The sequence below is a fragment of the Pseudomonas sp. SDO5271_S396 genome (assembly GCF_054071795.1).
Genome location: NZ_JBSVWB010000029.1, coordinates 1 through 56034, shown reverse-complemented (window position 1 = coordinate 56034; position 56034 = coordinate 1). Strand labels below are relative to the sequence as shown.

Annotated in this window: 55 protein-coding genes (1 of these 55 only partly in view); 22 read left to right on the top strand and 33 right to left on the bottom strand. The window is 60.5% G+C overall.

Going from position 1 to position 56034, the window contains the following annotated elements:
- Positions 1 to 671, top strand: partial view of a cytochrome c oxidase subunit 3 gene (locus ACW9IN_RS19290; protein ID WP_457367391.1) — the 3' portion only. 217 nt of this gene lie to the left of the window's left edge; the window shows 671 of its 888 coding nt (coding positions 218–888); its start codon lies beyond the left edge, outside the window; it ends in the stop codon at positions 669 to 671.
- 6 nt (positions 672 to 677) lie between these two features.
- On the opposite strand, the gene ACW9IN_RS19285 is transcribed toward ACW9IN_RS19290, so the two are convergent.
- Positions 678 to 881, bottom strand: a complete 204-nt coding sequence (locus tag ACW9IN_RS19285; RefSeq protein ID WP_457367390.1) for a twin transmembrane helix small protein — start codon at positions 879 to 881, stop codon at positions 678 to 680.
- A 44-nt stretch (positions 882 to 925) separates the two neighbouring features.
- Here ACW9IN_RS19285 and ACW9IN_RS19280 point away from each other — a divergent pair, with 44 nt between their 5' ends.
- From ACW9IN_RS19280 to ACW9IN_RS19260, 5 genes are read left to right on the top strand one after another with little or no spacing between them, the layout of a single operon-like run.
- The gene (locus ACW9IN_RS19280; protein ID WP_457367389.1) at positions 926 to 1693 is read left to right on the top strand and encodes an SURF1 family protein; all 768 of its coding nucleotides are present in this window, start codon (positions 926 to 928) and stop codon (positions 1691 to 1693) included.
- The gene (locus tag ACW9IN_RS19275; RefSeq protein WP_457367388.1) at positions 1659 to 2252 is read left to right on the top strand and encodes a hypothetical protein; all 594 of its coding nucleotides are present in this window, start codon (positions 1659 to 1661) and stop codon (positions 2250 to 2252) included. The genes ACW9IN_RS19280 and ACW9IN_RS19275 overlap by 35 nt, the downstream gene beginning before the upstream one ends.
- 10 nt (positions 2253 to 2262) lie before the next feature.
- Positions 2263 to 3342, top strand: a complete 1080-nt coding sequence (locus tag ACW9IN_RS19270; RefSeq protein WP_457367387.1) for a COX15/CtaA family protein — start codon at positions 2263 to 2265, stop codon at positions 3340 to 3342.
- The gene (cyoE, locus tag ACW9IN_RS19265) at positions 3330 to 4229 is read left to right on the top strand and encodes a heme o synthase (RefSeq protein ID WP_457367386.1); all 900 of its coding nucleotides are present in this window, start codon (positions 3330 to 3332) and stop codon (positions 4227 to 4229) included. Before ACW9IN_RS19270 ends, cyoE begins: the two co-directional genes overlap by 13 nt.
- Positions 4226 to 4861, top strand: a complete 636-nt coding sequence (locus ACW9IN_RS19260) for an SCO family protein (protein WP_457367385.1) — start codon at positions 4226 to 4228, stop codon at positions 4859 to 4861. The genes cyoE and ACW9IN_RS19260 overlap by 4 nt, the downstream gene beginning before the upstream one ends.
- 143 nt (positions 4862 to 5004) lie before the next feature.
- Here ACW9IN_RS19260 and ACW9IN_RS19255 read toward each other — a convergent pair whose 3' ends face one another.
- The 3 genes from ACW9IN_RS19255 to ACW9IN_RS19245 are packed head-to-tail and all read right to left on the bottom strand — an operon-like array spanning position 5005 to position 7511.
- Positions 5005 to 5778: a MetQ/NlpA family ABC transporter substrate-binding protein gene (locus ACW9IN_RS19255; protein ID WP_457367384.1), complete on the bottom strand. Its 774-nt coding sequence runs from the start codon at positions 5776 to 5778 to the stop codon at positions 5005 to 5007.
- A gap of 51 nt (positions 5779 to 5829) precedes the next feature.
- Positions 5830 to 6504 carry a methionine ABC transporter permease gene (locus ACW9IN_RS19250; protein WP_236411345.1) on the bottom strand — a complete coding sequence of 225 codons (675 nt, stop codon included), beginning with the start codon at positions 6502 to 6504 and terminating at the stop codon, positions 5830 to 5832.
- Positions 6504 to 7511 (bottom strand): methionine ABC transporter ATP-binding protein, encoded by a 1008-nt coding sequence (locus ACW9IN_RS19245; RefSeq protein ID WP_457367383.1) that lies wholly within the window; start codon positions 7509 to 7511, stop codon positions 6504 to 6506. The genes ACW9IN_RS19250 and ACW9IN_RS19245 overlap by 1 nt, the downstream gene beginning before the upstream one ends.
- Before the next feature lie 193 nt (positions 7512 to 7704).
- Between ACW9IN_RS19245 and katE the strand changes: the two genes are divergently transcribed.
- Positions 7705 to 9918 (top strand): catalase HPII, encoded by a 2214-nt coding sequence (katE, locus tag ACW9IN_RS19240; protein ID WP_457367382.1) that lies wholly within the window; start codon positions 7705 to 7707, stop codon positions 9916 to 9918.
- Between the two features lie 99 nt (positions 9919 to 10017).
- Here the strand turns inward: katE and ACW9IN_RS19235 are convergent, their stop codons facing one another.
- From ACW9IN_RS19235 to ACW9IN_RS19220, 4 genes are read right to left on the bottom strand one after another with little or no spacing between them, the layout of a single operon-like run.
- The gene (locus tag ACW9IN_RS19235) at positions 10018 to 10737 is read right to left on the bottom strand and encodes a PA5502 family lipoprotein (RefSeq protein ID WP_457367381.1); all 720 of its coding nucleotides are present in this window, start codon (positions 10735 to 10737) and stop codon (positions 10018 to 10020) included.
- Between the two features lie 37 nt (positions 10738 to 10774).
- Positions 10775 to 11563, bottom strand: coding sequence for a zinc ABC transporter permease subunit ZnuB (gene znuB, locus ACW9IN_RS19230; RefSeq protein WP_457367380.1), 789 nt, complete (start codon positions 11561 to 11563; stop codon positions 10775 to 10777).
- On the bottom strand, positions 11556 to 12335 hold the full coding sequence (gene znuC, locus ACW9IN_RS19225) for a zinc ABC transporter ATP-binding protein ZnuC (protein ID WP_457367379.1): 780 nt from the start codon (positions 12333 to 12335) through the stop codon (positions 11556 to 11558). The genes znuB and znuC overlap by 8 nt, the downstream gene beginning before the upstream one ends.
- Positions 12335 to 12817 (bottom strand): Fur family transcriptional regulator, encoded by a 483-nt coding sequence (locus tag ACW9IN_RS19220; RefSeq protein ID WP_457367378.1) that lies wholly within the window; start codon positions 12815 to 12817, stop codon positions 12335 to 12337. Before ACW9IN_RS19220 ends, znuC begins: the two co-directional genes overlap by 1 nt.
- Positions 12818 to 12875: 58 nt before the next feature.
- On the opposite strand from ACW9IN_RS19220, the gene ACW9IN_RS19215 reads away from it, so the two are divergent.
- Positions 12876 to 13805, top strand: coding sequence for a zinc ABC transporter substrate-binding protein (locus tag ACW9IN_RS19215; protein ID WP_457367377.1), 930 nt, complete (start codon positions 12876 to 12878; stop codon positions 13803 to 13805).
- Between the two features lie 123 nt (positions 13806 to 13928).
- On the opposite strand, the gene ACW9IN_RS19210 is transcribed toward ACW9IN_RS19215, so the two are convergent.
- Positions 13929 to 14882 carry a homoserine kinase gene (locus ACW9IN_RS19210; protein ID WP_457367376.1) on the bottom strand — a complete coding sequence of 318 codons (954 nt, stop codon included), beginning with the start codon at positions 14880 to 14882 and terminating at the stop codon, positions 13929 to 13931.
- A 56-nt stretch (positions 14883 to 14938) separates the two neighbouring features.
- Positions 14939 to 15229 (bottom strand): DUF2782 domain-containing protein, encoded by a 291-nt coding sequence (locus ACW9IN_RS19205; RefSeq protein WP_457367375.1) that lies wholly within the window; start codon positions 15227 to 15229, stop codon positions 14939 to 14941.
- Between the two features lie 74 nt (positions 15230 to 15303).
- On the opposite strand from ACW9IN_RS19205, the gene polA reads away from it, so the two are divergent.
- On the top strand, positions 15304 to 18087 hold the full coding sequence (gene polA, locus ACW9IN_RS19200) for a DNA polymerase I (protein ID WP_457367374.1): 2784 nt from the start codon (positions 15304 to 15306) through the stop codon (positions 18085 to 18087).
- A gap of 270 nt (positions 18088 to 18357) precedes the next feature.
- Here polA and yihA read toward each other — a convergent pair whose 3' ends face one another.
- Positions 18358 to 18999 (bottom strand): ribosome biogenesis GTP-binding protein YihA/YsxC, encoded by a 642-nt coding sequence (gene yihA / locus ACW9IN_RS19195; RefSeq protein WP_457367373.1) that lies wholly within the window; start codon positions 18997 to 18999, stop codon positions 18358 to 18360.
- 192 nt (positions 19000 to 19191) lie between these two features.
- Between yihA and ACW9IN_RS19190 the strand changes: the two genes are divergently transcribed.
- The 6 genes from ACW9IN_RS19190 to ACW9IN_RS19165 all read left to right on the top strand — a co-directional run bounded on the left by ACW9IN_RS19190 (position 19192) and on the right by ACW9IN_RS19165 (position 24751).
- Positions 19192 to 19494, top strand: coding sequence for a c-type cytochrome (locus ACW9IN_RS19190; RefSeq protein ID WP_457367372.1), 303 nt, complete (start codon positions 19192 to 19194; stop codon positions 19492 to 19494).
- Between the two features lie 33 nt (positions 19495 to 19527).
- A complete protein-coding gene (locus ACW9IN_RS19185; protein ID WP_457367371.1) occupies positions 19528 to 20133 on the top strand; it encodes a c-type cytochrome in 606 nt (201 codons plus the stop codon).
- 169 nt (positions 20134 to 20302) lie between these two features.
- The gene (dsbA, locus tag ACW9IN_RS19180) at positions 20303 to 20938 is read left to right on the top strand and encodes a thiol:disulfide interchange protein DsbA (protein ID WP_457367370.1); all 636 of its coding nucleotides are present in this window, start codon (positions 20303 to 20305) and stop codon (positions 20936 to 20938) included.
- Between the two features lie 9 nt (positions 20939 to 20947).
- The gene (locus ACW9IN_RS19175) at positions 20948 to 21826 is read left to right on the top strand and encodes an endonuclease/exonuclease/phosphatase family protein (RefSeq protein ID WP_457367369.1); all 879 of its coding nucleotides are present in this window, start codon (positions 20948 to 20950) and stop codon (positions 21824 to 21826) included.
- On the top strand, positions 21823 to 23874 hold the full coding sequence (locus ACW9IN_RS19170; RefSeq protein WP_457367368.1) for a diguanylate cyclase: 2052 nt from the start codon (positions 21823 to 21825) through the stop codon (positions 23872 to 23874). Before ACW9IN_RS19175 ends, ACW9IN_RS19170 begins: the two co-directional genes overlap by 4 nt.
- 100 nt (positions 23875 to 23974) lie before the next feature.
- Entirely contained in the window at positions 23975 to 24751 is a 777-nt protein-coding gene (locus tag ACW9IN_RS19165) for an N-acetylmuramoyl-L-alanine amidase (RefSeq protein ID WP_457367367.1), read from the top strand.
- Here ACW9IN_RS19165 and ACW9IN_RS19160 read toward each other — a convergent pair.
- Complete coding sequence (locus ACW9IN_RS19160) at positions 24748 to 26535, bottom strand: KinB sensor domain-containing domain (RefSeq protein ID WP_457367366.1); 1788 nt, start codon at positions 26533 to 26535, stop codon at positions 24748 to 24750. The two genes, ACW9IN_RS19165 and ACW9IN_RS19160, sit on opposite strands and share 4 nt — an antisense overlap.
- 10 nt (positions 26536 to 26545) lie before the next feature.
- Positions 26546 to 27892 (bottom strand): sigma-54-dependent response regulator transcription factor AlgB, encoded by a 1347-nt coding sequence (algB, locus tag ACW9IN_RS19155; RefSeq protein ID WP_457367365.1) that lies wholly within the window; start codon positions 27890 to 27892, stop codon positions 26546 to 26548.
- A 378-nt stretch (positions 27893 to 28270) separates the two neighbouring features.
- Between algB and ACW9IN_RS19150 the strand changes: the two genes are divergently transcribed.
- The 5 genes from ACW9IN_RS19150 (at position 28271) to ACW9IN_RS19130 (ending at position 32669) form a co-directional block, all read left to right on the top strand.
- Complete coding sequence (locus ACW9IN_RS19150; RefSeq protein ID WP_457367364.1) at positions 28271 to 28570, top strand: hypothetical protein; 300 nt, start codon at positions 28271 to 28273, stop codon at positions 28568 to 28570.
- Positions 28571 to 28650: 80 nt separating this feature from the next.
- Positions 28651 to 28815 (top strand): DUF1328 domain-containing protein, encoded by a 165-nt coding sequence (locus ACW9IN_RS19145; protein WP_003170804.1) that lies wholly within the window; start codon positions 28651 to 28653, stop codon positions 28813 to 28815.
- 2 nt (positions 28816 to 28817) lie between these two features.
- A complete protein-coding gene (locus tag ACW9IN_RS19140; protein ID WP_457367363.1) occupies positions 28818 to 29285 on the top strand; it encodes an inhibitor of vertebrate lysozyme family protein in 468 nt (155 codons plus the stop codon).
- A gap of 726 nt (positions 29286 to 30011) precedes the next feature.
- Positions 30012 to 31343: a glutamate/aspartate:proton symporter GltP gene (gene gltP / locus ACW9IN_RS19135; protein WP_457367362.1), complete on the top strand. Its 1332-nt coding sequence runs from the start codon at positions 30012 to 30014 to the stop codon at positions 31341 to 31343.
- 96 nt (positions 31344 to 31439) lie between these two features.
- The gene (locus tag ACW9IN_RS19130; RefSeq protein ID WP_457367361.1) at positions 31440 to 32669 is read left to right on the top strand and encodes a nucleoside recognition domain-containing protein; all 1230 of its coding nucleotides are present in this window, start codon (positions 31440 to 31442) and stop codon (positions 32667 to 32669) included.
- A gap of 93 nt (positions 32670 to 32762) precedes the next feature.
- Here ACW9IN_RS19130 and ACW9IN_RS19125 read toward each other — a convergent pair whose 3' ends face one another.
- The 20 genes from ACW9IN_RS19125 to ACW9IN_RS19030 form a co-directional block, all read right to left on the bottom strand.
- Positions 32763 to 33374 carry an ABC-type transport auxiliary lipoprotein family protein gene (locus ACW9IN_RS19125; protein ID WP_457367360.1) on the bottom strand — a complete coding sequence of 204 codons (612 nt, stop codon included), beginning with the start codon at positions 33372 to 33374 and terminating at the stop codon, positions 32763 to 32765.
- Positions 33371 to 34309 carry an MlaD family protein gene (locus tag ACW9IN_RS19120; RefSeq protein WP_457367359.1) on the bottom strand — a complete coding sequence of 313 codons (939 nt, stop codon included), beginning with the start codon at positions 34307 to 34309 and terminating at the stop codon, positions 33371 to 33373. The genes ACW9IN_RS19125 and ACW9IN_RS19120 overlap by 4 nt, the downstream gene beginning before the upstream one ends.
- 1 nt (position 34310) lies before the next feature.
- Positions 34311 to 35114 (bottom strand): ABC transporter ATP-binding protein, encoded by an 804-nt coding sequence (locus ACW9IN_RS19115; RefSeq protein ID WP_071490959.1) that lies wholly within the window; start codon positions 35112 to 35114, stop codon positions 34311 to 34313.
- Entirely contained in the window at positions 35111 to 36259 is a 1149-nt protein-coding gene (locus ACW9IN_RS19110) for an MlaE family ABC transporter permease (RefSeq protein ID WP_457367358.1), read from the bottom strand. The genes ACW9IN_RS19115 and ACW9IN_RS19110 overlap by 4 nt, the downstream gene beginning before the upstream one ends.
- A 53-nt stretch (positions 36260 to 36312) precedes the next feature.
- Complete coding sequence (locus tag ACW9IN_RS19105; RefSeq protein ID WP_457367357.1) at positions 36313 to 37344, bottom strand: DUF5924 family protein; 1032 nt, start codon at positions 37342 to 37344, stop codon at positions 36313 to 36315.
- A 68-nt stretch (positions 37345 to 37412) separates the two neighbouring features.
- The gene (locus ACW9IN_RS19100; protein WP_457367356.1) at positions 37413 to 38798 is read right to left on the bottom strand and encodes a M16 family metallopeptidase; all 1386 of its coding nucleotides are present in this window, start codon (positions 38796 to 38798) and stop codon (positions 37413 to 37415) included.
- A gap of 57 nt (positions 38799 to 38855) precedes the next feature.
- Entirely contained in the window at positions 38856 to 40514 is a 1659-nt protein-coding gene (locus ACW9IN_RS19095) for a Na/Pi cotransporter family protein (RefSeq protein WP_457367355.1), read from the bottom strand.
- Between the two features lie 221 nt (positions 40515 to 40735).
- On the bottom strand, positions 40736 to 41503 hold the full coding sequence (locus tag ACW9IN_RS19090; RefSeq protein ID WP_457367354.1) for a TerC family protein: 768 nt from the start codon (positions 41501 to 41503) through the stop codon (positions 40736 to 40738).
- Positions 41504 to 41567: 64 nt separating this feature from the next.
- Positions 41568 to 42875, bottom strand: coding sequence for a CitMHS family transporter (locus ACW9IN_RS19085; RefSeq protein ID WP_457367353.1), 1308 nt, complete (start codon positions 42873 to 42875; stop codon positions 41568 to 41570).
- Between the two features lie 337 nt (positions 42876 to 43212).
- The gene (locus tag ACW9IN_RS19080) at positions 43213 to 45174 is read right to left on the bottom strand and encodes a DUF7844 domain-containing protein (protein WP_457367352.1); all 1962 of its coding nucleotides are present in this window, start codon (positions 45172 to 45174) and stop codon (positions 43213 to 43215) included.
- The gene (locus ACW9IN_RS19075; RefSeq protein WP_457367351.1) at positions 45171 to 45491 is read right to left on the bottom strand and encodes a DUF2388 domain-containing protein; all 321 of its coding nucleotides are present in this window, start codon (positions 45489 to 45491) and stop codon (positions 45171 to 45173) included. The genes ACW9IN_RS19080 and ACW9IN_RS19075 overlap by 4 nt, the downstream gene beginning before the upstream one ends.
- Before the next feature lie 26 nt (positions 45492 to 45517).
- Positions 45518 to 45826, bottom strand: coding sequence for a DUF2388 domain-containing protein (locus ACW9IN_RS19070; protein ID WP_457367350.1), 309 nt, complete (start codon positions 45824 to 45826; stop codon positions 45518 to 45520).
- Positions 45827 to 45931: 105 nt separating this feature from the next.
- The gene (locus ACW9IN_RS19065; RefSeq protein WP_457367349.1) at positions 45932 to 46252 is read right to left on the bottom strand and encodes a DUF2388 domain-containing protein; all 321 of its coding nucleotides are present in this window, start codon (positions 46250 to 46252) and stop codon (positions 45932 to 45934) included.
- 134 nt (positions 46253 to 46386) lie between these two features.
- Positions 46387 to 46572, bottom strand: coding sequence for a DUF1127 domain-containing protein (locus tag ACW9IN_RS19060; RefSeq protein WP_457367348.1), 186 nt, complete (start codon positions 46570 to 46572; stop codon positions 46387 to 46389).
- A gap of 255 nt (positions 46573 to 46827) precedes the next feature.
- Complete coding sequence (locus ACW9IN_RS19055; protein ID WP_003214752.1) at positions 46828 to 47043, bottom strand: DUF1127 domain-containing protein; 216 nt, start codon at positions 47041 to 47043, stop codon at positions 46828 to 46830.
- Between the two features lie 318 nt (positions 47044 to 47361).
- Entirely contained in the window at positions 47362 to 48855 is a 1494-nt protein-coding gene (locus tag ACW9IN_RS19050) for an acetyl-CoA hydrolase/transferase family protein (protein WP_457367347.1), read from the bottom strand.
- 235 nt (positions 48856 to 49090) lie between these two features.
- A complete protein-coding gene (locus ACW9IN_RS19045; protein ID WP_457367346.1) occupies positions 49091 to 50527 on the bottom strand; it encodes an NAD(P)(+) transhydrogenase (Re/Si-specific) subunit beta in 1437 nt (478 codons plus the stop codon).
- On the bottom strand, positions 50527 to 50847 hold the full coding sequence (locus ACW9IN_RS19040) for an NAD(P) transhydrogenase subunit alpha (protein WP_457367345.1): 321 nt from the start codon (positions 50845 to 50847) through the stop codon (positions 50527 to 50529). The genes ACW9IN_RS19045 and ACW9IN_RS19040 overlap by 1 nt, the downstream gene beginning before the upstream one ends.
- A gap of 15 nt (positions 50848 to 50862) precedes the next feature.
- The gene (locus ACW9IN_RS19035; protein WP_457367344.1) at positions 50863 to 51984 is read right to left on the bottom strand and encodes a Re/Si-specific NAD(P)(+) transhydrogenase subunit alpha; all 1122 of its coding nucleotides are present in this window, start codon (positions 51982 to 51984) and stop codon (positions 50863 to 50865) included.
- Positions 51985 to 52441: 457 nt separating this feature from the next.
- Positions 52442 to 53335 carry a LysR family transcriptional regulator gene (locus tag ACW9IN_RS19030; protein ID WP_457367343.1) on the bottom strand — a complete coding sequence of 298 codons (894 nt, stop codon included), beginning with the start codon at positions 53333 to 53335 and terminating at the stop codon, positions 52442 to 52444.
- A 157-nt stretch (positions 53336 to 53492) separates the two neighbouring features.
- Between ACW9IN_RS19030 and ACW9IN_RS19025 the strand changes: the two genes are divergently transcribed.
- Together ACW9IN_RS19025 and ACW9IN_RS19020 are read left to right on the top strand one after the other, a co-directional pair.
- Entirely contained in the window at positions 53493 to 54674 is a 1182-nt protein-coding gene (locus ACW9IN_RS19025; protein ID WP_457367342.1) for an acyl-CoA dehydrogenase, read from the top strand.
- Positions 54675 to 54686: 12 nt separating this feature from the next.
- Entirely contained in the window at positions 54687 to 55907 is a 1221-nt protein-coding gene (locus ACW9IN_RS19020) for a CaiB/BaiF CoA transferase family protein (RefSeq protein WP_457367341.1), read from the top strand.
- Positions 55908 to 56034: the final 127 nt, after the last annotated feature.

The window sequence follows — 56034 nt, the reverse complement described above, 5'->3', positions numbered from 1 at the left end:
GCGCCGGGCTGTACAGCCCGCAGATGGACCGCTCGTTCCGCTGGGGCATGTCGTGGTTCATCTTTTCCGAAGTGATGTTTTTCATCGCGTTCTTCGGTGCGCTGTTTTATGTGCGGCATATGTCCGGCCCGTGGCTGGGAGGCGAAGGCCATAAAGGCATCGCGCACATGCTGTGGCCGAATTTCGAGTTCGCCTGGCCGCTGCTGAACAACCCTGATCCGAAAATGTACCCGGCGCCGGAGGGCACCATCAGCCCGTGGGGGCTGCCGCTGGTCAATACCATCCTGCTGGTGAGTTCCAGTGTGACCATCACCATTGCCCACCACGCCCTGCGCAAAGGGCATCGCGGCGCGCTGAAACTCTGGCTGGCGATCACGGTGCTGCTGGGCCTGGCGTTTCTCGGCTTCCAGGCCGAGGAATATATCCACGCCTACAAAGAGCTGGGGCTGACCCTGGGTTCAGGTGTGTACGGCGCGACGTTCTTCATGCTCACGGGGTTCCACGGCGCCCACGTGACCATCGGCACGCTCATTCTGTTCGTAATGCTGATGCGCATCCTCAAGGGGCACTTCAATGCCGAGCATCAATTCGGTTTCGAGGCGGCCAGTTGGTATTGGCACTTTGTGGATGTGGTGTGGATCGGCCTGTTCTTCTTCGTTTATGTGCTGTGAAGCGCCTCACCAGGGGGCGTGAGAAACCAGCTGGCCGCTGAAAAAGCCCCAGGTGATCAGCGCCAGGGTGATTACGGCCAGCACCACGCGAACGGTCAGGGCATTGACGAGGCGGTTGGATTGGCCCCCGTCCTTGACCAGGAAGAACAAGCCGCTGAACAGGCTCGCGACGGTCGCGATCAGCATCAGGGCAATGGCGGCTTTGAGCATGGTCGGGTTCCTGGCGTTGGGCATTGAGGGAGAGGGGGCGGGCAATGAAAACAAGTATAGCCAGCGCCATGAAAGGTTTTCGTCCAGGCATCGCGCCGACCCTGGTGGTGATGGTTCTGCTGCCGTTGATGGTGGGCCTGGGTTTCTGGCAATTGTCGCGCGGGCATGAAAAGCAGCTGCTGGTGGACAGTTACGTCGAGCGCCGCGCGGCCGAGCCGATCAGCAGCGCGCAGCTCGGTGAAATGACGGACCCGGCCTTTCGCCGCGTGCATCTGCGCGGTCAACTGGATGCCGAACACAGCGTGTTTCTGGATAACCGCATGCGCGACGGCAAGGCTGGCGTCGAGCTGTTGCAGCCGTTCCATGACCAGGCCAGCGGCCTGTGGTTGTTGCTCAATCGCGGCTGGCTGCCCTGGCCCGACCGGCGTACGCCGCCGGTGTTCAGCACGCCTGAACAAGCCTTGAACCTGGACGCCTGGGTGTACGTCGCGCCGGGTGAAACTTTCCAATTGCATGCCGACCCCGCTGGCGGGCAATGGCCGCGTCTGCTGACCGCGCTGCACCCCGCCACGCTTTGGGCCGACCTGGGCCGCAGCGGTTTTGCCTACGAGCTGCGTGCCGAGGCTGGCCCGGGCACGTATGAAACCACCTGGCCAATCGTTGCCATGGGGCCGGAAAAACACCTGGCCTACGCGGTGCAATGGTTCGCCATGGCGTTGGCCTTGCTGGCGCTGTACCTCTACCTCGGATGGCACCCTACAAAAAAGGAGAAGCACCATGGGAGCAGCCATGAATCCACCCAGCATGTCTGACGCACCGGCGACGCCCGACCGGCGCAAGGGGCGCTGGCAGCTGATCCTTATCCTGCTGATGGTGATCGGGCCGATGGCGTTGGCCACCTTCATGTACAAGCTGCAATTCTGGGTGCCGGACAGTCGCAGCTACCACGGCGAGATGATCGGCAACGGCCAGTCCCGCGCCGACATTGGCGTGCAGGCCGATGAGCAGCGCTGGCAACTGCTGGTCACCGCGCCTGTTGCGTGCGCTGCCGATTGCCAACAGTTGGTGTACCTCGCACGCCAACTGCAGATCAGCCTGGGCCGTGATGCCTCCCGCGCCAGCCACGCACTGGCCAGCGCCCAGCCGGTAAGCGCGGAGTACGAGGCCAAGCTGAAAGTCGAATACCCGCAACTGCAACGCTACCCGCTGGACCTGTCGACCTTTACCAGGGACGCCGCCGCACCGGGCGACGCGCAACTGTGGATCGTCGACCCCCACGGCAACCTGGTGCTGCGCTACGACGCCAAGGTCAAGGGCAAGGACCTGCTCAACGATCTGCGCCATCTGCTGAAACTGTCGAATATCGGATAAGGGCTTCGTCATGGCCAAACCTGGATTTCGCCTCGCGTTGTTCGCCACCTTGCTGGCACTGATTGTGGTGCTGCTCGGTGCCTATACCCGCCTGACTCACGCGGGCCTTGGCTGCCCGGATTGGCCGGGTTGCTATGGCTTTATCAGTGTGCCCAAGACCGAAGCTCAATTGGCCCATGCCGAGCTGCATTTCCCGGATACGCCGGTGGAGGCCGACAAGGGCTGGGCCGAAATGACCCATCGCTATTTTGCCGGCACCTTGGGAGTGCTGATCGTGTTGCTGGCGGCGCGTTCCTGGAGCCATCGACGTGACCCGGGCCAACCGGTGAAGCTGCCCTTGTTCGTGCTGGCGGTAGTGTTTGCCCAGGCTGCGTTCGGCATGTGGACGGTGACGCTGAAGCTGTGGCCGCAGGTGGTGACCGGGCATTTATTGGGCGGTTTTGCCACCTTGAGCCTGCTGTTTCTGTTGACCCTGCGCTTGTCCGGCGTGCTGCCCGCGTTGATCGTGCCCAAGCGCCTGCAGTATTGGGCAACGGCCGGCCTGGTGCTGGTGATTGGCCAGATTGCGTTGGGTGGCTGGGTCAGCTCCAACTATGCGGCGGTGGCCTGTATCGACCTGCCAACATGCCATGGCGAATGGTGGCCGGCGGCGGACTTTGCCAATGGCTTTCACCTCACCCAGCATATCGGCCCCAACTACCTGGGCGGACAGTTGGACAGTGAGGCGCGCACCGCCATCCACCTGACCCACCGCGTCGGCGCGGTCGTCGTCAGCCTGGTGTTGCTCGGCCTGGCCTGGCAACTGCGCCTCACGGGAATGACGCGCCTGGCAGGCCTGTTGTTGATAGCCCTGGCGGCGCAAATCAGCCTGGGCTTGAGCAACGTGTATTTCCACCTGCCGCTGCCGGTGGCGGTCGGGCATAACGCCGGTGGCGCGGCGCTGCTGTTGACCCTGGTGCTGGTCAACTATCACGCACGGACCAGCCTGGTCCGGGTGCGTCATCAACAGCCGTTCGGTTGGCGCTTCATTCCGCGCAAACACGTTTCGAGCCTCATCACCCTCAAAGGAGAGATGCCATGGCGACCTTGATCGGCGCGCGCCGCGACCAGGCGATCTGGCGTGACTACCTGGAGCTGACCAAGCCGAAAGTGGTGGTGCTGATGCTCATCACCTCTTTGGTGGGCATGTTTCTCGCCACGCGCGCCGGGGTGCCGTGGACGGTGCTGGTGTTCGGCAATCTCGGTATTGCCCTGTGTGCGGGCGGTGCAGCGGCGGTGAACCATGTGGTGGACCGGCGGATCGATGCGGTGATGGCGCGCACCCACAAGCGGCCGCTGGCCCAGGGGCGGGTGTCGCCGTTGGCGGCGCTGGCGTTCGCCTTGTTGCTGGCGGTGGCCGGGCTGGCGCTGCTGCTGGCGTTCACCAACGCCCTAGCGGCATGGCTGACATTAGCGTCGCTGCTCGGGTACGCGGTGATCTACACCGGCTTTCTCAAGCGCGCGACCCCGCAGAACATCGTGATCGGCGGCCTGGCCGGTGCCGCACCGCCCTTGTTGGGATGGGTGGCGGTCACCGGACATGTCAGTGCCGAGCCCCTGTTGCTGGTGCTGATCATCTTCGCCTGGACGCCGCCGCACTTCTGGGCGCTGGCCATTCATCGCAAGGAGGAATACGCCAAGGTCGACATCCCCATGCTGCCGGTTACCCACGGCGAGCATTACACCAAGGTGCATATCCTGCTTTATACCTTTGCCCTGTTGGCGGTGAGCCTGATGCCTTATGTGATCCACATGAGCGGCCTGCTCTACCTGGCCTGTGCGCTGGCATTGGGCGGACGCTTTCTGCAATGGGCCTGGGTGTTGTACCGTGGCGGTCGGCCGCACGCGGCGATCAACACCTTCAAGTACTCTATCTGGTACCTGCTGCTGCTGTTCATTGCCCTGCTCGTAGACCACTACTTACTGTTGAACCTATGACTCGAACTCAAAAAACCGTCTTCATCCTGGTGGCCATCGTCGCGCTGATCATGGGCCTGACCGTCAACAAAGTACTCTCGGGCAAGGGGCAAGGCGACCCCACCGCGCTGATCGACGCCGGCATCATCCTGCTGCCGCAAAGCCGCCAATTGCCGCCGGTGACGATGACCAATCAGGACGGCCAGCCGGTGCAGGTCAACGAGTTGAAGGGTAAGTGGAGCCTGCTGTTCTTCGGCTACACCTTCTGTCCGGATATCTGCCCCACTACCCTCGCCCAACTGCGCCAGATCAAGAGCGAGCTGCCCAAGGACGCTGTAGACAAGTTGCAGGTGATCCTGGTCAGCGTCGACCCGCACCGCGATACGCCGACCCAGCTCAAGCAATACCTGGGCTATTTCGACCCGCAATTCCAGGGCCTTGCCGGCGCGAATGTGGAGGAGGTGCAGAAGGTGTCGAATGCAGTGAGCATTCCGTTCATTCCGGCGGACACCAGCAAGCCGAACTACACCGTCGACCACAGCGGCAACCTGGCGTTGATCGGGCCGGACGGGACGCAGCGCGGCTTTATTCGTGCGCCGTTGAATAACCAGAAGTTGGTGGCGCAGTTGCCGGTGTTGTTGAAGCGTCAATAACAGGCAACGCAAAACAAGTGTGGGAGCGGGCTTGCTCGCGAATGCGGTGTATCAGTCACGAATGTATCGACTGACACTCTGCATTCGCGAGCAAGCCCGCTCCCACATTTTTTGATCTTCGGTGTTACAAAGATCGGTCGAGATCAGAACGCTGGCTTGATCGCGCCTTTGTACTTCTCTTCGATGAATTTCTTCACTTCAGGCGTGTGCAGGGCGGCTACCAGCTTCTTCACGGCGTCCGAATCCTTGTTGTCTTCGCGGGTCACCAGAATGTTCACGTAAGGCGAGTCGCTGCCTTCGATGACCAGTGCGTCCTTGGAAGGATCCAGCTTGGCTTCCAGGGCATAGTTGGTGTTGATCAGCGCCAGGTCGACCTGGGTCAGCACGCGCGGCAGGGTGGCGGCTTCCAGTTCGCGGAACTTCAGGCCTTTAGGGTTGGCGGTGATGTCCTTGATGGTCGACAGGATGTTGCTCGGGTCCTTCAGGGTGATCACACCGTTCTTGGCCAGCAGCAACAGCGCACGGCCACCGTTGGTGGCATCGTTCGGGATCACCACGTTGGCACCGCTTGGCAGTTCGTCCAGCTTTTTGTACTTGCTGGAGTAAGCGCCCAGGGGCTCCAGGTGCACGGCGCCAACGCTGACCAGCTGGGTGCCCTTGGCCTTGTTGAACTCATCCAGGTACGGCTGGTGCTGGAAGAAGTTGGCGTCCAGGCGCTTCTCGGCCACTTGTACGTTTGGCTGTACGTAGTCGGTGAAGACTTTGACCTGCAGGTCCACGCCTTCTTTGGCGAGGGCAGGTTTCACGAATTCGAGGATTTCCGCGTGCGGTACCGGCGAGGCCGCGACGGTCAGGGTCTCGGCGGCATGGGCGGAAAACGCGGCAACGGCAGCGAAAGCAACCAGTAGTTTTTTCATCCAACAAGCTCCTTGTTCGGGCATGTGCCGGCGGGTGGCCGGCAATGGCCGTTATTTTCGAGAGAAATGCACCACCAGCTTGTCGCCGACGGTTTGCAGAATTTGCACCAGCACCAGCAGCATCACCACGGTGACCACCATCACGTCAGTCTGGAAGCGCTGGTAGCCGAAACGGATCGCCAGATCGCCCAGGCCGCCGGCCCCTACGACACCCGCCATGGCGGTGTAGGAAACCAGTGTAATTGCCGTCACCGTAATCGCCGCGAAAATGCCGGGACGGGCCTCGGGCAGCAAGGCATTGGTGATGATCTGGCGGGTACTGGCGCCCATGGACTGGGTGGCTTCGATGATGCCGCGGTCCACTTCGCGCAGAGCGGTTTCCACCAGCCGCGCAAAGAACGGCGTGGCGCCGACGACCAGCGGCGGGATCGCGCCGGCTACGCCGAGGGACGTGCCGGTGATGAGCACGGTGAACGGGATCATCACGATCAGCAGGATAATGAACGGCAACGAGCGCAGGATGTTCACGATCAGCGACAGCAGGGCGTACAGGCCTTTCTGTTCGAACAACTGGCGTGGGCTGGTCAGGAACAGCAACACGCCCAGGGGCAGGCCCAGCACCACGGTGAAAAACAGCGAACCGAACAGCATGGTCATGGTGTCGCCCGTGGCCAGCCAGATTTCGGACCAGTCGATATTGGCGAAGAAACTCAACAGGGTTTCCATCAGCGCAGCACCTCCATGTGGACATCGGCGGCGGTGAAGCGCGCGAAGGCGGCGTCCATGTCGCCGCCGGTGACGGCGAGGGTCAGTTGCCCGTAGGGGATGTCTTTTATGCGGTCGATACGACCGGCGAGGATGCTGTAGTCCACGCCCGTTTCTCGGGCGACGGTGCCCAGCAGCGGCGCGTAGGTCGCTTCGCCCTGGAACGTCAGGCGCACGATACGGCCCGGTACGTGGGCGAAGTCATCACGCTGCTCGCTCTCGTCGACCTGCTCGGCTTCTTGCACGAAGCGTTTGGTGGTCGGGTGCTTGGGGTGCAGGAAAACTTCGGCAACAGAGCCTTGCTCGACGATCACGCCGGCGTCCATCACTGCCACCTGGTCGCAGACGCGGCGGATCACGTCCATTTCGTGGGTGATCAACACGATGGTCAGCTTCAGTTCGCGATTGATCTCGGCCAGCAGTTGCAAGACCGAGGCGGTAGTCTGCGGGTCGAGGGCGCTGGTGGCTTCGTCGCACAGCAGAATCTTTGGCTTGGTCGCCAGGGCGCGGGCGATGCCGACGCGTTGTTTCTGGCCGCCCGACAGTTGCGCCGGGTACTTTTTTGCGTGGTCCGACAAGCCAACGCGCGCCAGCAGTTCAGCCACGCGCAGGTCGATTTCCTTGCGCGACAGCTCGCCGGCCAGGGTCAGCGGCAGTGCCACGTTGTCGGCGACGGTCTTGGACGCCAGCAGGTTGAAGTGTTGGAAGATCATCCCGACCTGCTGACGGAAACGGCGCAGGCCGTTGGCTTCCAGGGCGGTGACTTCTTCGCCGTCGACCAGGATCTGGCCGCCGCTGGGTTGCTCCAGGCGGTTGATCAGGCGCAACAGGGTACTTTTGCCCGCACCCGAATGGCCGATCAGGCCGAACACCTGGCCGTTCTCGACACGCAGGCTGGTGGCGTGCAGTGCGGGGATATCCTTACCGGCGACGCGGTAGGTTTTATGGACGTTATGAAACTCGATCACGTAGCGAACCTTGTGGGGCGCATGGAAAAGGGATCAGCGGTTAGCCGGGCGCGCATTTTAGCCTGTCCGTATAGCGTTTCTTAGCATTTATTTCGTATTCATCCAGCGATTTGGCAATAACGCGATCAAAGGTCATAAAAAAGGAACGGCCCAAAACCCCATCAGTCACTAGTTAGGCAACTCGTTTTCCCAGGTGCCGTGCCTGGGTTTTCGCTCAAACGAGCCGGGGACCGCTCTGGCCACTTTGGATAAGGAGTCATGCCTGATGAGTACCAAGAAGCCCGTTACCCCGCCGAACAGTGAGCTTGCTGGCACTGACACGCTGGACCGTGGCAATACCAACGCCAAGCTGCAAAGCCTTGAAACCTTTCGTTCCGATGCCACCGGCCAGGCCCTGCGCACCAACCAGGGCGTGAAGATTGCCGACAACCAGAACAGCTTGAAGGTGGGTGCGCGCGGGCCCTCGCTGCTGGAAGACTTCATCATGCGCGAAAAAATCACGCATTTTGACCATGAGCGCATTCCGGAGCGCATCGTCCACGCCCGAGGTACCGGCGCCCATGGCTACTTCCAGTCTTATGAAAACCATTCGGCCTTGACCAAGGCCGGGTTCCTGCGCGATCCCGGCCACAAAACGCCGGTGTTCGTACGCTTTTCCACGGTGCAGGGCCCGCGGGGCTCCGGCGATACGGTGCGTGACGTGCGCGGTTTTGCCGTGAAGTTCTTCACCGACGAAGGCAATTTCGACCTCGTGGGCAACAACATGCCGGTATTTTTCATACAGGACGCCATCAAGTTTCCCGACTTCGTGCATGCGGTCAAACCTGAGCCGCATAACGAGATTCCCACAGGCGGCTCGGCGCACGATACCTTCTGGGATTTTGTGTCATTGCAGCCGGAATCGGCGCATATGGTGATCTGGGCCATGTCCGACCGGGCCATTCCCAAGAGCCTTCGCAGCATGCAGGGGTTTGGCGTGCACACCTTCCGTTTCATCAACGCCAAGGGGCAGTCCAATTTCGTCAAGTTCCATTGGCGCCCAACGGTCGGCACCTGTTCTCTGGTGTGGGACGAAGCGCAGAAGCTCGCAGGCAAAGATACTGACTACCACAGACGTGACCTGTGGGAAGCCATTGAGGGTGGCGATTACCCGGAATGGGAGTTGGGCGTCCAGGTGATCCCCGAAGACAAGGAGCACGCTTTCGATTTCGACATCCTGGACCCGACCAAACTGATCCCCGAAGAGCTGGTTCCGATCACGCCGTTGGGCAAGATGGTGCTCAACCGCAACCCGGATAACTACTTTGCCGAGGTCGAACAGGTTGCGTTCTGCCCTGGCCATATCGTACCGGGCATCGATTTTTCCAATGATCCGCTGCTGCAAGGTCGGTTGTTTTCCTACACCGATACGCAGATCAGCCGACTGGGTGGCCCGAATTTCCATGAGTTGCCGATCAACCGGCCGGTGGCGCCGTTTCATAACGGCCAGCGCGATGCCATGCATCGCATCACCGTCGATAAAGGGCGCGCCTCTTACGAGCCGAATTCGATCGATGGCGGTTGGCCCAAGGAAACGCCGCCCGCCGCACAGGACGGCGGTTTCGAGTCGTATCACGAGCGTATCGACGCCCATAAAGTGCGTGAGCGCAGCGAATCCTTTGGCGATCATTTCTCCCAGGCCCGCCTGTTCTTTCGCAGCATGACCAAGCATGAGCAAGAGCACATCATCGCGGCGTACAGCTTTGAGCTGGGCAAGGTCGAACGTGAGTTCATTCGTGCGCGCCAGGTCAATGAGATCCTCGCCAATATCGACCTCGAGCTGGCCAAGCGTGTGGCGCAGAACCTCGGCTTGCCGGTGCCGAAGAAGGGCTCCGTGGCGCCGCGCGAGACTTCTCTTTCACGCTCGCCGGCGCTGAGTCAGGCCAATTTGCTGTCGGGCGACATCAAAACGCGCAAAGTCGCGATTCTGGCGGCCAACGGCGTGGATGGGGCGGCGATTGCAGCCTTGAAGAAAGTGCTCGAGGCCGAGGGTGCCCATGCCAAGTTGCTCGGGCCGACCTCGGCGCCGGTCATGACGGCGGATGGCAAGAGTCTGAAGGTGGATGCGTCCATGGAGGGCTTGCCGTCGGTAGCGTTCGACGCGGTGTTCGTGCCGGGAGGCGCTGCATCGGTGAAGGCGTTGGGCGAAGATGGCGTCGCGCTGCATTATCTGCTGGAAGCCTACAAGCATCTGAAGGCGATTGCCCTGGCCGGTGAGGCAAAGCAGTTGTTGACGGTGTTGCGGTTGGAGGCGGATGCGGGGTTGATCGTGGGTGGCGATGCCAAGGCGTTGAAGGCATTCGTTGCAGCCATCGCCCAGCATCGGGTTTGGGACCGGGAGGCGAAGGCCAAGGCGATTCCGGCTTAAGGATCTGATGATTTATCAGACTGTTATCGCAGGCAAGCCCACCTCTGAATGTATTCACAGTTCAAAGGTGCGAGCTGGCTTGCCTGCGATGCTTTTGCTTCATTCCGATTTGTGCGGAATCAGCACAACTTGCGCCGGTACATGCTTCAAGATCTGCCGGTGAATCTTCAAGTCATACCCAGCGTCAATGCGCTTGACTCGCTTGGTCAGCAACGTGGCCAACCAGGGGTAATCCTGGGTGCGCGGCGCCTGGATGCTCACTTCGCACTGGTAATTCACCACATCGGTGGCAATCGCATCCAGTTGGTGGCGAAGTTCTTCGATATCGTTGATGTTCAACGCCACGGTGGTGCTCTGCGCGGCTGGGTCGATGACTTTGGCGGCCGGTTTGGCTTCGGCGGCTTTCAGGGCGGCTTCGGCCTTGTCCAGCTCAGCTTTGCGGGCGTGGGTGATGGCGCTGTTTACGCCGCCGGTCAGCGCGGGCGCCTTGGGCATCAGTGCGCGTGCTCGGCTCAAGGCCGTGGCGGCGGCGTTGACATCACCTTTTTGCAACACGATCTGGCTGCGCTGCAGGTAGGCCTCGGCCAATTGGCGCTGGTAGGGTTCCAGGGTCGGGTCGTTGGGCGACTGGGCCTGCAAGGCGGCCAGTTCGTCTTCGGCGGTGGCCAGCTCGCTGCTGGCGAGGTTTTGCTCCAGCTGTGCGATGGCCGCAGCACGGGCGTCCGGCACCTCGGGGGCGGCGGGCGGTGTGCTTTGACAGGCGCCCAGCAGCAGGGAAAATGCGGCAAGGAGCAGATAACGGGAGGTGAACGGCTTCATTCCTGCGACTCTCTATTTGCGCAAAAAGCGAGCAAGTCTACACCCCTCGACGGGGCAGGACAAAACTCAGCAGAAACAGGGCGGCGGCCGTGACCACGATCGATGGCCCGGCTGGCGTGTCCTTGAACCAGGACAACGCCAGGCCCCCACAGACTGCAAGCATCCCCAGCAGGCTGGCGCCGATCGCCATTTGCTCCGGTGAACGGGCGTGGCGCTGGGCGGCGGCTGCGGGAATGATCAGCAGCGATGTGATCAACAATACGCCGACAATCTTCATCGCGACAGCGATCACCACGGCGATCAACAACATCAGGGCCATGCGCAGGGTCGGCACGGGCAGCCCTTCCACGGTGGCCAGCTCTTCATGCACGGTGATCGCCAGCAGCGGGCGCCACAGCGACACCAGCAGCACCAGCACGGCTGCGCTGCCGCCGAGGATCCACGCAAGGTCCGTGGTGCTGATGGCCAACAGGTCGCCGAACAGGTAGGCCATCAGGTCGATGCGCACTTCGTGCATGAAGCTGAGTACCACCAGGCCCAGCGACAAGGTGCTCGGCGCCAGGATGCCCAACAACGTATCGGAAGCCAGCGGCTGACGCTGTTGCAGGGTGACCAGCAACACCGCGAGCAGCAGGCAGCCCACGGTCACGGCGAGAGTTGGGCTCACATCCAGCAAAAAGCCCAGGGCCACGCCCAGGAGCGCGGCGTGCGACAACGTGTCGCCAAAATAAGCCATGCGGCGCCAGACCACGAACGAGCCCAGCGGGCCCGCCACCAGTGCCAAAGCCAAGCCTGCGAGCAGGGCGTAGAGCAGAAAATCAGCCATGCTTGCAGCTATCTCCATGAGCGTGAGGGGCGGCGGGATCGTCAACCACGGCACCATGCAGGTCATGGGCGTGGTCGTGATGGTGGTGGTAGATCGCCAGGCTTGGCGCGTTCTTGCCGAACAGCTCGACGAATGCCGGGTCGCCGCTGACCTGTTCCGGGTGGCCGGAGCAGCACACGTGACGGTTGAGGCACACCACCTGATCGGTGGTGCTCATGACCAGGTGCAGGTCGTGGGAAACCATTAGCACGCCACAGCCATGGCGGTCGCGCAGACGGGTGATCAGGCTGTACAGCTCGGCCTGGCCGGCCACGTCGACGCCCTGCACGGGTTCATCCAGCACCAGCAGTTCCGGTTCGCGCAACAGGGCGCGGGCCAGCAGCACGCGCTGCATTTCGCCGCCGGAGATGCTTTGCACCGGGCTGTCGATGACCTGTTCGGCACCGACTTCCTTGAGCGCCGCTTGTGCCCGGGCACGGTCCACACCCGGCACCAGGCGCAGGAAGCGCAACACCGACAACGGCAGCGTCGGGTCCACGTGGAGCTTTTGCGGCATGTAGCCGACGCGCAGCCTGGGCTTGCGCCAGACGCTGCCGCTGTCGGGCTTGAGCAGGCCGAGTACGGCGCGCACCAGGGTGGTCTTGCCGGCGCCATTGGGGCCGATCAGGGTGACGATCTGCCCGGGCTCCACGCTCAGCGCGATGTTGTCCAGCACGTTTTGCCCGGCAAACGTGACCCCGACCTGCTCCAGGCGGATTAACGCATTGCTCATCAAGCCCCCTGGCAACCTGAGCAGAGGCCGACCACTTCAACCGTTTGCCCCTCGACCTGGAAGCCAACCTCGGTGGAACTCTTGATGATGGCGTCGCTGATGCTTTTTTGTTCGAGCTCGATGGCGGCGTGGCACTCGCGGCAGATCAGGAACTGGCCCTGATGCGCGTGCTCCGGGTGGCTGCAGCCGACGAAGGCGTTCAGCGAGGCGATGCGGTGCACCAAGCCGTTTTCCAGCAGGAAATCCAGCGCGCGGTAGACGGTCGGTGGCGCGGCGCGCCGGCCGTCCTGTTCGCTGAGCACGCCAAGAATGTCGTAGGCGCCCAGCGGTTTGTGGCTTTGCCACACCAGTTCCAGCACGCGACGACGCAGGGCGGTCAGGCGCAGACCCTTCTGTGTGCACAGGGTATCGGCCTCTGACAGCGCGGTGTGGACGCAGTGAGAGTGGTCGTGGGGGCGGCTGGCAAGCGGTGTTTTAGGCATGAGCGGCGACAGACATTTGATAGAGACGTTATTATGTTACCCGTTCCTACACCATTGAGTGGTCATCGTGTCCCGACTTTTTCCCGTTTTTGTCGTATTTGTCACCAGTTTGTTCATGACCGGCGTCGCTCAGGCCGAGGTCAAGGTGCTGACCAGCATCAAGCCGCTGCAGTTGATCGCCGCCGCTGTGCAGGACGGCGTAGCCGTTCCAGAGGTGCTGCTGCCGCCGGGCGCTTCGCCGCATAACTATGCCTTGCGCCCATCCGACGTACGGCGCGTGCAATCGGTGGACCTGCTGTACTGGATTGGCCCAGATATGGAGAGCTTCCTGCCGCGCGTGTTGAAAGGTCGTACAGCACCAACGGTCGCAGTACAGGATTTGCCGGGGATGAAACTGCGTCGTTTCGCCGAAGATAGCCACTCACACGCCGATGAAGCCGACGAACATGATCACGATCACCGCCCAGGCAGCCTGGATGCGCATTTGTGGCTGTCGACGGTCAATGCGCGCGTGATCGCTGCACGCATGGCTGCCGACCTGAGTGCCGCCGACCCGGCCAACGCCGCGCGTTACCAGAGCAATGCGAAGGCGTTCGCTGGCCGTCTGGACGCTCTGGATGCACGGCTGAAAACGCGTTTGGCCGGGATTGGCGACAAGCCCTACTTCGTGTTCCACGAGGCGTTTGATTATTTCGAAGACGCCTATGGGCTCGAGCACGCCGGTGTGTTCAGTGTTGCTGCCGAAGTGCAACCGGGCGCGCAGCATGTAGCGGCGATGCGTACGCGTTTGCAGGAGGTGGGCAAGACGTGCGTGTTCAGCGAGCCGCCGTTGCGCCCGCGCCTGGCTGAAACGCTGGTGACTGGCCTGCCGGTGAAGCTGGCTGAGCTGGATGCGTTGGGCGGCTACACGCCAGCCACCGCCCAGGGGTATGAGCAGGTGCTGGAGAAGTTGGGGAATGATTTGGCGGGTTGCCTGGAGTCGCTCTGATCCACACCGGTTGATCCATGTGGGAGCTGGCTTGCCTGCAATAGCGTCAGGTCAGCCAGCTACTCTTTTGCAGGCCCGCCGCTTTCGCAGGCAAGCCAGCTCCCACATTGACCGGGTGGCGTTCTAGAGCGCGAACGGAAGTTGCAGGGTGACCTGCTGGCGCTGCACCAGTCGATGCTCGAATTCCGCTGGGTCATGGATCAACACGTCTTGCCCGGCAAAGGATTCCGCTGCAATCAAGCGTGACAACCAAAAGCGCACACACGCCACGCGCAGCATCGTCGGCCACAACTCGGCTTCCTTGGCGGTGAAGGGCCGCAGGGCGGCGTAGGCGCCCAGCAACGCGCGCGCGCGTGGCCCGTCGATCACACCTTCGGCGTCCGAACACCAGTCGTTCAGGGCAATCGCAACGTCATACAGCATCGGGCCGGAGCAGGCGTTGTAGAAGTCGATCAGGCCTGTCAGATGCGTGCCTTCGAACATGGCGTTGTCGCGGAACAGGTCGGCGTGCACGTTGGCGCGTGGCAGGGAGAGGATTTGGGCTTTGTGGGCTTCGATCTCGGTCAGTGCGTCCTGCAACAGGCGCTGCTGGGCGTCGTTCAAGTGCGAAATCAGCTGCGCGCCTTCACTGAGCATCCAATCCAGCCCGCGATCGGTCTTGCGCTCCAGCACGTTGTCACCTTGGGTCGCCAGGTGCAGGTGGCCAAGCAGCTCACCCACTTGGCTGCAATGTTGCGAGTTGGCGTCCTTGATGTGTTTGCCGGCCAGGCGCGGTTGCAGCAGCGCCGGCTTGCCCTTCAGCTCGCGCAAGGCCACGCCTTCGGTGGTGCGCAGGGCATACGGCACGGGCAGGTCGGCATCGTGCAGCACGTCGAGCAGTTCGATGAAGAATGGCATTTCCCCGACAGGACCGCGCTCGACCAGGGTCAGTACGAACTCGCCTTGTTCCAGGCTGATGAAGAAGTTGGTGTTTTCGCTACCGGCGGCAATCCCCTGGAAGTCGATCAGGCGGCCGAGGCCGTAAGGGGCGAGAAAGGTTTCCAGCTCGGGCCGAGCCAGGGGGGTGAACACAGACATGGTTAAAACTGCCAGTACGGGCGCCGCGGTGTGCGGCGCCAATTGAAGTTAAGAAATCATTTCCATTCGAAGATCTTCCATGACGGGATCAGCATATCCGGCTGGTCGGAACGGATGAAGTTCGCATCGGTTCCGTCCGCACGTACCAGGAAGTACGGCGGGGCGCCTTTCGGGGTTACCTTGATCGCGTACAGGAAGCCGTTTTGGCGGTATTCCCGGATTTCCTTGTCGCCTTCGGTGCGGATTGTCACATCCGGGTCACTCGAGGGTGCAGTGTCGGCTGCCGTGGCGGCCAGCGGCAAGAATGCAATCAAGCCGGTCAACAACAAGCGATTCGCTGTACGCATGATAACCTTGTCCCTTTGTCGTCATTGGTCCGGCTATTCTAGCGCCTGACCCGCCGAAAAGGTTGATCCTGCTCATGAGCCAAGCCCCCCTCGTCCTGGTGGACGGTTCTTCGTATCTGTACCGCGCCTTCCATGCGCTGCCACCGCTCACCACCTCAAAAGGCCTGCCCACCGGCGCGGTCAAGGGCGTGTTGAACATGCTCAAAAGCCTGCGCAAGCAGTACCCGGACAGCCCGTTTGCCGTTGTTTTCGACGCCAAGGGTGGGACCTTTCGCGATGAGATGTACGCCGAATACAAGGCTAATCGCCCGAGCATGCCCGACGACATGCGCCTGCAGATCGAGCCGCTGCATCAGAGCGTCATCGCCCTGGGTTTCCCGCTGTTGTGCGTCGAGGGCGTCGAGGCCGATGACGTGATCGGCACACTGGCCCGCAGCAGTGCGGCCGCCAGCCGACCGGTGGTGATTTCCACCGGTGACAAGGACATGGCGCAACTGGTGGACGGGCACATTACCTTGGTCAACACCATGACCGGTAGTTCGATGGACATCGAGGGCGTAAAGGAGAAATTTGGCGTCGCTCCCGAGCAGATCATCGACTATCTGGCGCTGATGGGCGATTCGTCCGACAACATTCCGGGTGTACCGGGCATTGGGCCGAAGACCGCGTCCGGCTTGCTGGTAGGCGTGAATGGCGGCATCAAAGAGCTTTATGAGCAACTGGATATCGTGCCGAACCTGCCTATCCGCGGTGCCAAGACGCTGCCGGCCAAGCTGGAAGAGCATCGGGAGAGTGCGTTTCTTTCCTACCAGTTGGCAACGATCAAGTGTGATGTGGCGCTGGACGTAGGTCTGGATGACTTGCACCTGATCGAGCCGGACCGCGAAAAGCTGCTGGAGCTGTACACCCTGCTGGAATTCAAGAGCTGGAGCGATGAGATCCTGCGCGATGCCAAGCGGGTGGAGCCAAGCGCCGCTCCTGCGGCTGAGGCGCCGGTTGAGGCGGTCGCGGTGGCGCCGGTCGAGGCGAGTTACACCACGATCCTCGATCAAGCGACGTTCGATGTGTGGCTGAAGAAGCTCAACGACGCCAAATTGTTTGCCTTCGATACCGAGACGACGGGAATCGACGCCCAGCAGGCTCAACTGGTGGGGGTTTCCTTTGCCGTGCAACCCCACGAAGCGGCCTACATTCCGCTGACCCATTCCTACATCGGCGCGCCGGAACAACTGGACCGCGACACCGTGCTGCGGGCCCTGAAGCCCCTGTTGGAAGACCCGACCAAGCTCAAGGTGGGCCAGCATGCCAAGTTCGACATGAACATCCTGGCCAACTGCGCTCTCGGCGGTGACCCTGCGCAGGGTATTTCCGTACAAGGCATCGCGTTCGACACCATGCTCGAATCCTACGTGCTCAACTCCACTGCGACCCGGCATGACATGGACAGCCTGGCCAAGAAGTACCTGGACTATGACACCGTCGCCTTCCAGGACATCGCCGGTAAAGGCGCCAAGCAGCTGACGTTCGATCAGATCCCGCTGGAGCAGGCCGGGCCTTACGCGGCGGAAGATGCCGACGTGACACTGCGCTTGCACCAGGAACTGTTTGCACAGCTTTCAGCCATACCGAGCCTGGCCAGCGTGCTGACCGACATCGAGATACCGCTGGTGCCGGTGCTGGCGCGTATCGAGCGCCAGGGCGCGCTGGTCGACAAAGAGCTGCTGGGTATCCAGAGCGTCGAACTGGGTAACAAGATGGTCGAGCTGGAGCGTCAGGCGTTCGAGATCGCCGGAGAGGAGTTCAATCTTGGCTCACCCAAGCAACTCGGGGCGATTCTCTACGAGAAGCTCGGCATGCCGGTGCTGAAGAAAACCGGCAAGGGCCAGGCGTCCACCGCCGAAGAGGTGCTGGCCAAGCTGGCCGAAGATGACTACCCGCTGCCCAAGGTGCTGATGCAGTACCGCAGCATGAGCAAGCTCAAAAGCACGTACACCGACCGGCTGCCGGAGCAAATCAACCCGCGTACTCAGCGGATCCACACCTCTTATCATCAGGCAGTGGCGGCGACGGGACGCTTGTCGTCCAGTGATCCGAACCTGCAGAACATTCCGGTGCGCACTGCCGAAGGACGGCGGATTCGCCAGGCGTTCGTCGCGCCCAAGGGCTACAAGCTGCTGGCGGCGGACTATTCGCAGATCGAACTGCGGATCATGGCGCATCTGTCCAAGGACGAAGGGCTGATGAATGCTTTCCGTGACAACCTGGACGTGCACACCGCCACGGCGGCCGAAGTGTTCAAGGTTGAGCTGGACAAGGTCACATCTGACCAGCGCCGCAGTGCCAAGGCGATCAACTTCGGCCTGATCTACGGCATGGGTGCCCAGAAGCTGGGCAAGGATATCGGCGTCGACACCAAGACGGCCAAGGCGTATATCGACGTCTACTTCGCACGCTATCCCGGGGTTCGCGAGTACATGGAGCGCACCCGCGCCCAGGCTGCTGATCAGGGCTATGTCGAGACGTTCTTCGGGCGTCGCCTGTACTTGCCGGATATCAACTCCAACAAGCCTCAAGAGCGTGCGGCTGCCGAGCGCACGGCGATCAACGCGCCGATGCAGGGCACGGCGGCAGACATCATCAAGAAGGCCATGGTACGGGTGGATAACTGGCTGACCGAGTCTGGCCTGGACGCCAAGGTGATCCTGCAAGTGCACGACGAACTGGTGCTGGAGGTGCGGGAAGACCTGGTGGCTGAGGTCAGTGAGAAGATTCGTGAGCACATGAGTGCTGCGGCACAGTTGGATGTACCGCTGCTGGTAGAAGTGGGCGTGGGCAACAATTGGGATGAAGCGCACTGATTTCGCGGGTTCTGCCACTACGCTGGGTGGTGGCAGAGTGCTTTAGATCAGATATTGCCGTCAGTTATTTCCAATAGTTTTTTGAAGTGCCCGGAACTTAACCCGTGAACTGCTACTCAGAGTTACTGAATGGGTGGTGAAGCCCTTCAATGCTCCTATGTTGTGTTAAGTGTTGGCAGATATCCGGACCCCGCCCTAGCGGTCCGGAACTTGAACCCCGAACTTCCCCTCCCCATACGAAGTCCGGGGTTTTTTTTGCCCGCAGGAAAGTTATTCCGCGACTTCCGCGCCCTTGTCCGCCAACTCCATCCAGCCCGCCAGCACGGTGTAAGCCTCTTCCAGCCCCATGCGCTTGGGCGCCGAGAACAGCTGGATGGTGACGGCCTCACCCCAACCCTTGCGGATCTCGGATTGCACTTTGAGCAATGTGTTCTTGGCGGCGCCGTAGGTCAGCTTGTCCGCCTTGGTCAGCAGGATGTGCATTGGCATGCCGCTCGCGACAGCCCAATCGAGCATCAACAGGTCGAAATCGGTCATTGGATGACGGATATCCATCATCAGGATCAACCCCTTCAAACTCTCCCGGCCACCCAGGTAAGCCTCCAGGTGACGCTGCCAGTGTTGCTTGAGCGGGATTGGGACTTTTGCATATCCATAGCCCGGCAGGTCGACCAGACGCCGATCATCGTCTAGCTTGAAGAAATTGAGCAGCTGCGTGCGCCCCGGGGTTTTCGACGTGCGCGCCAGGCTGGCGTGAGTCAGGGTGTTCAGCGCGCTGGATTTACCCGCGTTGGAACGGCCGGCAAAGGCGACTTCAAAGCCTTCGTCATCGGGGCACTGGTCAACTTTGGCGGCGCTGAGCATGAACGTGGACTGTTGGCACAGGCCGAGGATGGGATTCTTGAGTTGCATGAGATTTCCGATGTGGGCGGTGCCGATAAAGGGTGCGGCAAGCGGTGTCGTTTCCGTTTCAGTAGCGCCAGTATATAATGCCGCAGATTTTGTGTGTGCTTTGTCCCAGCGAAGGATGAGGTTCACGGGAGCGATAGACCTATATTGCGCATTAGAACGCAAAACGCTCTCAAACCCTGAAATGGTCGACGTATGACCAAGTGGTTGCTGGCTTTCGGTGTCCTGATTCCGCTTTGCGGCGCTCAGGCTACACAGGATCCGGAAGCGGTGTACAACCGAGTTTGCGTGGCGTGCCATGCCGGCCAACTGCCCAACGCCCCCAGGCGGGGTGACCAGGCAGCCTGGGCGCCAAGACTGGCGCAGGGCATGGACACGTTGGTGCAGCACGTGACCCAGGGTTTCAAGGCAATGCCGCCGCGTGGTTTGTGCATGGACTGCAGTACTGAGGATTACCAGGCCATCATTGAGTTGATGGTGAGTAAACCCGGTAGATAACTCTTAAACCCTTAGCCGTAGTTGGATTAGCTGATGAACAAACTGATCGTGAGTCTGCTGTTGACCTTGGGCATCACCGGTGTTGCCCATGCTGCAGGCGACGCCACTGCGGGCCAGGCGAAAGCCGCCGTGTGTGGTGCTTGCCACGGGCCGGATGGCAATAGCCCGGCGCCAAACTTTCCCAAACTGGCGGGCCAGGGCGAACGCTACCTGACCAAGCAGATGCACGACATCAAGGACGGCAAGCGCACGGTACTGGAAATGACCGGCTTGCTCGCCAACTCCAGCGATCAGGACATGGCCGACATTGCGGCGTATTTTGCCAGCCAGAAGGGCAGTGTGGGAGCTGCCGATCCAAACGTCGTGGCGCACGGTGAAGAACTGTTCCGTGGTGGCAACCTGGAAAAGGGCATGCCTTCGTGCATCGGCTGTCACTCGCCTAACGGCGCAGGCCTTGCCGCTGCTGGCTTCCCGCACTTGAGCGGCCAGCATGCGCAGTACATCGCCAAGCAACTGACGGACTTCCGTGAAGGTAATCGCACCAACGATGGCGATGCCAAAATCATGCAAACCATCTCCAATAAAATGAGCAACAAGGACATTGAGGCGCTTTCCCAGTACATCCAGGGTCTGCACTGATACAAATACGACGGTTAACGCTCGATTAATCTCTCGATGCAAGCATAAAAAGGGTGGCTCCGGCCGCCCTTTTTTGTGGCCGGTGCCGTTACACTAACGAACTCATGCCCGCGCAGACCTGTCACAACAAAGGTCGCGTGAGGCGACTTTATTTGTCCAGGAGTAAAGCATGCGTAATCTGATCCTCAGCGCCGCTCTCGTCACTGCCAGCCTCTTCGGTGTGACCGCGCAAGCTGCCGACGTGCCGCTTGAAGCCGGTAAAACCTACGTTGAATTGGCCAACCCGGTGCCTGTCTCGGTACCCGGCAAGATCGAAGTGGTGGAGCTGTTCTGGTACGGCTGCCCGCACTGCTATGCCTTTGAGCCGACCATCAACCCATGGATCGAAAAACTGCCTGCCGACGTGAACTTCAAACGCATTCCCGCCATGTTCGGCGGCCCTTGGGATGCCCACGGCCAACTGTTCCTGACCCTGGAAGCCATGGGTGTGGAGCACAAGGTTCATAACGCCGTGTTCAATGCGATCCAGAAAGAAGGCAAGCGCCTGACCAAGCCGGACGAAATGGCTGACTTTGTAGCCACCCAGGGTGTCGACAAGGACAAGTTCCTGGCCACCTTCAACTCCTTCGCCATCCAGGGCCAGATCAAGCAGGCTAAAGAGCTGGCGCAGAAGTACGGTGTGCAAGGTGTACCGACCATGATCGTCAACGGGAAATACCGTTTCGACCTGGGCACTTCCGGTGGTCCTGAGCAGACTCTCAATGTTGCCGACCAGCTGATCGCCAAAGAGCGCGCAGCCAAGTAAGGGGGCTTCATGCGTCGCCGAGGTACCGAACGTGTCGTTGGCCTGCATGACCCGCAGGTCAACGAGCATCATCTGGAGTCCACGGGCCTGCCGGCAGACAGTCGGCTGCGTCTTCTCAGTTTCAATATCCAGGTGGGTATCAGCACCGAAAAATACCGGCACTATCTCACCCGTGGTTGGCAGCATCTGCTTCCTCATCATGGGCGTGCCGGTAATCTGCAGAAGATCGGCGACCTGCTCAACGACTTCGACCTGGTTGCCTTGCAGGAAGCCGACGGCGGCAGTTTGCGCTCCGGCTATGTCAATCAGGTCGAACACCTGGCCCAGCTCGGCGCATTCCCCTACTGGTATCAACAGCTCAATCGCAACCTTGGGCGCCTGGCTCAGCACAGCAATGGCGTGCTCAGTCGCCTGAAGCCGACGGCCATTGAAGATCACCCATTGCCGGGCCCCAAGGGCCGTGGCGCGATCCTCGTACGCTTCGGTGAAGGCCCGGAAGCTTTGGTGGTGGTGATGATGCACCTGGCGCTGGGTGCACGTACCCGCACCCTGCAATTGGGCTATATCCGCGAGCTGATTGGCAGTTACAAACACCAGGTGTTGATGGGTGACATGAACACCCATGCCAACGACCTGTTGCAGAATTCTCCGTTGCGTGACCTTGGGCTGTTGGCACCGCAAGCCGAAGCAACCTTCCCCAGTTGGCGCCCGCAACGTTGTCTTGACCATATCCTGCTCAGCCCGACCCTGACACTCGAAAATGTGCAAGTGCTGGCGCAGCCCATCTCCGATCACCTGCCGGTCGCGGTAGAGATTCGTCTGCCGGGTTCGCTCACGGTTGATGCATTGCCCGCGCTGAGCCCAGGCCCTCGCGGACCCCTTGCATGAGCGACGACGCCCAGCGCTGGAAAGAGAAATACCTCAAAAGCATCGAGCAGCAAGAAAAACTCGAGCGACGCTGGGCTGCGCGCCTCGACCTGTTGCGTCGTGGTCTGGTGCGCAGCACGCTGGCGGCTGAAGGCACCGACCGTGCGGTCGACCAATGCATGAAGGAGATGCGCGACGTTGTCCGAACGGACGATATGGACGCCGCCCTTGCCGCCTTGTTGCCGCGCCTGGAAAAAGCCGTGCTCGACTCGGAGCAGCGTCGCGAAACCCGGGTTGACCAGATCAGCACGGCGTTGACCTCGTTGGTCGCACAACTGCAAAAGCTGCCGCTGCCCCGCGAGGTGGCCCGCCCGTTGAAGACCTTCGCCAAGCAGTTGGACAGCCGTGTCGGACAGGCCCGGGAAATTCCGCTGCTGCTCAGTGAGTTGAGTGGCTTGCAAGGGCAGGCACTGAACAACCTGGAGCCGGAGGGCGAGGCGTCACGTGCTGCGCCGGGTCTGCTGCAACGCTTGTTTGGTGCCCGGGACGTCGCGAACGAACCCCAGGCAAGCGAGCCCGTATTGCCTCAGGTTACGCCACCGACTACGCCCAAGCCGGTTTCCGAGCCCGTGGAACCGGAGTCCTCCGAAGAGCTGAAACAAGCCTTGCGCGCCTTTGCACCGTTGCCTCAGGTTGAGGTCAATCCGCAGCCGAAACCGGTCGCAGTGAGCAAGGCTGTCGAGGTTGTTATTGACGCGCCGGTCTTCGAGGCGCCAGTGCAAGCGGCACCTGTTGCCTTGCCGGCGCCACCTGTGGAGCCTGTGATCGAGCAACCGGTGGAGGTTGTGGCACCCGAAAGTGCGCTCGCGGCCTTTATCGAAAGCCCGCCTGTGCAGGTCGATACACCGGATGAAACGGTGATCGGCAGTCTTTCCCTCCCACCTGTGCAGGAAAAAGAAGAGCCCGATCCCGATGAGCTGCAATCGGACAGCGGCTATGCCCTGCCCGACACGCCGGAGCCTTCCTACAGCTCCGTGGCCAAGCACATTGAAGACACTCTATTGGGCCTGCTGGAAGACCTGTCCCTACCCGAGCGCCACCGGCCCCAGGCCGAGGCCATGCGCGAGCGTCTTGCCCACGGCTTGAATTGGTACGAACTGCTGCCGATCCTCGATGATCTGGCGGTGCTGATGCTGGCGATCACCGACAGCGGCCAGCATGAGTTCGAGGCTTACCTCAAGCAGCTCAATGAGCGGCTCGAGGCGTTCCAGGGGCATTTGCAGGTCGCCAGCGAGGGGCATGCCGACAGTAGCTCCGCCGCGCGCGAGCTGGATACGCAGATTCGTGAACAGGTCGACGGGTTGCAGAGCAGCGTACAGGACGCCGCCGACTTGGACAGCCTCAAGCAGGTGCTGGAGAGCCATCTCGAGGGCCTGCTCGGTACCATGGATGAACACCAGCGTCAGCGGGACCAACGCGAACACGAAGTGGCGGCACGCCTCAAGGGGCTGGCGGAGCGGGTGGCCAATATGGAGCAGGAGGCCCAAGGGTATCGCGAGCACCTGGAAGTGCAACGCCAGAAAGCTCTGATCGACCCCCTTACCGGCCTGCCCAACCGTGCCGCCTGGAGCGAGCGCCTGGATTACGAGGTCAACGCCTGGCACCAGCATGGCAACAGCCTGTCGCTGGCCATGCTGGACCTGGATCACTTCAAGCGCATCAACGACGGGTATGGCCATCTGGCCGGTGACAAGGTGCTGAAGATCATCGCCAACGTGCTGCGCAAACGCCTGCGCTCCACCGACTTCATTGCGCGCTTTGGCGGTGAGGAATTCGTGCTGCTGATGCCCCACTCGACCCTGGCGGATGCCTTGGCCGTGGGTGAGGTCCTGCGTGCCGCGATCGAGGCGTGCCCGTTCCATTTCAAGGGCGAGCCGGTGACCATCACGGTCTCCATGGGGGTGGCACAGTTCGAGCCGGGCGAGCGCAGCGAGCTGGCGCTCAAGCGTGCCGATGATGCGCTTTACCGAGCCAAGGCCTCGGGGCGCAATCAGGTGAAGGCGGCCTGAAAGTTGTTCCATTTTGTATATAAAGCCCGGATTTGACCGCCGGGCTGCAAGCCGTACGTTACACTGTTGCATTATCGTCTTCAGTGTAATGCCTTCCGCCATGAAATCCTTGTTCTACGCCTTTGTCTTTCTCCTGCTCGCCGGCTGCGCCAGCGGCCCGCGCATGGATACCAGTCACCCTTCGGTCAACCACGATAATCGCGTGCAGTTCATCGTCGTTCACTACACCTCAACCAACCTGGAACGCTCCCTGGCACTCCTCACCCACGGGCAGGTCAGCAGCCATTATCTGATCGGCGATGACGCCTCCGGCACCATCTACAAGCTGGTGGATGAAAGTCAGCGCGCCTGGCACGCGGGGGAAAGCGAGTGGATGGGGCGCACCTGGCTCAATTCCAGCTCTATCGGCATCGAAATAGTGAACCCCGGCTACAAAGACACACCCACTGGTCGGGTGTGGTACCCCTACTCCGAGGCGCAGGTGAAGTCCCTGGTGGTGTTGATCAAGGACATCAGCAAGCGCAACGGGATCGACCCAAAAAACATCATCGGTCACAGCGACATTGCGCCGCTGCGCAAACTGGACCCTGGCCCGCTGTTCCCGTGGAAGCGCCTCGCTGCAGAAGGGTTGGGGGTCTGGCCGGACACCCAGGCCGTGGCGCGTTTCCAGGTTGAATACGCTGCCGAACTGCCCAGCATCACCTGGTTCCAGGAAGAGCTGGCCCAATTAGGCTACCCGACACCGCAAACCGGTGAGTTGGATGTCGCCACGCGCCACGTGATTGCGGCGTTCCAGATGCACTTCCGCCCGTCACTGTTCGATGGCACGCCGGATGCTGAAAGTGCCGCTATCCTGCGAGCGTTGAACCGTCGCTAGAGCGGTAGCGCCATATAGAACTGCGTACCCTGCCCCGGCCGTGAATACACCCCCATGCGGCCGCCGTGCAGTTGCACGATTTCCTTGCACAGTGCAAGACCCAGGCCTGCGCCGCCTTTCTTGCGGCCAACCTGAACGAAGGGTTCGAAGATCCGCCCTTGCTGCCCATAGGCAATGCCCTCGCCGTTGTCTTCGACGCTGATGATTACTCGTTCGCCATGGCGTCGTGCTTGCAGATGAATCTGTCCGCCTTCAGCCGTGTGTCGCAGTGCATTGCCCAGCAGGTTGTCGAGTACGCGCTCCAGCTGTGCCTGGTCGGCATACAAATGGGGCAAGTCGGGTTGCACCTCTACCAGCAGTTCGATGTGTTGCGCGTTGGCCGGTTCGGCAAAGCGCGTTTGGGCATGTTCGAGCAGGTCAGTGACATCACAGGGTCCCAGGGTCAGCTTTTGCAGGCCGTTCTGGTAGCGCGAAAAGTTGAGCAAGTCATTGATCAACTGCATCAGGCGCTGCATTTCTTCGTTTACCGTATCCAGCAGGTCTGCTTCGCGGGACTCTGTCGGGAACTTCGCGCGCTCACGAAACAGGCCGAAGGCCATGTGCATGCCGGTTACCGGGGTGCGTAGTTCATGGGACGCGCGCAAGACGAATTCACTGCGCACGCGTTCGAAGGCGCGTTGCTCGGTCACATCATGCAGCACCATCACGGCGCCGAGGATATGCCCCTGAGTGTGGCTCACCGGCGTCAGGCTATAGGTCAGCAGGCGCAGCTCGCCGTCGACTTCCACTTCCAGGTCTTCTGGCGCCCGTTCCAGGTTGCCGCCTCGCAGTACCAATTGCAGTTGCTCGTCGAGCTCCGGGCGCACCAATGCTTCGCCTAGTCCTTGGCCGAGTCGTTCCTCGTCCCAGCCCAGCTGGCGCTGTGCCACGGGGTTGAGGTGTTCCAGGCGGCCTTGGCGGTCGATCATCAACAGGCCGTCGTCAATGCTGTCGAGCACGGCTTGCAAACGCTGCTGGCCGGCCAGCAGTTCGTCCACGTTGGTTGCCTGATGCTGGCGCAGCGCTTCGGCCATGATGCCGAAGCGACGAGTCAGTTGGTTCATCTCGGCGGCCGAGGAAATCGGTAGCGTCACCTCAAAATCGCCCTGCCCGATCCGGTCTGCGGCCTTGGCCAGTGCTTCGATCGGCCCGCCGAAACGTCGCGCAATACCATGGGCCGTGACAAAGCCGATGATCAAAACCGCAAGCCCCACCAGCCCTAACAGGCCGGCGATCAACAGAGCCCGCTCGCGGGACTTGTGTTCGCTGCTACTGATGTTCGCCAGCGCCTGTTTGTGCTCGGCGATCAGGCCATTGCGCAGAACATTGAAGGTTTCGGTGAGTTTCTCCTTGCTGCCGGAGGGCGGCGAGGCTTGCTGGGACTCATCGAACGCGCTCAACAGGTTCTGATAGTCGACGCGGGCCTGGCTGAAGCCAGTGCTTTTGCCGTCTCGCTGCTCGTGGGCGATGCCTTGGTCAAGCAGGTCGAAGTAGCGCTGCTTGGAGTTTTGCAGTGCTTCGGGGTCAGGGCGTTTCTCCAGCATCATGATCAACTGGTCGCCCAGGCTCTGGCGCAGTTTGAGTCCCAGGTCCAGGGTGATGAAGTTACTGCGAATCAGCGATTCCTGGCTCTTGGCCATTTGCATGACGCTGACCAGCCCCAGGATCAATCCCAGCAGGGCGACGGTAATCAACGCTGAAATACTCAGGAACAACCGAGTGCGCAGTTTCATCGCAAGCTTCATAGGGTGTCGCTCACAGGTTGTACTGTTTGCGTTTGCGGTACAGCGTCGATGCATCGATGCCCAAGGTGCGTGCCGCCTGGTCCAGAGTGTCGCTGGTTGCCAGTACTGCGCCGATGTGCGCCTTTTCAAGCTCATCCAGACTCAGCGCCGCACCGATGCGAGGGGCATTGTTGGTCGGCTGTTCGGCCATCCCGAGGTGGCTGATTTCGACCTTCTCCTGCGCACAGATAATGCTGGCGCGCTCGACCACGTTGCGCAACTCGCGGATATTGCCCGGCCAGCGGTAATTGAGCAGTGCCTCCCGTGCCTCATCGCTGAAGCCACGGGCCGGTCGCGCGTATTCCTTGACGAAGCGCGCCAGGAAGCGGTCGGCCAGGGTCAGGATGTCTTCGCTGCGCTCGCGAAGGGGTGGCAGGTGCAAGGTGATGACGTTGAGGCGATAGAGCAAGTCTTCGCGAAAGCGCCCTTCGCGCACCATGTCTTCGAGGTTCAGGTTGGTGGCGGCGAGGATGCGCACATCGGCACGTCGGGTGACCGGGTCGCCCACCCGCTCGTATTCCTTGTCCTGGATGAATCGCAGCAATTTGGGTTGCAATGTGAGGGGAAAATCGCCGATCTCATCGAGAAACAGCGTTCCTCCATCCGCCTGGTTCACCCGGCCCAGGGTGCTCTCGCTGGCGCCGGTAAATGCGCCGCGGCTGTGGCCGAACAGCTCGCTTTCCATCAGTTCCGCCGTAAGCGACGGGCAGTTGATGGTCACGCAAGATTTTTTCGAGCGCTTGCTCCAACCGTGGATGGCCCTGGCCAACTCGCCCTTACCGGTGCCTGATTCACCCAGGATCAGGATATTCGCGTCCGTACCCGCCACTTGGCGCGCGGTTTCCAGCACCACCATCATCGATGGGCTGTGGGAGTCGAGACCGTCCTTGGATTGACGGACTTCGCCTTCCAGCGCTTCCAGTCGCGCGGAGAGCTGACGCACCTCCAACTGCTTGGCGGTGGCCAGGCGCAGTTGATCAGGGCTGCAGGGTTTGACGAGGTAGTCGGCGGCACCCGCCTGAATGGCATCGACCGCCGTATCGACCGCCGAATGGGCCGTGACGATCACCACGCGCATCCACGGGGCTTGAATCCGCATCTGGGCCAGTACGTCCAGACCATTGTCTTCGCCCAGACGAAGATCCAGGAAGCATAGGTCGAACACTTGGCGTTGCATCAGCGCATCGGCCTGGGCGGCACTGTTGGCGGTGGCTACGGTATAGCCTTCATCTTCCAGGCAGTAGCGGAAAGTGCGAAGGATCGCGGATTCGTCATCCACTAAAAGAATGCGGCCTTGAAGCTCCTTGGCTGATTCCATCTGTCCCGCGCTCCTTAATATTGAGTGATCTTGGTTAGTCCCGGAATAATCGGGCAAGTTGCATGGTTTATTCTGATCGATAAACGGCCTGGCTGTGCATCTATTCTGCGTGACTGCCCGCAAAGCCCCGGCTGATGGCCTTTTCATGCCGTCTTGCCACTTCGGCAACGTTCCAATCTCTTTCGATCCATCGAGCCGACCGCTGGTGATCGTGCATTTCGCACGGCCCTGGGCGGGCCATCGTGCAGGATGCTAGGCGTATGGACGATCGATAATATTTAACTATTTGATTTTGTTAGGTTTTATTTTGTAAAAAACCTGGCATGCGCTCTGCAATATCTCTCCCAACGAATAATCAGAATGCGGGAGAAATGCAGCATGACTCGCCAAGCCCTCAGCCAGTTGTACGTATCGCCCCTGCGCTTGCAGCAAGGCCTGTTCGCCAGCCTGGCCCTGATGGTCACTTTGATTGCCGGCCAACAAATCCAGCATTGGCAGCAGAGTCAGCAGCAAATCCCGCAATTCTCGCGCCCGGCCATGACCCAGACCCACTTCCGTCCTATTGAGAGCCATTCCGTTGGCAGCGCAGTTGCAGATGTGACGGCGCCACAGCTGAGAGTGGCTGGGCAAGATTCCACCCTGAACGCGCTCCCTACTGAGGAACGCTGGGTGTTCTAAGCAAGAAAGACGACCGTTTGTGTTGAGCGTCCGTCTGGCACTACCGCTGTTACCTCTATGAAAGCGTAAGGAGAATCACCATGTTGAGTTGGGCAATCACATTTCTGATCATCGCCATTGTGGCTGCTGTCCTGGGCTTCGGTGGTATCGCGGGCACCGCCACGGGTATCGCCAAGATCCTGTTTGTCGTCTTCCTGGTGATGTTCATCGCTTCGTTCTTCTTTGGTCGTCGCGGCCGAGGCTGATTATGACCACTCTGTCCCTCAAGGCCATGGCTGCCGTCCTGCTTCTGGGCGGCAGTGGCTGGGCAATGGCCGCCAACGACGGCCAGGCCCGGGCCAACGAATTGCTCACTGCGGACCCGCAGTACCGCGAAACCTGGCAAGGCGTGGTGAAGAAAGAGGAGCGCCTGCCCGAGTGGGTGATGAACCTGTCGGGTGCGGCGGAGCAAATGAACGCCGTTGAAGAAGATGGCGATAAGTACCTGGTCGGGCCACTCTGCGAAACCGCAGACAGTTGTCTGAACAAGCGCTTGATCGTGGCCTTCAGCTTCGACAAGAAAGACGCCTACGCCATGTTGGTGGAGGTTCCTGCTGGCCTGCCGGCGGACAAATCCCCCACGCGGCACGCCGATTACCGATATATCGGTAAGCCGGATGAAGGCATGCAAAAGCTGCTGATGGAGCAGCTGAAGAAAGACCCGAATTGGTACTAGGTTCCGTCCGACGCTTTAGTCGGCCACGGAGCCTGCGTCCATAGAAAGAAGCCTCACGCTTCTTTCTGTCTGCGCCGCTCGCCAAGGGCGGTACATGACCAAGGGGCCGGGTTGCTCTGATCGAATGGGATCGGCGTGACCTACGGGTACAGGGAGTGCCTGCGCAAGGGCCGGGTCAGGCGAAAAGCTGCGACGCAAGTTCACAAGTCCGAGGCTTGCTGAACTTGCGACGGGCTTGTGTCTGTCATTTTCGCGCTCATGCATCGCATAGCCGAGAATTCCAATTTTGCCTGTCGCGAACCGTTGCCTGGTGTTTCGCGGCGACCATCTATCGATAAAGTTTTGCCTGCGTCATAGGACATTTCTGACGTGGCACACCTGAATTTCCAGACATTTCCGCCAACGGTCCCGAGACGTCCTGAATCTCTGCGCGAGCCGGTTTTGGCCGGTTCACGGCATATTTGCCGGCAAAAAAGTCACATTTGTACTGACCGTTTGGACAGATATTTCCAAAAAAACTCATGCCGATTATGCATGGGGTAGGCGTTTACGGCATTAGACGTCGATCCCTTGCATCGGAATAGTTGCGCCTTTTTTCGCCTGCCGGTAAGCCATTTCGGCCATGCGGCGGTGACCTTCTACGGAGGCCGATGCACACATTTTTTCGCTCCCGGGCGTTCCAGATGGCGCATCTGCCTTAAGTCCACTTGAAGTAAGGGTAATGACATGAAGAAGGCAAAGCTAAGCCTCGCCTGGCAGATCCTCATCGGCCTGGTGCTGGGGATCGCAATCGGCGCAGTGCTCAACCATTTCAGTGCTGAAAAGGCCTGGTGGATCAGCAATGTGTTGCAGCCGGCGGGCGATATCTTTATCCGCCTGATCAAGATGATCGTGATCCCGATTGTTATTTCCTCGCTGATCGTCGGCATTGCCGGTGTCGGTGACGCGAAAAAGCTTGGGCGTATCGGCGTCAAAACCATCCTTTACTTCGAAATCGTCACCACCATCGCCATCGTGGTCGGTTTGTTGCTGGCAAACCTGTTCCACCCGGGTGCCGGCATCGACATGAGTACCCTGGGTACCGTCGATATTTCCAAGTACACCGCCACTGCGGCGGAAGTGCAGCATGAGCATGCGTTCATCCAGACCATCCTCAACCTGATCCCGTCGAACATCTTCGCCGCCGTGGCCCGTGGCGAAATGCTGCCGATCATCTTCTTCTCGGTGTTGTTCGGTCTGGGCCTGTCGAGCCTCAAACCCGAGCTGCGCGAGCCGCTGGTGAATATGTTCCAGGGCGTGTCCGAGAGCATGTTCAAAGTCACCCACATGATCATGAAGTACGCCCCGATCGGCGTGTTTGCGCTGATCGCCGTGACCGTCGCCAGCTTCGGTTTTACCTCCCTGCTGCCGCTGGCCAAGCTGGTGATCCTGGTTTACGTGGCCATTCTGTTCTTCGCCTTTGTGGTACTGGGTCTGATCGCACGCCTGTTCGGCTTCTCGGTGATCAAGCTGATGCGCATCTTCAAGGATGAGCTGGTGCTGGCCTACTCCACCGCCAGCTCCGAAACCGTGTTGCCACGTGTGATCGAGAAGATGGAAGCCTACGGCGCGCCCAAGGCCATCTGCAGCTTCGTGGTCCCGACCGGTTACTCGTTCAACCTCGATGGTTCGACGCTCTACCAGAGTATCGCTGCGATCTTTATCGCCCAGCTGTACGGCATCGACCTGTCGATCGGCCAGCAACTGATGCTGGTGCTGACCCTGATGGTTACCTCCAAAGGCATCGCCGGTGTGCCGGGTGTGTCTTTCGTGGTGCTGCTGGCCACCCTGGGCAGTGTTGGCATTCCGCTGGAAGGCCTGGCGTTCATTGCCGGCGTCGACCGTGTGATGGACATGGCGCGCACCGCTCTGAACGTGATCGGCAACGCTCTGGCCGTGCTGGTCATCGCCCGTTGGGAAGGCATGTACGACGAGGGCAAGGGCCAGCGCTACTGGAACTCCCTGCCGCACTGGCGCAGCAAGGAAGCCTTGCCGGTCGGCGAGATCAGCCGCGGCTGATACGCGTGTGATGCTGAACAAACCCCGGAAAATCCGGGGTTTGTCGTTTCTGCCAGCCCCGCTATCATTCGCCCCATCATTCGGGGGATTCAACTGATGCTCAATGGCCTGTGGCTTGGCTTCTTTGTCGTGGCAGCGGTGTCGGCACTGGCGCAATGGCTGGTCGGCGGTAACGCCGGTATTTTCGCGGCGATGGTCGAAAGCATTTTTGCCATGGCCAAATTGTCGGTGGAAGTGATGGTGCTGTTGTTCGGCACCCTGACCTTGTGGCTGGGCTTCTTGCGCATTGCCGAAAAAGCCGGAATCGTCGATTGGCTGGCCAAGGCCCTTGGCCCGCTGTTCCGCCGCCTGATGCCGGAAGTGCCTGCCGGCCACCCCGCCATCGGCTTGATCACCCTCAACTTTGCCGCCAATGGACTGGGCCTGGATAATGCCGCGACGCCCATCGGCTTGAAAGCGATGAAGGCGCTGCAAGAACTCAACCCCATCCCCAACACCGCGAGCAATGCGCAGATTCTGTTCCTGGTGCTCAATGCGTCCTCGCTGACGCTGCTGCCGGTGACTATCTTCATGTACCGCGCGCAGCAAGGCGCGCCGGACCCGACGCTGGTGTTTCTGCCGATTCTGCTGGCCACCAGCGCCTCGACCCTGGTCGGCCTGTTTTCGGTGGCGATCATGCAGCGCCTGCGCCTGTGGGATCCGGTGGTGCTGGCCTACCTGATTCCGGGGGCGCTGGTGCTGGGCGGTTTCATGGCGTTGCTGGCGACGCTGTCTGCCACGGCGCTGGCGGGTTTGTCGTCGATCCTCGGCAACCTCACGCTGTTCGGTCTGATCATGCTGTTCCTGGTAATCGGCGCGTTACGCAAGGTGAAGGTGTACGAGGCGTTTGTCGAAGGCGCCAAAGAAGGCTTCGACGTGGCCAAGAACCTGCTGCCTTACCTGGTGGCGATGCTGTGTGCCGTCGGCGTGCTGCGTGCGTCCGGCGCACTGGACTTCGGCCTGGAAGGCATTCGCCATCTGGTGGCGTGGACCGGCCTGGACACGCGCTTCGTCGACGCCTTGCCGACGGCGATGGTCAAGCCGTTTTCCGGCAGTGCCGCGCGGGCGCTGCTGATCGAAACCATGCAGACCCAGGGTGTGGACAGCTTCCCGGCACTGGCGGCGGCGACGATCCAGGGCAGCACGGAAACCACCTTTTATGTGTTGGCGGTGTACTTCGGCTCGGTAGGCATCCAGCGCGCCCGGCATGCGGTGGGGTGTGCGTTGCTGGCGGAGTTTGCCGGTGTGGTGGCAGCTATTGCGGTGTGCTACTGGTTCTTTGGTTAAGGCTTGAATTGATATCGCAGGCAAGCCAGCTCCCACATTTGACTGTGTTTACAAATCAAAAATGTGGGAGCGGGCTTGCCCGCGAAGAGGCCCTCAGCGTTTCGCAGCACTATTGCCTTGCTGCACCACCCAATCCACCACCTGCTTGTTCAACTGATTCCCCGCCCGCCCAAACGTGGCCACCACCTCCGGCACTTGGGTATCTGCCACCGGCTGCCTCACCTCAAACCGCCGACTGGCAATGATCCGCTGATCACTCCCGCGCACCAACCGCGCATCCAGGCGAATCACTACCTCCACCGCACTGCCGTGGTATTCACTCTGGAACGCCTGCAATTGCCCGCCCAGCTCATAGTCGGCCTGCAGATTGGTCTCGTCGGTACTCAGCAGCGTCACTCGGCCATCGCGCTGGAAACCATCCATGAAGCGGTTGCGCAGCAGCACGGGCGCGGGGTCGCTCCAGCGCGACTGTGCATAGCTGCTGATCAGATCGCCATTGGGCACCACGGCGATGCGCGGGCTGTCGAGAAACTCGCTGGTTTGCGGCTTGTTCACACGCAGTGACCAACTGACTGGGGTGCCCTGGCTGGACGTCTGTGCGCTGGCCAGGCGATACACGTTGGAAGGGTCGGCTTTGGGCAGGATCGAGCACGCGCTGATCAGGGCCAGCGCCACGGGAACGATCACTTGATAAGCACGCTTCATGGCGTGAACTCCTTGTTCTTGTCGCTGCCCAGCAGGTAACCGCTGGGGTTGGCTTCCAGGCGGCGGGAAATGGCGCGCAGCGACGCGAGGGTTTCGCGCAGTTCGCGCACCGCCGGCGCCAGTTCATTGAGGCCCTGCATGCCGCTGTTCACCGAGTCCTTGTTGTTGCTCAGCAAGGTGTTGATGGTGGCGGTGCTTTGCTCCAGGGATTTCATGGCTTGCTCCGCGCTGCCGAAGGCTTGTTTGCCTTGCTCGTTGAGCAAGCCATTGGCGTTGCGCATCAACACGGTGGTCTGTTCCAGCGCTGCGCTGGCTTGTTTGCTCACCTGTACCAGTTGTTGCATCACCACCTTGATATCGCCGCGCTGGTCGGCAATGGCGCCGGTGGTTTGTTGCAGATTGTCCAGGGTGTTGCTCAGGCGCTCGACGTTCTCCCGGGAGAACATGTGATTGGCGTTGTGCAGCAGCAGGTTGACGCTGGTCATCAGGTCGTTGCTGTTATTGAGCAGGCGCGCGATAGGCGACGGCGAGGCGATGATCTGCGGCAATTCGCCGTCCTTGCCCTTGAGTTCGGGGCTTTGCGGTGTGCCGCCACTGAGCTGGATGATCGAGGTACCGGTGATGCCGGTGAGTGCGAGCTTGGCCTGGGTGTCTTCCTTGATCGGCGTCTGGCCGGCCAGGCGGATGCGGGCCAGGACGCGGCGCGGGTCTTTAGGGTCCAGGCGCAGGCTGGTGACGTCGCCCACCTTGATGCCGCTGTACTGCACGGAACTGCCCTGGGACAGGCCGCTGACGGCTTCGTTGAAGATCACTTCGTAGTCCTGGAAGGCCGTGTCGACGCTGGATTTGGCCAGCCACAGGCCAAACAGCATCGCGCCGACCACCACGATCACACTGCACAAACCGATCATCACATGATGGGCTCGGGTTTCCATGTCATACCTCGTTGAGCGATTGGGCGGCATCCAGTGCCGCGCGGCCTCGGGGGCCGTGGAAATACTCGTGAATCCAGGCATCGTCCGTTTCCGAGACGACATCGATGGCGTCGGCCACCAATACCTTCTTCTGCGCCAGCACCGCCACGCGGTCGGTGATGGTGTACAGCGTGTCCAGGTCATGGGTGACCAGAAACACACTCAGGCCCAGCGCGTCGCGCAGGGTCAGGATCAACTGGTCGAATTGCGCCGCGCCGATCGGGTCGAGCCCGGCGGTGGGTTCGTCGAGGAACAAAATGTCCGGGTCCAGCGCCAGCGCGCGGGCCAGTGCGGCACGCTTGATCATGCCGCCGGAGAGCGACGCCGGGTATTTGTCAGCGGCGGACAACGGCAGCCCGGCCAAGGCCAGTTTGACCGCCGCCAGATGCTCGGCGTCGCGGCGGCTGAGGCCGGCGTGTTCGATCAACGGCAGTGCGACGTTTTCGGTCACCGTCAGCGAAGAGAACAGCGCGCCCTTCTGGAACAGCACACCAAAGCGCCGTTCGACCAGGGAGCGTTCATGTTCTGGCAGGCTTGGCAGGTTCTTGCCGAATACCCGCACTTCCCCTTCGCTGGGGCGGCGCAGGCCGACGATGCTGCGCAGCAGCACCGACTTGCCGCTGCCGGAGCCGCCGACCACTGCCAGGATCTCGCCTTTGTACAAGTCCAGGTCGAGGTTTTCGTGCACGCTCTGGCTGCCGAAGCGATTGCACAGGCCGCGCACTTCAATCACCGCCTCGCTGGGCGCCCGGTGTAGCCGACTCACCAGCCCATCTCCATGAAGAACAGTGCAGCCACCGCGTCCAGCACGATCACCACAAAGATCGATTGCACCACGCTGGAGGTGGTGTGGGCGCCGACCGACTCGGCACTACCGCTGACCTTGAAACCTTCCAGGCAACCGATGGCCGCGATCAGGAACGCGAAGATCGGCGCCTTGATCATGCCCACCACAAAGTGCTGCACGCCAATGTCCGAATGCAGCACCGAGAGGAACATCGCCGGCGAAATATCCAGGGCCACGGCGCACACCACGCCGCCGCCGATGATGCCCGAGAGCATCGCCAGAAAGGTCAGCATCGGCAGCGCCACCAGCAGCGCCAGTACGCGGGGCAGCACCAGCAGCTCCATCGGGTCGAGGCCCAGGGTGCGGATGGCGTCGATTTCTTCGTTGGCTTTCATCGAGCCGATCTGTGCGGTAAAGGCACTGGCGGTCCGGCCAGCCATCAGGATGGCGGTGAGCAGTACGCCGAACTCGCGAAGGAACGAGAACGCGACCAGGTCGACGGTAAAGATCGTGGCGCCAAAACTTTCGAGCACGGTAGCGCCGAGAAAGGCCACCACCGCACCGACCAGAAAGGTCAGCAAGGCCACAATGGGCGCGGCGTCGAGACCGGTCTGTTCGATATGGGCGACCATCGGTGTGACGCGCCAGCGCCGGGGCCTGAGAATGCTGCGGGCGAAGGTCTCGAGGATCAGGCCGACGAAGCCCAGCAGTTTCTTGCTGTCTTGCCAGACGGTGTCCACCGCCCGGCCGATCCGCGCCAGCACCTGGATGCCAGTGGCTTCTTCCGGTGCCTTGTCCGGCACGCAGAAATCATTCAGGGAGCGGTAGACGGTCTTGAGCAGTGCGCGGTCGGCGGCGGACAAGCTGCAATCGTTATGCTCGGCGGACTGTTCGATGCGGGTGGGGCCCAGCAGCTCCACCAGCAGTGACGCCCCGGCGGTGTCCAGGGCACCGAGGCCATTGAGGTCAATGCGGGCGCCGGCGTCGTACTGGCCGTCGAGGGTGTCCGACAGCTTCTTCAGGTGGGTGTAGTGGGCAAGTGTCCAGTCCCCCGTAATCCTGAGTAACGGAGGAACGGAGGACGTATCGAGGTGGGCTGCGCCGGCCATCGTACTGTTGGTCATAAGCTCCGAGCGTGTCTGCTATCCACAATTCCTACGTAATAGCACGATCCGACCTACTTTGGGTTGTCCGTTTGTGCTGTGTCCGTCACGTTGAATCGCAATACCCCGATCACCTGTCCGTCCTCGGTCAGCACCCGCACTTGCCAGCGGCCCACGGCATCCGCCGGGAAGTTCTGCTTGTGGGTCCAGGCGCGATAGCCTTCCTTGCGTCCGCCGTGGATATCCAGGGCAATGCGGTCGACCTCTTTGCCGTTGAATTTCCACACATGGTAGATCCGCTCATCCAGCCCGCGCGGGGCGTTGATGGCGGTGTAGGCGTAGAGTCCGCCGCTGCGCAACTGGGCGGCGTTGACTTCCTTGAGGTCATCGCCGGGCGTGCGGTCCTGCAGTTGGGTGCTGATAGCCACTTCGGTCATCCACAGGGTGGCCGGCGGCACCCAGCTGCGCAGGAACCAGCCGGCGCAGCCGATCGCCGCGGTGACGCCCAGCAGCATCGCCCAGCCTTTGAGGCTGCGCAGCGGCAGGCTCACTGCCAGGCTCGGGATCGACAAGGCCATGGCGACGCCGAGGGCCAGTTTGTAACTCTCGGCGGTGGTCAGGTGCAGGATGATCGGCAGCGCAGTGAGCAGCGCGGCGAACAGGGTCAGGGTGTGCAGCGCGAGAAACAGCGAGCGCTTGGGCGCCAGCCATTTGTAATACAGCGGGTCAGTGATCGACACCAGCGCCGCCGCGCCGAGCAAGCCGGTGAACACCGATTGCCCGCTGTTCCAGGCGGTGGTGACGAAAAAGAATGGCAGCACGAAGAACAGACTTTCCTGGTGGATCATCTGGGTCGCGTAGCGCAGCAAGGGTTCGGGAATTTCGCGCTTGAAGACTTTGGTGAACAGCTGGGTAAAGCTGTTTTCCAGCATCAGCCACAGCCAGCTCACCAGCATGATCACCGCGATCCAGCTGGCCATGCCCTGCTGGCGGTCCACCAGGATGAAACTGCACACGCCCGAGATAAAACCGCCGAGCGCAATCACCCCTGGGTAGCGCTTCATCAGTTCAAGGATGCGCTGGATATGGCGGGTCAGGTTCGGCATTCGGCGGTTCACAGTCTGGGTAGGAAAAATCCCCGACAGAATAACGCCTTAGCCCGTCGTTCGGTGCCTCATTGCGCAACTCGTTTGCGATAAGACCGCACGCCGATCAGCACAACGGTGATCAGCCCGAGCATGGCGGCGCCGATCCAGGTCAGCGTGTCATAGCTGAGCAGCGGCTTTTCGATGCGCCAGTAGCCCGGTTGGTTGAGTACTTGGCGCAAAGCCTGGTTGGTTTGCTTCAGGCTCACCGCCTTGATGCGTTTGACCGGGTCACTGAAGTGGCCGTTGTTGTAGTCGCCGGATGCGCTCCAGTAGTAATCGGCCAGGGCGCTGTTGCCTTGCACGGCCCAGGCCTGGCGGGCGATGGCGGCTTGTTGCAGGCGGGCGAAGACCGTTGGATCGAGGCCGTTCTTGAGCAAGTCGGCCTTGAGATCGCGCAGCACCTGTTCGGCGTCGGGGAGGTTTTCGCGCTCGAGGTCGGCGTTCAGGCTGAGGAAGCCGACGCCACCGAGTACTTCCCGTTCGCTCCAGGGACCGTAGGACAACGCGTGCTTGAGGCGCAGTTGACGGTACAGCGCCCAGTCGAAATAGTCCTTGAGCAAGTCATAGGTTTCATCGTGCTGATCGTCCAGTACCGGCTCGGGGAACAGCCAGTGCAGCTTGGCGCCGTCACCGAGCCAGCCATGGATCAATTCACGGCGGTCGGCGGCGGCGTGCTGGATTTCAGGGAGTGGCAGGTGTTCGCTGGGCTCGACCGGTTCGAGCTGGCCGTAGGTACGTTCCAGGTAGGCCGGCAGCAGCTTGTCGAGGTCGCCGACGATGATCAGGGTCATGTTGTTGGGCGCGTACCAGTTTTTGCGCAGGCTCTCCAACTGGTCGCGGGTCAAGTGATCGACCTCGGCGCGCTCGGCGCATTTGAGGCCCAGTTCGACTGCGAGCTGGTTGCTGGCGTTGTGGCCCAGGTCCTGGCGATCCAGCAGGCGTTGCAGGTGTGAGTAGTGACCGCCGTCCTCACGTTCGACCACCTGTTTGGCGGCCTTGATATTCGCGTCGGTCAGTTCGGTACGGGTCAGGATTGCCAGCAGCAGGTCGAGCACTTTGCGCTGGTTTTGCGCAGGCGCCTCGATCACGAAGGTGGTGTCGGCATTGCTGGTGTAGGCGTTCCACTCGCCGCCCAGGGCTTGCATGCGGTCTTCCAGATCGCCCTCGCCGCCGCCATCGATGCCGCTGAACAGCAAATGTTCCAGCAGGTGCGGCAGTTCCTTGTCCTCGCAACGGAAGTCATCCAGGCCCACGCCGACCACCAGGCGGATGGCCACATGCCCGCGCTCGGTGCCCGGTTTGAGCAGCAATTGCAGGCCATTGGGCAGGGCGTAACCCTCGACTTGCAGGCGGTCAAAGGCAAAGGTGTGGGCAGAACCCACGAGCAGGCAGGCAAGTAACAGGCGACGCATAACAAGCTTCCTGGCGAGTGAGGTCAGTGTTAACTGACTTCACGGGCCATCATCCGTTCAGGGCGAATGTGTGATGTCGGCAATATCTTCGGCGGAGAGTGCGCCGGTGTCGGACGTTTCCAACACTACATAGGCGCTGCTGCAAAACAGTGAATTGAGGCGCTTCATGTCGGCAATCAGTTCCAGGTGCAGCGAGCTGGTTTCCAGGCTCTGCACGATTTTGCGTTGCAGGCGGCTGACGTGGGCATGGGCCAGGCGGCGCTCCTGGGCGCGGAAGCGGCGTTTCTCACGCAGTAACTGGCGTGCGCTTTCCGGGTCGGCGCTGAGGAACACCGACAGGCCCAGGCGCAGGTTGGCGATCAACTGGCTGTGCAGGCCGGTGAGTTCTTCCAGGCCGACTTCCGAGAACTGCCGGCGTTGCGAGGTTTTCTGCTGTTGGACTTTACGCAGCATGCGCTCGATCAGGTCGCCGGCCAGCTTGAGGTTGATCGACAGCTCGATGATTTCCGCCCAGCGCCGGCTGTCTTGCTCGCTGAGGTCCTCCCGGGGCATTTGCGCCAGGTAGAGTTTGATCGCGCTGTACAGCGATTCGACGTCATCGCTGAGGCTGCGCATTTCCTGGGTGATGGCGGTTTGTTTGCCGCGCAACACCTCCTGCATGGCGCCAAGCATATTGTCGATCAGGTCGCCCAGGCGCAGGGTTTCCCGCGCCGCGTTGGCCAACGCCAGGCTGGGCGTGGTCAGGGCGGCCAGGTCGAGGTGGCGCGGCTTGGCCTTGCCGTTGCTCTCTTCGCGCTCGGGCAGCAGCCAGGCACACAAGCGTGCCATCGGGCCGATGGTGGGCAGCAGGATCAGGCAACGACTGACGTTGTAGAGCAGGTGGAAGGTGATGACCATGCCTTGGGCGCTGTAGTCCAGACCATCCATCCAGCGTACGAGCGGATCAAGGACCGGGATGATCAGCAGCAGGCCGATCAGTTTGTACAACAGGCTGCCCAGGGCCACCTGACGACCGGCGGCGTTTTGCATGCTGGTGCTGAGAAAGGCCAGCACACCGCTGCCGATATTGGCGCCGATCACCAGGCCGATGGCGACGTGCAAGCCGATTACACCGGCACCGGCCAGGGTGGCGGTGAGCAGGACGGCGGCCAGGCTGGAGTAGGAAATCATCGCGAACAGGGCACCGACCAGGGCGTCGAGCAGGATGTCGCCGGTCAGTGACGCGAACAGCACCTTCACGCCCTGGGCATGGGTAATCGGCCCGGCCGCTTCGACGATCAGTTGCAGGGCGAGGATGATCAGCCCGAGGCCGATGCCGACACGTCCCATCTGCCCTGCCCGCGTCTGCTTGCGCGACAGGAAGAAGATCACCCCGAGAAAGATCAGCAGCGGCGACAGCCAGGACAGGTCAAACGTCAGTACCCGCGCCATCAGTGCGGTACCGACATCGGCGCCGAGCATGGTGGCCAACGCAGGCGTAAGGCCCATCAGGCCCTGGCCGACAAAAGACGTGACCAGCATCGCGGTGGCGTTGCTGCTTTGCACCATGGCGGTCACCAGGATGCCGGCGACAAATGCCAGCCAGCGCCTGGACATGTTCTGCCCGATGACTTGACGCAAGTTGGAGCCGTAGACCCGCAAGATGCCGGTACGGACGATGTGCGTGCCCCAGATCAACAGGGTCACGGCGGAAAGCAGATTGAGCAAGGTCAGCATGCTCGGCCCCCCGTGTGGGTGCGCCCCAATCAGGGCGAAGGAAATTTACCGCGTGCCGCTCTACGTCTTGTACTTAAGCTGTAGTTGGCGAATGGGCTCTGCGCCAGCATCGCATAGCTGAAGTGGGGATTGAAACAAAACTGTCATGAAACCTGCGGGACGCAGAGCGTCCCACGAGGCATTCCCACGCAGAGCGCGGGAATGATCACGCGGCGTTCGGGTTATTGACCCGGAATGTCCTTGCGCAGTTTCACCGGGTCCTGCTGTTTCTTCTTTTTCGCGATGGCGGTGCGCATCTTGATGTTCACCGCTTCCACCGCCAGCGAGAACGCCATGGCGAAGTAGACGTAGCCTTTTGGTACGTGCACGTCGAAGGATTCGGCGATCAGCACGGTACCCACTACCAGCAGGAACGACAGGGCCAGCATTTTCAGCGACGGGTGCTTGTCGATGAACGCGCTGATGGTACCCGCGGCCAGCATCATCACCAGCACGGCGACGATGATTGCGGCAACCATGACCGGCACATGGGAGACCATGCCGACAGCCGTGATGACCGAGTCCAGGGAGAACACGATGTCGATGATCGCGATCTGCACGATGGTGTAGATGAACTTGCCGCCGGCGCCTTTCGGTTCGTCGTGGGTTTCATCTTCGCCTTCCAGGGCGTGGTACATCTCCTGGGAGCTTTTCCACAGCAGGAACAAGCCACCGAAGAACAGGATCAGGTCGCGACCGGAAATGCCCTGGCCGAAGACCACGAACAGGTCGGCGGTGAGTTGCATGACCCAAGTGATCGACAACAACAGCAGGATTCGCGTGACCATGGCCAGCGCCAGGCCGAAGATCCGGGTGCGGGCCTGCATATGCTTGGGCATGCGGCTGACCAGGATCGAAATCATGATGATGTTATCGATGCCCAGGACGATCTCGAGGGCCGTCAGGGTGAAGAAGGCAATCCAGATTTCCGGATTGGTCAGCCATTCCATGTGTATTCCTTTGAGCAAGTGTTAAACCGCGCCAGCTGCAGCGCCGCGCGGTGAGTCGGTAGGATTATAGAGTGCTGAACAGCGGAAAAATCCCCATCAGCAAAGCGGCGAACATTATGCACAGGCACACCAGCACTGCCCACTTCAGGGTAAAGCGCTGGTGATCGCCAAATTCGATCCCCGCCAGGGCGACCAGCAGGTAAGTCGAAGGGACCAACGGGCTGAGCAAGTGCACGGGCTGACCAACGATGGAGGCACGGGCCATTTCCACGGCGGTGATGCCATAGTGGCTGGCGGCTTCGGCCAGTACCGGCAATACGCCGTAGTAGAAGGCATCGTTGGACATGAAGAAGGTGAACGGCATGCTCACCAGCGCAGTGATCACTGCGAGGTACGGACCCATGGCTTGCGGGATCACGGCCAGCAGGCTCTTGGACATGGCGTCGACCATGCCGGTGCCCGACAGAATGCCAGTGAAGATACCGGCGGCGAAGATCAGCCCGACCACGGCGAGTACGCTGCCGGCGTGGGCGGCGACGCGGTCTTTTTGCTGTTGCAGGCACGGGTAGTTGACGATCATCGCGATACTGAATGCCACCATGAACAGTACGGGCAGCGGCAACAGGCCGGCGATCAGCGTGCACATCAGGGCGAAAGTCAGGGCGCCGTTGAACCAGATCAGCTTCGGACGGCGGGCGTCCGGGTACTGCGACACACTGATCTCGCTGTGGTCGATTTCATCGCCCTGCAGGTGCAGTTCACCCAGGCGCGCCCGCTCGCGTTTGCCGTACATATAGGCGATCACCAGGATCGCGATCACACCGGCCAGCATCGCCGGAATCATCGGTACGAAAATATCCGAGGGGTCGACATGCAGCGCACTGGCGGCACGGGCGGTCGGGCCGCCCCAGGGGGTCATGTTCATCACGCCACCGGCGAGGATGATCAAGCCGGCCATGATCCGCGGGCTCATGCCGATGCGCTGGTACAGCGGCAGCATGGCGGCCACGCAGATCATGTAGGTGGTGGCGCCGTCACCGTCGAGGGACACGACCAGGGCCAGCACGGCGGTACCAACGGATACTTTCAGGGGGTCGCCCTTCACCAGTTTGAGGATCTTGCGCACGGCCGGGTCGAACAGGCCGGAGTCGATCATCAGGGCAAAGTAGAGGATGGCGAACATCAGCATCACGCCGGTCGGCGCGAGCTTGGTGATGCCTTCGAGCATCATCGGGCCGATCTTCGGCGCGAAACCACCGAACAGCGCGAACAGGATCGGCACGATGATCAGGGCGATCAGCGCGGACAGGCGCTTGGTCATGATCAGGAACATGAACGTAATGACCATGGCAAAGCCAAGGAAAGTCAGCATAGGAGTACTCCAGGCGTAGCGCGGCTAGGGAATGGCGAACCGGGTCGGGTCAGCGCAGAACGAAAGTCACGAGACGTGCGGGTGGAGTCGGGGCAAAAAGGCGGGTAGGAGCGGACATCGGGAATCACCATTGTTGTTGTTAACAGCCGGTCTGTTGCCGACAGTGGGGGCGATCCTAGTCCTGGAAGCTTTCAGCCAGCTTTCGCCGGAAAAACAGGTGACGAAGGGAAAAAGCACAATCATTCAATAGATGGAGATTCAATGTGGGAGCTGGCTTGTCGGGTCGCCGCATCGTTGCCTTGCCCACCGCTATCGCAGGCAAGCCAGCTCCCACATTTCAGGGCAGTTCGAGCCCGCCGGAGGCTTTATGCAGCGCCCGCAGGTGTTCGCCCACCTGCTTGAGGTTGGCCTCGCAGGCGGCGATTTCGGCTGCGCGGGAAGGGTCCAGCAGCGCCCTCACCTGTTTGTCCAGTTCGCCCGTCAGCGACTGCAATTGTTTCTGGCGCTCGGCGCTTTCGGACTCCAATCGCTTGGACTCGGACGGCTGTGGCAAACCGTAGCCGCCGCTACCCAGCAGTTCTGCCGGACGACTCAGGAAGCCACTATTGGCGAGGATCTGTTGCAGCGTGGCGTTGGCCTGCTCCATGCCGCCGTTTTTCAGTTCACGGGCGCCGAGGTAGCGTTGTTTGACCTCGTCCTGGGCCAGCATCAGTTGCTTGCGAAAGCTGGCTTGCTCCAGCAACAGCAGCGCGGCGCTGGTACGCAAGTCCGCTTGGCCAAACCACTGGCGACGCTCCTCGGCGCTGAGTGACAGCCAGTCTTCGACTTGTGTTTGTTTGATCGGCAGGTGTTTGCGCAGCACGTCGAACATGGCCTGGTAACGCTCGCGGAACGAGTCGAAGTGGTAACCCAGGCGCAAGGCCTCGCGTTTGTCGTTCAGCACGCTGGTATCGGCCAGGCCGCGGGCCTGGAGTACTTCCAGCAAGCCGTTGGGGGTGATGTTGTCCAGGCCGGTCAGTTGCGGGTTGGCGCTGCCGCTGCGTAACAGTTTCAGGCTTTCGACGGCGCAGTTGTTCGACAGGAAGTAGTAGCTGCCGTCGTAGCTCCAGTGCATTTCGGCGGCATGTTCGACGGTGTCGTTGATTTCCTGCCGGCTCAACTTCAACGGCACGGAGGCCAGGCCGCGCAATTCGGTCTTGGTGTATTCGTCGATCACTTGGGCCAGTGGCAAAACGAACAGCCGAGATGGGTATTTACCGACCAGGCCATCCCAGCTCGACAACTGCACATCACCCACGAAGGCGCGATAGGACAGCACCAGGTGCTGGTCAAGGTCCAGCCGGCAATCCGGGCCGCGCGGGCGCCCAGGCGCGCAGATCACCAGACGCAGCATGCTGTGGCCCCAGCGGCTTACCAGGTTCTGGTTGGCTTCGGCCAACAGGTAATCGATTTCATACACCCGCTCCGGGTCGACCTGGCCCAGAGGGGTCTTGGCGAAGTCGTTGCCGGCGTTGAGGAATGCATAGGTCTTGGCGCAAGTGTCCTGTTTGGGCGGGGCCCAGCCGAAGTGTTGCTGGTAATAGCGGAACAGCGCGGGGCGACGGCAACCGTAGCTCGGGTCGAGGAGAAAGTACTCCATGTTGACCGCCACGAACTCCAGCGGGCTGGTGGTTTCGTAGATGTCCGGGCTGCGGGCCACCTGGCGGTTGTGCTGCTCGCGCTCACCGCGTCGACCCACGTATTGCGGCCAGCCGGCGAGGTCCAGCAGGCGCGGGTCATCACTGAGGGTGAAGCGACGGTCATTCTGGCCCCGACATTGGTCAGGCAGACCGATCAGCCCGGTGATGCTGTTCTGGCGGCTGCAGCGCTGGATCAGCGCGCGTTCGTCGCCGGACCAGAGTCGCGCCCGGTCATAAATGTGGGTGAGTTCGTGCAGCACAGTGGCGAGCATTTCCTCGCGCACGGTGCCGTGGGGGCGGTTGGTTTTTTGACTGGCGGCGCTGCCGTCGGTCAAGCCGGCCAAGAGGTTGCTGTTGAGGTCCAGTTTGGACACCAGCGAAGCCTGGCCGTAGGCGTTCTTGGGCATCTTGTCGGTCCAGCCGACATCGATGCGCCGGTCCAACTGCTCGATGAAACGCGGCGGCAGTGCGCGCATCGCGTCATCGAGCAACGTCTGGCTGGCCTGCTGTTCGGCCGGGCTCAAGCCTTCGGTCTTGAGCCGCAGTTGCAGGCTGGCGTGGGCGGTACCTGCGCTGAGCAGTACCGCCCCGGCCAGCAGCCAGGCGTTGAGCCGCCTCACAGTGCGAGGATGGCTTCGGCGAGGGTCTGGTCAGAGGCGTCACGGGCTTCCGGCACACGGGTGCGCAGGGTGTCGAACGCGGCTTCCAGTTGCGCGCCGCGGATTTCGCCGTTGGTGGCGACGAAGCTGGCGGCGTCATCGTGGGCTTCGCGCACGATTTTGGAGTCGCGGATGGAGGTGGTGGTATCGGACGTGAAATCGATCGTGCGGGCCGAGGCGCGAACGATGATGTTACTGGTGGCCTTCAGGGTTTGTGCGTGGGCAACATCGGCCAACAACAGCAGGCCGAGGGCGGCGGCGATCAGCGGGCTACGCATGGAAAGACTCCGAAATACAAAGATGGTTATTGGACGAGAATTGCTTGCGCCAGTTCAAGGTCGCTGGCGTTAAGTTTTGGCCGGGTGTGGCGCAGGCGGTCCAGAGCGGATTCCAGTCTCGCCCCACGCCATCGACCGTCAGTGGCGATGAACGCGGCAGCGTCCTCTCGGGCGGCCAGTACCACTTTCCTGTCGAAGGGCGCAGAGGTCACCTTGCTGGTGGCGTAGGCGGTCACGACGGTGTTCTGGGTGGTCAGGTCAAAAGCCGAAGCCAAAGGTGACCCGCAGGCGCAAAACAATACAGGGAGTATCAAACGGCGGTAAGAAAAAGCCATGGGACTCGACTACGGAAAGCGAGTGCCAAGGCTAGCGCAATGCCCGGGCGAGAGCCAGCGCGAAGGCGCGGGGAGCGGCGAACGCTCCCTGCGCAACCTCTTTGCTTAGATAGCCAGGATCGCCTGGGCCAGTTGGGCATCTGTCGCGGCATTCAATTGCGGGGCCTGTTGGCGAATCTGTGCCAGGGCGCTTTCCAGCTTCACGCCCCGAATGGCGCCTTCGCTGGCGACAAAGCTGGCAGCGTCGTCACGGGCGGCGCGCACGATCTTGTTGTCGCGCAAGGACGAAGTGGCATCGGAGCTTGCGTCGGACGTGGCTTTCAGGGCGCCGACGATGGAGTCGGTGGTCACGATGAAGCTGGTTGCACTGGCGTTGGCTGCCAAGGTCAAGAGGGCGGCGGCGCTCAACAGGCGAAGACGAGACATGGGATAGCTCCTGGATGGACAAATGAGGTGGTGCAATGCAGCCATTGTGGATCAGACGCCTGTTCCAAAAGGTTCGCCACCTGATGGCGGGATATTAATCCGCCGTTTGTCCGTTCGGAAAGTACCTTGACCGATCAGTCACGCCAGAACGGCTTGGCCAGTTCGGCCATCCGGTCGCCCTGACTGATGCCCGCATCCGACAATTCCCGGGGATCCAGTTGAGCGAGCTGGCGTCGCTCCTGAGCGTGGCGTGCCCACCTGACCAGATTGCAGGCGACGCGGAGTAACCATCGCTTAAAGAAAGAGGTGTGCGTATCCATGGTGAGCACCTTTCATGGGTATTGGGACACCATGTTGAGGGGCATGCAGTAACCGATACAGATACACAGAAGTTAAATTGTACTGCTTAACTGTTATATTTTTTAAACTGTACCTATTGTTCAAAACGACATCTGTTCAAGATGGTAAACCTCCAGAAACAACAAAGCCCGCCTCCGGTTTCCCGGGGCGGGCTTTGTCTTGTCGAATCAGGGTGCTGGCGGTTAACCCGTCGGGTCAGGGCCAGCGGGCGCCAATCAGCGCCAGAACGGCTTGCTCAGCTCTTCGTAGCGTTGAGCTTCGCTGATACCGGCGTCAGCCAGCAGACGCGAATCCAGACGAGCCAGTTGGTGGCGGCTGGAGATGCGGCGCTGCCACAACATCAGGTTGGCGAGAACGCGCAAAGGCAGGGAAGCCTGGGTGTTTACAGCTTTTTCTTCGAAGAACAGATCGGAACTGAGTGTACGTTCCATGATGACATCCTTCCGCTTGTGGCGGGATTAGGTAGTGGTTTAACTGATGCCAATGATCCTCTTCCCGGGCAAGACTCTCTAGATACAGTTCACCTGTATTGTGAGGGGCCAGTTAACTGTTTAAGAGGGCTGTACTGTTCGTAAATGGGGCAACTGTACTTGTCTGCACTGAAATAGTGCGAAATAAGTGTTTTCAGTCTGAGAGGTAGGATATTTCGGTAGGAAAAGGCCGGTACAGTAGTACAGTTTTTTAATAATCTAGCCCTGTTGAAATCGAGCTGATGAAACTGTGTTTGCATCAGCCCGAATCTGTATCAATCAACCCTTGAGCATGTGCCCGGTTTCTTCCAGGTTAATGTGCCAGCTCAGCGCATCCCGCAGGATGTGAGGCGTATGCCCGCCGAGGGCGCAGGCGGCAGTGAAGTAGCTGTTCAGGGCATCGCGATAGGCAGGGTGTACGCAGTTGTCGATGATCACACGCGCGCGCTCCCGGGGGGCAAGGCCACGCAGGTCGGCCAGACCGACTTCGGTGACAAGAATGTCGACGTCATGCTCGGTATGGTCCACGTGACTCACCATGGGCACCACACTGGAAATCGCGCCGCCCTTGGCAATCGACTTGGTCACAAAGATCGCCAGGTGAGCATTGCGAGCGAAGTCGCCGGAGCCGCCAATCCCGTTCATCATGCGCGTGCCGCAGACGTGGGTTGAGTTGACGTTGCCGTAGATGTCGAACTCCAGCGCCGTGTTGATGCCAATGATGCCCAGCCGGCGCACCACTTCCGGGTGGTTGGAAATTTCCTGCGGGCGCAATACCAGCTTCTCTTTATAGCGCTCCAAATTGCCAAACACATCGGCGTTGCGCCGTTCCGACAGCGTGATCGAACTGCCGGACGCAAAGCTCAGCTTGCCGGCGTCGATCAAGTCGAAAGTCGAGTCCTGCAGCACTTCCGAATACATGGTCAGTGCTTCGAACGGGGATTCGATCAGCCCGCACATCACCGCATTGGCAATGTTGCCAATCCCGGCCTGCAACGGACCGAGCTTGTTGGTCATGCGTCCGGCCTCGACTTCCTGCTTGAGGAAGTTGATCAGGTGATTGGCGATGCCTTGGGTGTCAACGTCCGGCGGCGTCACGGTGGAGGCTGAGTCGGCTTGCTGGGTGATGACGATGCCGACGATTTTTTCCGGTGGGATCGGAATCGCGGTGCTGCCAATACGGTCGTCGACCTTTACCAATGGAATCGGTGTTCGGGTTGGCCGGTAGGTCGGAATATAGATGTCGTGCAGCCCTTCCAGGTTCGGGTTGTGCGCGAGGTTGATCTCCACGATCACTTGTTTGGCGAAAATCGCAAAGCTGGCCGAGTTGCCGACAGAGGTCGTGGGCACGATATGACCTTGTTCGGTGATCGCGACCGCTTCGATCACGGCGATGTCCGGCAACTTGAGCTGGTTGTTGCGCAGTTGTTCGACGGTTTCCGACAAATGCTGATCGATAAACATCACTTCGCCTGCGTTGATGGCGCGGCGCAAGGTGCTGTCGACCTGGAACGGCATGCGTCGGGACAGCACGCCGGCTTCGGTCAGTTGCTTGTCCAGGTCATTGCCCAGGCTGGCGCCGGTCATCAAGGTGATTTTCAGCGGCGAGGTCTTGGCGCGTTCGGCCAGGGCGTGGGGGACGGCCTTGGCTTCACCGGCACGGGTGAAGCCGCTCATGCCGACGGTCATGCCGTCCTCGATCAGAGCGGCGGCCTCTGCCGCGCTCATGACCTTGTTCAACAATGAAGGCAAGCGGATACGATCACGGTACATGGATTGTTATCTCGGGCTACGGAAGCAAGGTGCGCAGTTTAGTGATTTCAAAAAATTTCGGCCCGCTACCATGGTCGAATGCCAGGCAGCGATTTAGAGCCTTTGGTCGGGTTTCATGTAGGTGCAAAGCGGGACGCAGAGCGTCCCTGGATGCGTTCCCACGCAGAGCGTGGGAACAATAAAAAAACCCCAGCCTACAAGAGGCCGGGGTTTCGGGTATTGCGCTGAAGCAGTGTTATTCGACGGCCTTGACCATGTCTTCGATAACTTTCTTGGCGTCGCCGAACACCATCATGGTCTTGTCCAGGTAGAACAGCTCGTTGTCCAGGCCGGCATAGCCGCTGGCCATTGAGCGCTTGTTGACGATGATGGTCTTGGCCTTGAACGCTTCGAGGATCGGCATGCCGGCAATCGGCGAGTTCGGGTCGTTCTTGGCAGCCGGGTTGACCACGTCGTTGGCGCCCAGTACCAAAACCACGTCGGCCTGGCCGAATTCGGAGTTGATGTCTTCCATCTCGAACACCTGGTCGTAAGGCACTTCGGCCTCGGCCAGCAGCACGTTCATGTGCCCGGGCATGCGACCGGCGACCGGGTGAATGGCGTACTTCACGGTGACACCGTGATGGGTCAGTTTTTCGGTCAGTTCCTTGAGGGCATGCTGCGCGCGGGCGACTGCCAGACCGTAGCCCGGCACGATGATCACGGTGTCGGCGTTGGTCAGCAGGAAGGTGGCGTCGTCTGCCGAGCCGGACTTCACCGGACGTGCTTCTTTTGAGCCGGTTGCCGCCGTGGCATCCGAGGTATTGCCGAAACCACCGAGCAACACATTAAAGAAGGACCGGTTCATCGCCTTGCACATGATGTACGACAGGATTGCGCCGCTCGAGCCCACCAGAGAGCCGGCGATGATCAGCATCGAGTTGTTCAGCGAGAAGCCGATTCCCGCCGCCGCCCAGCCGGAATAGCTGTTGAGCATCGAGACGACCACTGGCATGTCGGCGCCGCCGATCGGGATGATGATCAGCACGCCAAGCACGAAAGCCAGCGCCAGCATCAGCGCAAAAGCAGTGAGATTGCCGGTGAACATGAACACCAGGCCCAGGCCGAGGGTGGCCAGGCCCAAAACCAGGTTCAGTTTGTGTTGGCCGCCGAACTGTACGGGTGCGCCCTGGAACAGGCGGAACTTGTACTTGCCTGACAGTTTGCCGAAGGCGATCACCGAACCGGAGAAGGTGATTGCACCGATGGCGGCACCGAGGAACAGCTCCAGGCGGTTACCGGCAGGAATCGAATCGCCCAGGTGTTTGACGATGCCCAGGGACTGGGGCTCGACCACGGCGGCGATTGCGATGAAGACCGCAGCCAGGCCGATCATGCTGTGCATGAACGCCACCAGCTCCGGCATTTTGGTCATCTCTACGCGCTTGGCCATAATCGACCCGGCGGTGCCGCCGATCAGCAGGCCGATAATCACGTAGCCAATGCCAGCAGTTGCCAGCTCGGCGCCCAACTTATAGATGAGGCCGACGGTGGTGAACACCGCCAGCGCCATGCCGAGCATGCCGAACAGGTTGCCGCGTCGTGAAGTGGTTGGGTGCGACAGGCCCTTGAGAGCCTGGATGAAACAGATCGACGCGATCAAGTAGAGCGTCGTGACGAGATTCATGCTCATTACTTGGACGCCTCTTCTTTTACTTTCGGGGCTTTCTTCTTGAACATCTCAAGCATGCGACGTGTCACCAAAAAACCGCCGAACACGTTGACTGCCGCCAGAGCCACCGCGAGGGTGCCCATGATTTTGCCCAGCGGGGTCACAGTGAGGGCCGCAGCCAGCATGGCGCCGACGATCACGATTGCCGAAATCGCGTTGGTCACCGCCATCAATGGCGTGTGCAGCGCGGGGGTCACGTTCCAGACCACGTGGTAACCGACATAAATCGCCAGCACAAAGATGATCAGGTTGTAGATACCGGGGGAGATAAGCTCTTCCATCGTCTGAATCCCTGTTTAGGCGTTTTTGCGGATGACTTGGCCGTCGCGGCACATCAAGCACGCGGCGACGATGTCGTCTTCGAGGTTGATTTCAAACTGCCCTTCCTTGGTGAAGACCAGCTTCAGGAAGTCCAGCAGGTTGCGCGCATAGAGGGCTGATGCGTCGGCGGCGACTGCACCGGCCAGGTTGGTCGGGCCACAGATAGTCACGCCGTGCTCGACAACCACTTGGTCGGCAACAGTCAGCGGGCAGTTACCACCTTGGGCGGCAGCGAGGTCGATCACTACTGAGCCGGGTTTCATCTGCGCGACGGTGTCGGCGCTGAGCAGGGTCGGTGCCTTGCGGCCGGGGATCAGTGCGGTGGTGATGACAATGTCGGCCTGCTTGGCGCGTTCGTGCACGGCCAGAGCCTGGCGCTGCATCCAGCTGGTGGGCATCGGACGGGCATAACCGCCGACGCCGACGGCGCATTCGCGTTCTTCATCGGTTTCGTAGGGCACGTCGACGAACTTGGCGCCGAGGGATTCGATCTGCTCTTTCACGGCTGGGCGCACGTCGGAGGCTTCGATCACGGCGCCCAGACGTTTCGCTGTAGCGATGGCCTGCAAGCCTGCAACGCCAGCACCCAGAATCAACACACGCGCAGCTTTCACGGTGCCAGCGGCGGTCATCAGCATCGGCATGAAGCGTGGGTAGTGATGGGCCGCCAGCAGCACGGCCTTGTAGCCGGCGATGTTGGCTTGCGAGGACAGCACGTCAAGGCTCTGGGCGCGCGAGGTGCGCGGGGCCGCTTCGAGAGCGAAGGCGGTGATGCCGCGTTCGGCCAGCCTGTTAATGGTTTCGTTGCTGAACGGGTTGAGCATGCCCACCAGAACAGTGCCGCTTTTGATCAGCGTAAGTTCGCTGTCGCTGGGGGCTACCACCTTGAGAATCAGCTCTGCGCCAAACGCATCGCTGGCACTGCCAATGGTTGCGCCTGCCGTTTCATAGGCACTGTCCACGACGCTGGCCTGAATGCCGGCTCCGCTTTGTACAGTGACCTTATGGCCCTGGCCGATCAGCTTCTTGATGGTTTCCGGGGTGGCTGCCACCCGCGTTTCACCGGTCTGGGTTTCGAGAGGAACACCAATGTGCACGTCAAATCTCCTGCATGATCTTTTTGCTTTTGATCTTTTTGTAAAAAGGCCAGTGCACCGTGAGTGGCGCAGCTGGGGCGGCCGATCAGCACGATCCCGCTGAAATGACAGCGGGGCGCGGCATTTTGCAGGCGAACTTTACGGCCTTCAAGAGATTATGACGGGTGACGAAAAATTAACTACAAGTCACCCTGTGACTGATTGTCGCAACACGCCAAAATAACCGCTTTAAATACAGGTATTTAAAGGGCTTCAGGTGATTTATACGGCTTTTCCCATGATTGGCGTGAATGGTCGTGCATTGGCTTGTGAAAGTCGCTACAAGCCATGAAATTACTGGCTAATACGTCGATTTCAGGCTGACAAGTACAGTCTGTTTAAATGCGACATTCACTTATATCTGTAGGTCTTATTTTTATCTGACTACAGGGTCAAAAATCGGCCAGGCCCTTTAAATTCAGGGGTTATAACGTTGGGACTGATCAATCAGCCAGTCTCTAAAGGCTTGCAAGGATGCAGATTCGACCTTTCTCTCGGGAATCATCAGGTAATAGGCCTTTGAGCTGCTCAATGCCTCTGGGTGTGCGATGACCAGTCGCTGCTCCTCCAGCTCTCGCTGGATCAGAAAGGGTGGAATCAACGCAATTCCCATGTCATGCATGGCCGCCTGGGACAACATCGAGAATAGCTCGTAACGAGGACCTGTCATGTCGCGGGGAACGTTGAGCTGTTGCGCGTTGAGCCACTGGCGCCATGCGTAGGGCCGAGTGGTCTGTTGCAGTAATGGCAGTTCGGCGATCTCCTGAGGGCTGAACCGTGTTCGAGTCCCCAATAGCCGCGGGCTGCACACGGGCACGGGGTTTTCTCCCATTAGCCTGTGAGATTCGGTGCCGGACCAGTCGGCATCCCCAAAGTAGATAGCGGCGTCGAATTCGGTATCGGCAAACAGGAACGGACGCGTTCGGTTGGTGAGGTTGACCGTGACTTCAGGGTGTTGGCGCTGAAAATCCTTTAGGCGTGGGATCAGCCACTGAGTACCGAAAGTGGGGACGACGGCCAACTCAATGGTGTTTGCACCCTGTTGCCCCATGACTGACAGGGTATCGCGCTCGACGGCGTCCAGTTGCGCGGCAACACGACGGCTGTATGAGAGTCCCGCTTCGGTGAGCTTGACCCCGCGTCGCGAGCGGCGAAACAGCTCGACACTCAAGAACTCCTCAAGGCTGGCGATCTGCCGACAGATGGCGCCCTGGGTGAGGGAAAGTTCGTTCGCCGCTTTGGTAAAGCTTTCGTGGCGGGCCGCAGCTTCAAAGCTGACGAGGGCGGTGGTGCTGGGAATTTTTCTGCGCATGTACCTAGTACTCACTGATCAAGCGCTGCTGCGCCCCTGTTAAATGTTTCGAAGTGAGAAATTAGCACAACCCTATGCGCAAACCTCGTTTGCCCTCTGTGAGCGTCCGGCCTAGGCTCCATGCACGACTTTTGAATTTTTCAACGAGGGCTCATTCATGGCTGGCAAGGCAAGCTTCAATTGGATCGATCCATTGCTGTTGGATCAGCAGCTCACCGAAGAAGAGCGCATGGTGCGTGACAGCGCTGAGCAATTCGCGCAGGACAAGTTGGCGCCGCGTGTACTCGAAGCTTTCCGTCATGAAAAAACCGATCCCGCCATCTTTCGTGAAATGGGTGAAACCGGCCTCCTGGGCGCGATGATTCCCGAGCAGTACGGCGGCAGTGGCTTGAATTACGTCAGCTATGGGCTGATTGCGCGTGAGGTGGAGCGGGTCGACTCCGGTTATCGGTCGATGATGAGTGTGCAATCGTCATTGGTCATGGTGCCGATCAACGAGTTTGGCACTGAGGCGCAGAAGCAGAAGTACTTGCCGAAGCTGGCGTCTGGCGAATGGATTGGGTGCTTCGGCCTGACTGAGCCCAACCACGGTTCTGATCCCGGCGCGATGGTTACGCGGGCGCGCAAGGTAGACGGTGGCTACAGCCTGACAGGCGCCAAGATGTGGATCACCAACAGCCCTATCGCGGATGTGTTTGTGGTGTGGGGCAAGGATGATGCGGGTGACATCCGAGGGTTTGTCCTGGAGAAGGGTTGGAAGGGGCTGAGTGCCCCGGCGATTCACGGCAAGGTCGGTCTGCGGGCGTCCATCACCGGCGAGATCGTGATGGATAACGTGTTTGTGCCGGAAGAAAATATCTTCCCGGATGTCCGGGGTCTTAAAGGGCCGTTCACTTGCCTGAATTCGGCGCGTTATGGCATTTCCTGGGGGGCCCTGGGGGCTGCTGAATTCTGTTGGCACACCGCACGCCAGTACACCCTGGATCGCCAGCAATTCGGCCGTCCGCTGGCTGCGACGCAACTGGTCCAGAAGAAACTGGCCGATATGCAGACCGAGATCACCCTGGCCCTGCAAGGCTGCTTGCGCCTGGGGCGTATGAAGGATGAGGGGACTGCGGCGGTGGAGATCACCTCGATCATGAAGCGTAACTCGTGTGGGAAATCCTTGGATATCGCGCGCATGGCCCGAGACATGTTGGGTGGCAACGGTATTTCCGATGAGTTTGGAGTGGCGCGTCATCTCGTTAACCTTGAGGTGGTGAATACCTATGAGGGTACCCATGACGTGCATGCGCTGATTTTGGGGCGTGCACAGACCGGTCTTCAGGCGTTCTATTAATAGGAGCACGACATGGGCGCGCTTTCGCACCTACGGGTACTGGATTTATCACGGGTGCTGGCGGGGCCCTGGTCCGGGCAGATCCTTGCAGACCTTGGCGCTGAAGTGATCAAGGTCGAACGGCCAGTCAGTGGTGATGACACGCGTGCATGGGGGCCGCCCTTTCTTAAGGACGCCTATGGTGAGAACACCAGTGAGGCGGCGTACTACCTGTCGGCCAATCGTAATAAAGAGTCGGTGACGATCGACTTCACGCAGCCAGAGGGGCAGAAGCTGGTGCGTGACTTGGCGGCCAAGTCGGACATCCTGATCGAGAACTTCAAGGTCGGCGGGTTGGCGGCGTATGGTCTGGATTATGAGTCGCTCAAGGAGATCAATCCGGAGTTGATCTACTGCTCGATCACGGGTTTTGGCCAGACAGGGCCTTATGCCGCGAGAGCGGGCTACGACTTCATGATTCAAGGGTTGGGTGGGTTGATGAGCCTGACCGGGCGCCCTGAGGGGGACGAGGGCGCTGGACCGGTAAAAGTTGGGGTTGCGCTGACGGATATTCTGACCGGGCTTTATTCGACCGTGGCCATTCTGGCGGCATTGGCCCATCGTGATCATGACGGTGGTGGTCAGCATATCGACATGGCCTTGCTGGACGTGCAGGTGGCTTGCCTTGCCAATCAGGCGATGAATTATCTGACGACCGGCGTGTCGCCCAAGCGTTTGGGGAATGCGCATCCGAATATCGTGCCGTATCAGGATTTTCCTACGGCTGACGGTGATTTCATTCTGACAGTGGGTAACGATGGGCAGTTTCGCAAGTTCGCTGAAGCGGCGGGTCAACCGCAGTGGGCGGATGACCCTCGGTTTGCGACCAATAAGCTGCGGGTGGCCAATCGGGCGCAGCTGATTCCGCTGATTCGCCAAGCGACAGTGTTCAAGACGACGGCAGAATGGGTTTCGCTGCTGGAGCAAGTCGGTGTGCCGTGTGGGCCGATCAATGACTTGGCGCAGGTTTTCGCGGACGCTCAGGTAAAGGCTCGCGGTTTGGCGATTGAGTTACCCCATGCCTTGGCTGGGAGCGTGCCTCAGGTTGCCAGTCCTATACGGCTGTCCAAGACGCCCGTGGAATATCGTCTTGCACCGCCGTTGTTGGGGGAGCACACGGTCCAGGTGCTGCAGCAGGTATTAGGGTTGGGAACGGCGAATGTGGAGGCGCTTAGGGAGGCTGGGGTTATTTGAAGTTCCTCTTCTATATAGTCGCTACGATGCTGTGTGGGTCGGTCTTGGTTATTTGATAGAAACTCAAATTAAGTGTTGACGTCGAATTTTATCTGTCTATAATTCGCCCCACTTCCGGCGCAGTCGA

Coding starts and splice junctions, on each gene's coding strand:
- ACW9IN_RS19285 (WP_457367390.1), bottom strand. CDS start 881: ATGCTCAAAGCCGCCATTGCCCTGATGCTGATCGCGACCGTCGCGAGC.
- ACW9IN_RS19280 (WP_457367389.1), top strand. CDS start 926: ATGAAAACAAGTATAGCCAGCGCCATGAAAGGTTTTCGTCCAGGCATC.
- ACW9IN_RS19275 (WP_457367388.1), top strand. CDS start 1,659: ATGGGAGCAGCCATGAATCCACCCAGCATGTCTGACGCACCGGCGACG.
- ACW9IN_RS19270 (WP_457367387.1), top strand. CDS start 2,263: ATGGCCAAACCTGGATTTCGCCTCGCGTTGTTCGCCACCTTGCTGGCA.
- cyoE (WP_457367386.1), top strand. CDS start 3,330: ATGGCGACCTTGATCGGCGCGCGCCGCGACCAGGCGATCTGGCGTGAC.
- ACW9IN_RS19260 (WP_457367385.1), top strand. CDS start 4,226: ATGACTCGAACTCAAAAAACCGTCTTCATCCTGGTGGCCATCGTCGCG.
- ACW9IN_RS19255 (WP_457367384.1), bottom strand. CDS start 5,778: ATGAAAAAACTACTGGTTGCTTTCGCTGCCGTTGCCGCGTTTTCCGCC.
- ACW9IN_RS19250 (WP_236411345.1), bottom strand. CDS start 6,504: ATGGAAACCCTGTTGAGTTTCTTCGCCAATATCGACTGGTCCGAAATC.
- ACW9IN_RS19235 (WP_457367381.1), bottom strand. CDS start 10,737: ATGAAGCCGTTCACCTCCCGTTATCTGCTCCTTGCCGCATTTTCCCTG.
- znuB (WP_457367380.1), bottom strand. CDS start 11,563: ATGGCTGATTTTCTGCTCTACGCCCTGCTCGCAGGCTTGGCTTTGGCA.
- znuC (WP_457367379.1), bottom strand. CDS start 12,335: ATGAGCAATGCGTTAATCCGCCTGGAGCAGGTCGGGGTCACGTTTGCC.
- ACW9IN_RS19220 (WP_457367378.1), bottom strand. CDS start 12,817: ATGCCTAAAACACCGCTTGCCAGCCGCCCCCACGACCACTCTCACTGC.
- ACW9IN_RS19210 (WP_457367376.1), bottom strand. CDS start 14,882: ATGTCTGTGTTCACCCCCCTGGCTCGGCCCGAGCTGGAAACCTTTCTC.
- ACW9IN_RS19205 (WP_457367375.1), bottom strand. CDS start 15,229: ATGCGTACAGCGAATCGCTTGTTGTTGACCGGCTTGATTGCATTCTTG.
- polA (WP_457367374.1), top strand. CDS start 15,304: ATGAGCCAAGCCCCCCTCGTCCTGGTGGACGGTTCTTCGTATCTGTAC.
- yihA (WP_457367373.1), bottom strand. CDS start 18,999: ATGCAACTCAAGAATCCCATCCTCGGCCTGTGCCAACAGTCCACGTTC.
- ACW9IN_RS19190 (WP_457367372.1), top strand. CDS start 19,192: ATGACCAAGTGGTTGCTGGCTTTCGGTGTCCTGATTCCGCTTTGCGGC.
- ACW9IN_RS19185 (WP_457367371.1), top strand. CDS start 19,528: ATGAACAAACTGATCGTGAGTCTGCTGTTGACCTTGGGCATCACCGGT.
- dsbA (WP_457367370.1), top strand. CDS start 20,303: ATGCGTAATCTGATCCTCAGCGCCGCTCTCGTCACTGCCAGCCTCTTC.
- ACW9IN_RS19175 (WP_457367369.1), top strand. CDS start 20,948: ATGCGTCGCCGAGGTACCGAACGTGTCGTTGGCCTGCATGACCCGCAG.
- ACW9IN_RS19170 (WP_457367368.1), top strand. CDS start 21,823: ATGAGCGACGACGCCCAGCGCTGGAAAGAGAAATACCTCAAAAGCATC.
- ACW9IN_RS19165 (WP_457367367.1), top strand. CDS start 23,975: ATGAAATCCTTGTTCTACGCCTTTGTCTTTCTCCTGCTCGCCGGCTGC.
- ACW9IN_RS19160 (WP_457367366.1), bottom strand. CDS start 26,535: ATGAAGCTTGCGATGAAACTGCGCACTCGGTTGTTCCTGAGTATTTCA.
- algB (WP_457367365.1), bottom strand. CDS start 27,892: ATGGAATCAGCCAAGGAGCTTCAAGGCCGCATTCTTTTAGTGGATGAC.
- ACW9IN_RS19150 (WP_457367364.1), top strand. CDS start 28,271: ATGACTCGCCAAGCCCTCAGCCAGTTGTACGTATCGCCCCTGCGCTTG.
- ACW9IN_RS19145 (WP_003170804.1), top strand. CDS start 28,651: ATGTTGAGTTGGGCAATCACATTTCTGATCATCGCCATTGTGGCTGCT.
- ACW9IN_RS19140 (WP_457367363.1), top strand. CDS start 28,818: ATGACCACTCTGTCCCTCAAGGCCATGGCTGCCGTCCTGCTTCTGGGC.
- gltP (WP_457367362.1), top strand. CDS start 30,012: ATGAAGAAGGCAAAGCTAAGCCTCGCCTGGCAGATCCTCATCGGCCTG.
- ACW9IN_RS19130 (WP_457367361.1), top strand. CDS start 31,440: ATGCTCAATGGCCTGTGGCTTGGCTTCTTTGTCGTGGCAGCGGTGTCG.
- ACW9IN_RS19125 (WP_457367360.1), bottom strand. CDS start 33,374: ATGAAGCGTGCTTATCAAGTGATCGTTCCCGTGGCGCTGGCCCTGATC.
- ACW9IN_RS19120 (WP_457367359.1), bottom strand. CDS start 34,309: ATGGAAACCCGAGCCCATCATGTGATGATCGGTTTGTGCAGTGTGATC.
- ACW9IN_RS19110 (WP_457367358.1), bottom strand. CDS start 36,259: ATGACCAACAGTACGATGGCCGGCGCAGCCCACCTCGATACGTCCTCC.
- ACW9IN_RS19105 (WP_457367357.1), bottom strand. CDS start 37,344: ATGCCGAACCTGACCCGCCATATCCAGCGCATCCTTGAACTGATGAAG.
- ACW9IN_RS19100 (WP_457367356.1), bottom strand. CDS start 38,798: ATGCGTCGCCTGTTACTTGCCTGCCTGCTCGTGGGTTCTGCCCACACC.
- ACW9IN_RS19095 (WP_457367355.1), bottom strand. CDS start 40,514: ATGCTGACCTTGCTCAATCTGCTTTCCGCCGTGACCCTGTTGATCTGG.
- ACW9IN_RS19090 (WP_457367354.1), bottom strand. CDS start 41,503: ATGGAATGGCTGACCAATCCGGAAATCTGGATTGCCTTCTTCACCCTG.
- ACW9IN_RS19085 (WP_457367353.1), bottom strand. CDS start 42,875: ATGCTGACTTTCCTTGGCTTTGCCATGGTCATTACGTTCATGTTCCTG.
- ACW9IN_RS19075 (WP_457367351.1), bottom strand. CDS start 45,491: ATGCGTAGCCCGCTGATCGCCGCCGCCCTCGGCCTGCTGTTGTTGGCC.
- ACW9IN_RS19070 (WP_457367350.1), bottom strand. CDS start 45,826: ATGGCTTTTTCTTACCGCCGTTTGATACTCCCTGTATTGTTTTGCGCC.
- ACW9IN_RS19065 (WP_457367349.1), bottom strand. CDS start 46,252: ATGTCTCGTCTTCGCCTGTTGAGCGCCGCCGCCCTCTTGACCTTGGCA.
- ACW9IN_RS19060 (WP_457367348.1), bottom strand. CDS start 46,572: ATGGATACGCACACCTCTTTCTTTAAGCGATGGTTACTCCGCGTCGCC.
- ACW9IN_RS19055 (WP_003214752.1), bottom strand. CDS start 47,043: ATGGAACGTACACTCAGTTCCGATCTGTTCTTCGAAGAAAAAGCTGTA.
- ACW9IN_RS19050 (WP_457367347.1), bottom strand. CDS start 48,855: ATGTACCGTGATCGTATCCGCTTGCCTTCATTGTTGAACAAGGTCATG.
- ACW9IN_RS19045 (WP_457367346.1), bottom strand. CDS start 50,527: ATGAGCATGAATCTCGTCACGACGCTCTACTTGATCGCGTCGATCTGT.
- ACW9IN_RS19040 (WP_457367345.1), bottom strand. CDS start 50,847: ATGGAAGAGCTTATCTCCCCCGGTATCTACAACCTGATCATCTTTGTG.
- ACW9IN_RS19030 (WP_457367343.1), bottom strand. CDS start 53,335: ATGCGCAGAAAAATTCCCAGCACCACCGCCCTCGTCAGCTTTGAAGCT.
- ACW9IN_RS19025 (WP_457367342.1), top strand. CDS start 53,493: ATGGCTGGCAAGGCAAGCTTCAATTGGATCGATCCATTGCTGTTGGAT.
- ACW9IN_RS19020 (WP_457367341.1), top strand. CDS start 54,687: ATGGGCGCGCTTTCGCACCTACGGGTACTGGATTTATCACGGGTGCTG.